This window comes from Parafrankia discariae (assembly GCF_000373365.1).
Lineage (GTDB): Bacteria > Actinomycetota > Actinomycetes > Frankiales > Frankiaceae > Parafrankia > Parafrankia discariae.
In genome coordinates, this window is record NZ_KB891234.1 from 1 (window position 1) to 42418 (window position 42418).

Below are 42418 nucleotides of genomic sequence, written 5' to 3' on the forward strand. Positions count from 1 at the left end.
GACGACTACCAGGTCCGCGACTGGCGGGCCTGGTACGCCCACATCACCCTGTCCATGCTCGCCTACGCCACCCTCGCCGCCGTCCGCGCCGAGCAGGTAAAAGGGGCAGCACCCACACCTGTCAGGACATGATCGGACTGACAGTACCGGAGATCCGCAGACTGATCGCCACCCTCCTCCACCGGCTCCACCCACCCGCCTTCGTCTGGGCCTGGTCGACCTGGCGCAGACGCCGTCAACACCAGGCCAGACGCTGCCACTACCGACGGCGAGGACACCCACAAGTGCCGTTGCAGTATTAGCTCACAGCCACGACGGACATGGCTGGCCGCCTGCCAGCGCCCTCCCCAGCTCCGCTACGCCATCGGCGTCCGGCGCTGACAGAGTCAGCGACCGGTGCAGTCGGGCCACCCGGCCCCGCACCGACTGAGTCGGCCACGCCGCATCCAACGCCAGGGTCTCCAGCCCGCCGGCCGCCGCCGCCCCCGGGTCCGACACGGCGAGGACCTGCGCACCGGCGAACGTGACCAGCGCCCGCGCCTGAAACTCCTCGGCGGGTAGCCCGGACAACGCCTCCGCGACCCGGGGCCGCACCTCGGCGGCACGGCCGATCTCCGCGTAGGTCAGCGACCCGTACACCAGCTCCTCACCCTCGTCCCACAGCCCGGCCCCTGGTGCCGGGGGCAGGCCGGCGGGTGCGCCTGCCATCAGCCGCAACACGTCCAACGCCTCGTCGTGGCGTCCGGCCGCGCCGAGCGCCACCGCCTGGTAGGCGGCGAGCCGGGGACGCACGTACGGATGGGCGCCGGGGATCGCCCGGCCTGCGATGTCCGCCGCCTCGTCGAACCGGCCGGCTTCCCGGGCCGCGCACGACCGGTTCCCCGCGATGCTCCCCGTCAGGATCGGGTCGTTCGCCTGGTCGGCGTACTGCGCGGCCAGCGCACCGAACGGCGCGAGCTCGGGACGGCCGATGTGCCCACCGATCCTCGACGCATAGTAGGCGTACGTGCCAGCGAGCCGGGTCACGGTCGTCCGGTCATCGAGCCGAAGCCGGCTGTCGAGCAGTGTGATCGCGGCCGACAGCCGGTCGAGAACGACCGGGAGCAGCTCGTCCAAAGGGGTGGACCAGTAGCGGACCGCGATCGCGGTCGCGTCACCTTCGAGCTGGGCGAGCTTCACGGGGCTGACCGCCGCGGACTCGGCGGCGAGTGCCGCGGACGCGCGGGCCGCGACGTCGAGCGCGGCGGCTATCGCCGGCGTGGTCACACCGAGCGTGCCGAGCCGGAGCAGATCACGACGGTCCGTCGGACTCACCTCCCTGTCCGGCAAGCCGGCTTTCATCGCAGCGACCTTGCTTCTCCAGCGTGTGAGTTCATCGCCGGTTCCGCAATACGCATCGAGCTTGCGGGCCGCGGTCTCCGACATCAGCCGAACACCGCTCTCCATGTTGATCAGTGCGGGGCGGTCGATGCCCGCCCCTTCAGCGAACCGGGTCTTCGGCATCGAGCCGCGTAACTCGGTGACTCGCCGTGCAAGCGCCGCCAGTTCCAGCTTCCACGGCTCCATGCCTGCCCCCTGCGGCCCGGGGTGTGTGTAGTCGCTACACCACACCTACACCACACCTACACACATCTTGTAACTGATCCCGTACCTAAACAGACTTCATGTGTGCCGGCAGAGTAGCCGGACTTTCACCCCCGGCGCAGGAGGAGGGACACACGATGGCTCCCGAACCCGAACGCGCCGGGGAGGGCCGCGATCCGACGCCCCCCAGGCCCGCCGACGGCACATCCGGGCCGGGCAGCGACGTCGACGCGGCCGGCCCCGGACGGCGGCGCCCGATCGCACCGCACGTCCGGGGCCGCACCCGAAGATCCGTCTTCGGGTGTCGTATCTGCCGCCGCCGGCAGTCCGGCGCCGGCGCCTAAGACCGGGGCCGCCAGGGGACGGGCGGCCCCACCAGTCCCCATCCCGACTGCGCCGGCTGGCCATCTGACGCGGTCGGGATGGGCCCAGCCGCCTGCTCCGGTGCCGATCAGATCCGCCGGGGCAGGCGGCGCCTTGCGGAGTCACCCGCGACAGGAGGAGCACGATCATGTCCACTGCGACCGTCGAGCCGACTACGTTCCTATGGTTGGAGATCACCGGGCGGTGCCAGCTCGAATGCACCCACTGCTACGCCGACTCGTCCCCCCTCGGGGACCACGGGACGATGAGCACCACCGATTGGCGCGCGGTGATCGACGCCGCCGCCGAACTCGAGGTGGGCATGGTCCAGCTCATCGGTGGTGAACCGACTCTCCACCCCGACCTACCCGACCTGGTCGACTACGCGCTGACGGCCGGCATCGACGTGGAGATCTACACGAACCTGCTCCACGTCACCGACGCGCTGTGGAAGGTATTCACCCGGCCGGGAGTCCGGCTGGCAACCAGCTACTACGCCGCCGACCCAGCCGGGCACGAGGCGGTCACCGGTCGGAAGGGCTCCCACGGCCGGACCCGCGCGAACATCGCCGAAGCGGTCCGCCGCTCGGTGCCGCTGCGGGTCGGGCTGATCGACACCGGTAACGGCGGGGACGTCGATGCCGCCCACGCCGACCTGCTCACCCTCGGCGTGTCCGACGAAGAGATCGGCATGGACCAGGCCCGCGGCTTCGGCCGCGCCGCCACCATCGACGTCGACCTGGGCGGCACCTGCGGGGACTGCGGGCACGGCACCGCCGCCATCGGCCCGGACGGCACCGTGACCCCGTGCGTGTTCACCCGGCATGCTGTCGCCGGGAACGTCCACTCGACCGCGCTCGGGGCGATCCTCGCGGGCGGGTCGTTCAGCGCGCAGGTGGAGCGCCTCGACCAGCTCCGCCGCACGACGACGGTGGCATGCAAGCCGAACCCGAAGTGCGCCCCGGCGTCGTCGTGCGCCCCGTCGTGCACCCCGTCGGACACGGGAAACAAGGGGTCGAACTGCAAGCCGAAGGGGAAGTGATCAGCGGATGAAGTGGTTGCCGGTCCAGGTCGATGACGCCTGGATGGAGACGGTCTGGCGCGACGGCGCGGCACGGCTCGACGTCGAGCCGCAGGCCACGCCGACGCCCAGCGCATCCGGGAACGTCATCGGCGGACCGGTGACCCACCGCGGGGAAACGGCGTGGCTGCGGGTCGCGCCGTTCATCGCGGATGCCATGGACCTGGAACCGTGGCGAGGCACGCGCGACGCTGCGGTGCTGACCGGCATCCGCAAGCCGGAGCTGCTCGACAGCACCGAGTGGACGACCGGCCCCGACCCGGTGCCGATCCCGGTCTGCGCCGAGCTGATGACCTACGCGTCCGACCCGGTCGCAACCCCCGGGGACCAGTACCTCGAGCGGCCGGTCGACCTGTCCCCGGGCTGGCTCGCTGGCCTGCGGACCTCGTTGGATGCGCTCGCCGGCCAGCCGACCACCCGGGAGATCTGGGGGAACCGGCCTGACCGGTACGCCAACCTGTTCCACGCCTTCGGCTGGTCGCTGCCCGCCGACGTCGTGCCGAGATGGGGGTCCACCGAGCATCTTGATCTGCACTGGGGCAACATCACCGTGCCGAACCTGATGATCCTGGACTGGGAGCACTGGGGGGTCAATGTGGCCGGGTACGGGGCGGCCCGGTTGTACTGCACCGCGCTCGCTGTCCCCACGGTGGCCGCGCAGATCTTCAGTCTGTTCGCGGATGTGCTGGACAGCCCGTCCGGCCGGTACGCGATCCTCGCGAACGCCGCCGGCATCCTCAGCGACTTCACCCACTACCGGGACGAGGCCGGGCTCTGCCCGGCCCTTCATCGGGTCGCCCGCACGCTGCTGGAGCCGAGGCCGGGAGGCTAGCGGGACTGGCGCGGGGTGTTCCACGGGGGATGATCGTTGACCGATTGGGCGTGTCGTAACCCCGTGTCAGAGGGACTGGGGTCGGGCGGTGACCACGCCGAGACAGGTCCGGTGCGGGTGCCGCTCGACGTAGGTGGCCGTCAAGCTCGTCTATACATCCGCCCTCCGTGTCACAACTCCAGGCGGTCGGGTGGGTACCGTGCGCACATGACTCGGATCTTCGGTGTGGACGCTGAGACAGACGGGCTCTACGGCAGGGTGTGGGCAGTCGGCGCCGTCGTGCTCGACCCCGACACCGGCGCGGTGCAGGCGAGATTCCGCGGGCAGATCAGTCCTGGGGAGGTCACGGACCCCTGGACCCGGGCGCACGTGGTGCCGGTGGTGGACCTGCCGGTGTACCCCTCGCGGGCGGTGCTCCTAGACGGCTTCTGGGGGTTCTGGGAGAAGCACCGGGACGGCGTCGAGTGTGTCGCTGACGTCGGTGCGCCGGTCGAGGCGGGTCTGTTCCGGGCCGCGGTCGAGCAGGACGCGGCGGGCCGGTGGAAGCGTGGACCGTACCCGCTGCACGAGCTTGCGTCGGCGTTGTGGATGGCCGGGTTCGATCCGGACGTGGACCGGCGGGAGTTCTGCGGCCGGCCGGATCTCACCGCGCATGACCCGGTGGATGATGCTCACGCAGCGGCGTTGTGCTGGGCCCGCCTCGCTGGGCTGCGAGTCGGTGCGACGGCCGGCTGAGTCGTCCCGGGACGGAAACGGCCCTGCACCCTGGGGGCAGGGCCGTTTCCGTGTTCCGCGCGGGCCGGAGCCAGTCAGCCGGGCTTCGGCCCGCCGGCCGCGTCCAGACCGACGATCGTGGCGAGGTCGGGGAGGGCGCTGTCCGGTACCTGCTCGGCGAGCCGGCCAGCAGCTGCCATGATCGTGTAGATGGTCTCCGGGTCCCAGCGGGCGGCGTGCTCGGCGGGAAGCGCCCGCAGGAACGCGCCAATAGGCTCATCATCCGCCGAGGGGTCCAGGCGGACCTGGAGATAGACCGTTGTCCTAACGGACCGCCACCTACCCAAGAGGGAGAGCGCGGCTACGGACGCGGCCTTGGCCCCGATGTCCTTCGCCGCGCGGCGGATCTGGTCGCGGAGCACGGCCGGCGGGGCGGTCGGGTTGCCGCTCACTGGTCGTTCCCGCTGCCGGCCACGAGGGCGTCAGCGACGGAGTGCAGGTGCTCGGCGAGCTGCTCCATGGTCATCCGGCAGGCGTGGAGCTGGACGCGGGCGATCCCGTCGTTGTCGACGAGGACCACCGCGGCGTTGTCTGCGAGCAGGTCGACGGGGACGGCTCCGTCTGGCATGCCGTGCGCGCGCCGGTCCGGGCGGCGGCGTGCGGTGCCGGCCGGGTGGGTCGGATGGGGCCGGGGCGCGGCGGTGACGTGGTCGATGGCGGAAGCCAGGGCCGTCTCGTACGCCGCTGACTGGCGGGCCTGTCCGGGCTGGTACTCCTCGCCGATGAGGCGACGCAGGTCGGCCGGGATGATCACCCAGTGCCGACCACACATGATCATCGTGCTTGGGATGCGGACTCCACACGGCGAGGCCGGGCAGGAGCGCAGGCCGTCAGGTGAGGTCATCGGGGGTTGCTCCTGGTCAGGACTCGGGCGACGAGAGCGACGCTCGCCGCGGGAAGGGTGGCGGCGGCGATGGCACCGACGATGGTGGCGCCGATGAGGAGGCCGACCGCACTGTCACGGACGATCATCAGGTGTCTCCCTGGGTGGGCCGGACCGAGTGAGGTGGAGCAGCGCGGATGCGGCGAGGGTCTGCCCTTCGCGGAGCGTCTCGGCGGCGATGACTCCGGCGAGGGCTTCGGCGGCGGCGGCGAGCCGGCGCCGGGTGGCATGATCGGATTCGACGAGTTCGGCGATGTGGCTGATTGCCCGGTCGGGTACCGGGGTGGGGCCGGTCCCGCCCGGCGTGGGCTGGGCGGGACCGGCGTTCGTGATGGTCATCAGACGGTGGCGGTTTCGGGGTCGGGGGTGGCCTGCGCTTCGGCGGCGAGCAGGTCGAGGATGTGCGCGCGTAGCGGGGTGAGGGGTGCGCCGGGTGGAAGCAGGTCTTCGGGCAGGCACTCGTCGAGCAGCCGGAACCGGAAGCTGCCGGCCTTGGTTGCGACGGCGCGGATCTGCTGGACACGGTCAGGGGCAGCGGCGGGGATCTTGTTCAGGTCCTGCACGGCCCGGCGGATCATGTTGATGATCTGTTCGGGGCTGTACTCGGTGGGGCCAGCCGGGTCGAGGCCGGGCCGGGTAGTCGGCAGGGCCTGCGGTGCGGTCGGGCCGGCGGGCCCGGCAGTGATCTGCGGCCGGCTGGTCGGCATACCCAGGGGAGCGCGGTCCCGGCCGGCGGCGAGTTCGGCCATAGTCCGGGTCTGCGCCAGGATCGCGCTCTCCGACTCCGGGACGATGAGACGCGGCACGACGAACGTGTGGCCCGGCTCTCCCGGGGCGCCGGGGGAAGTCCGCCAGTCCAGCACCAGCGTGGCCGCGATCAGCCGCGGCTGGCCGGCGAGCAGCTCGTCGAGGGTGCGGATCGTGCCGCCCTGCTCGACGGTGCCGTTGTAGCCGCCGCAGTCCACGCGCCACACCCCGACGCCGGGCAGGTCGACGAGGCGGACCCGGAGGCGGCTCACCGGCCGGCACGCGGCAGGCGGGTTCTGCCGGGACAGCGCGACCCTGGTCCGGTCATCCTCCGGGCATTCGCATCCGTCGCCGGTCTTCTGGTTGATCCCGCCTGGGCCGGTGCAGCGCCGCACGCACCGGCCTCCGGACCACAGTTCCATCCACTGATCCACCGCGTTGGAGGGGAGCAGGTGCACGGGGAGTTCTCGGGTGGTGGTGATGACCTCCCATTCGGGGGCTGGCTGCGGCCCGCGCCGCGGGCCGCCGTCGCCTCCGCGGGCGGGCTTCTGCCAGATCTGCGGGACGCCTCCCCACAGCGCGGCGGCAGCCTCGATCGCCTCCCGCGACGTGGACGTGAGGCGCCAGGTCTCCAGCTTGACGGGGCGGATACCTTCGCCGCCGCCGCGCTTCTGGTAGGTGGCGGAGGTGCCGGGGCGGATACGGCCGTCCTGGGCTCCGGCCTGCTGCGCCTGGCGGATGGACGCGACGAGGATCGGCATGTCAGGCCGCCTTTCTGCTGGTCGTGCCGGCGGGGGTGGTGTCCGGCCAGGCCCGGCCTTCGAGCGCGAGCAGGCCGCGGGCGAGCTCCAAGCGCTTCGCTCCGATGCCGGGCGTGCCCAGGTAGGCGGCCGGGCCGTACTGCTCCAGGTCGGCCAGGGTCAGCACCGGCTCCTGCTGGAGCGCGAGCGCGGCGGCGACCGCGGCGGGGATACCGGGCAGGCCAGTCAGGGACAGGCTGTCGCCGTCGGGCTGCACGCCGATGCCGGCGGCGGCCCGGTGGTGGGTGTGGGGGCCGTGGAACCATCCGACGGCGTGGCGCCAGGCGTGCCGCATCCCCTTGGTCAGCAGCACGGGGTGCAACTTCCAGCCAGCAGGGGTGACGTGGAGGACCGCGCCGCCGCCGGCCCGCGGCATCCGGACCAGGGGGCCGCCGGTCTTCGGGTCTAGGTGGGTGCACTCGGCGTAGCCCACCAGCTGGTGAGCGGCGTCGGGCCGCACCTCCTTGCCGGTCTTCAGATCGACGACGATCACGACGCCGGCAGGGATGACGCCGAGGAGCCGCGCGCCGCCGCCCTGCTCGCGGGGCAGGCGCTCGATCACCGGAAGCGGGAACGGCAGGATCAGCCCGAGGTCAGTGGTCCCGGAGTAGCGGAGCACCTCGTGGTGAACGGTGGCTTCCGCCCACACGATCTGGTCCGGGTCCGGGGCGCAGCGAGCGAGGAAGTCCAGCAGCACCGGAATGAACGGGGTGATGCGCCGCCAGGCGTCGTCGTCGAAGTTCCGCGGCTCACCCTTCAGGTGGGCTTCCAGCCAGGCGTGGACCTGCACGCCGGTTTCCGCGGCGTCATCGGCGATCCGGTCGCTCGTCTCGGCGGCGAGCGTGACCGCGACGTTGCGGCCTTCCACCGCAGCACGGGCCGGCACTGGGCCCGCTCGGTCGGTGAGCCCGGCCGCGGTACGGGCCCGCTCCTCGGCAAGGTCCGCGAGGATCGGGCCGTTGTCGAACGCGAACCCGGCGGCTTCCCGCGCCGCCCAGGGGCGAAGCTGCCACTTGACGAACGTGCGCCCGAGGATCGTTGTCACGGATGGCCACCGACGGTCGCTCTCCGGGTCGCGGCCGGGCGTCCACCACGGGTTGTCGTACCAGTGCTCATCGTCCTGGTCGGCCATCAGAACACCGGCCCCTCGTCAGGGACCGGAGCGTTCAGCGCGCCGAGCGCGACCGCGCGGACCTGGTCGGGGGACAGGCGGGTGTCGTGCGCGAGCCGGTACAACGCCTGCCGCATGCCCTGGGCTCGCGCATCCTCGTACGGGGTGAGGGCCGCCCGGTACACCGCGGCATACACGCTGTCCCGGACGTCGGCCGGGCTGTAGCGCCACAGGCCCTCGACGACCTCGCGCAGGTGCCGCAACTCACTGAGCAGCTCGGCAACGTACTCGGCGTGCTCGGCCTCACGGCAGTCACAGCCGGGCCGGTGTTCAGTGCACGCCCCCCACCGAGGGTCGCAGGTGTCGCGGGGCGGCCGGTATCCATCGTCGATACGGACCTGGCCGCCGCGGTAAAGGGTGGGCCGGAGCGCGATCTCGGTGCCCATCAGAACGGAGGCTCATCGGAGTAGGGCACCGGGACCGGGACCGGGGTCCGTGACGTCAGACCGGCCAGGGACAGCACCCGGTCGAAGACGTCCCGCACGTGACGGGCATCGGCCAGCGCCTCGTGCCGGTGGGCCGGGTCGCTGTGCACGCCGAGTCCCTCGGCGAGCGAGGTGGACGACCAGGGCAGGGTGAGCGCGCGCTCGTCGGCACCGGCGCCGTCCGGCCGCTCCCCGAACGCGGTCCCGAGGTAGAAGCCCCACGCGACGGCGCCGATGTCCACGGGCCGGTAATGGCAGATGAGGGCCTGGCCGTGATGGCGCAGCCACGGGCGTAGGTGGCCCGCGTCGAACGAGGCGTTGGAGCCGATGAGTACGGCGCCGTCTAGCGTGGGGGCCAGCCAGCGCGCGAACGCGAACGGGTCCGACCAGCGCCGCCACCCGTCGTCGCTCTCCCCGGCAAGGTCGTGCCAGCTGCCGTCGGCATCGGACAGCCCCGCCGTGCGCTCGTAGTAGCGGCCGATCCGCAAAGCCTGCGGGTCTGCCCGGTCCAGGTCCGGACGGACCATCACCTGCCACTCCTCGTCGGGCTTGCCCCGACGACGGACGATCAGCCCGAACTCCCATGACTCCCCACCCCGGGTGGGGTCGAGCGCGGTGGTCTCCAGATCCACGAACACGATCTTCTCGAAGGCCAGCGCGGCGGCCGGCATGGCGAGGGCGTTCATACCGGCACCCCGATGATGTCGTCGAGCGGGTCGCCGTCGTCGAGGAGACCCAGCGCGACCACCAGGGCGAGCGGCCCACCATCAACGGCTCCGGCGAGCAGACCCGTGGGGCTGAGCGGCGCGTAGGGCCGGCGGGTCCGGCAGGCCGGGCAGTGCGGGTGCTGCGCGTCGGGGGCGCCGAGGATGACGGTGTCTCCGGGGATCTGGATGTTGTGGCCGCAGATGAGCGGCAGCCGGTAGAGCCGACCTGCCCTGCGCGGTGTCGTACTGTTAGTCACTGCTGCTCCACTGGGGTAGTCGCCGGGCCCCGCTCCACGCCCCCCGCTTTGCCGCGCCTGGGGTGGGAGTGGGGCCCCGGTCATGTCTGGGGCTGGTCCGCGCCGTGTCTGGTGATCGCGGTGATGGGTACGCCGAGGGCTTCGGCGATTCGTTCGACCCGCTCTCTCCGGGTGCTGCGGACGGCGCCTATGCGTAGTTGATGTATGAGTGCGTGGCTGGTGTCGAACGTGGGGCGCACCTCGGCGGCGAGGCCGCGTTCGGTCCAGCCGACCTTGGTCATCGCGCTGTCCAGCCCTTCACTGTCGATTGGCAGGTGGTTAGCCCGGATTCGCATCAGTGGTTTCACCTCCCCTCAGGTTGGTTGCACCGTGTTACATCGTGATGTTGTTTCGCTACGCAACACTACGCAGCTCGCTACGCAGAGGCAAGGAGGCGCGACACGACGCGCCCACGGGGAACACAACTCGCACCAGTCGAGAGGGTGCGTAGCGTCCCCGTACGCGCCCATCCGTCCTGGCACGATGGGCAGGTGACCTCCCTATCCCCGGACCCCGGCGAGCCCGAGGCGGCCACCGCTCAGACCGCCGACTCAGCCACGCCCCTCCAGCGGCTCATCCGCGACGCGCCGTGGAACCCTTCCGAGATCGCCCGCCGGTCAGCCTCGGCCGACGGCACGGGCGCGCTCGACCGGACGACGGTGTGGAGGATGCAAGAAAAGCCAATCCAGCGGTTTCCAACCTCGGCGACGATCGCCGCACTGGCCCGCGGTCTAGGCATCCATCCGGCCAGGGTGGATGAAGCGGCGAAGGCGTCCGTGCAGCCTGCCGGCCGGCGGGCTGCCGATCCGGAGACCGAGAGCGCGGAGGCAGCACTGGCCGCGCGGGCCCAGGTAGTCGCGGACCGCCTCGTGAGGATGCCCGAGCCGGGCCGCAGCCGACTACTTTGGGTGATGGAGATGGCCGTGCTGGGTAGCGTCCAGATGACGAGCGAGCAGCCCTCCTCCGATACAGACAGTGACGACGACGCCCGCGAACCGGAAATGACAGAAACTACCGTCACGAAGGCAACAGGAATGTACAATCACGCCCGTGGGCTACCCAGCGGCGAGAAAAAGCGGCTGGGTGAAGCTCTCGCTAGGACTCTGACTGGTAGCCCATCACCGCTTGAAATTCCTCAAGAGTCTGACGGGTAGCCCGATGCGCAGCAACGGCGTCGGAGCGGGCTTTTTCGCTAGCACTACCGTCCTTCATGACTGCGGCATACCCGCGTAGACGCTGAACCGTTTCGGCCATCTCATCGAACCCGGGGAGTATCTCGTCGTCTTCGGCGTCGACGAACTCCTCCCAGGCCCTCCGCTCAGCCGCCTCGCGGCACCGGTCAGACGATTCACCAATATCCCCCACGCGCGCTTCGCCCCCTACGGCTTGGCCGTTGACGACCCCGGCGCTGCCGCCGCGCGCCGACGCGCGGCCACCGAGGCCGCGGAGGCGCGCAAAGCCTGCGCTCTGATCGCCGCGTCCACGGCCCGGTTCACGTCGGAATCGGTGAGAGTCTCCCCGCGCCGCTCGGCGGCGGCCAGGACGGCCTCTCGGGCCCGCCGGCGTTTCCCCTCGTTCATCGCACGCGCGTTCGCGGACGTCCCGCCGCCATGGGCGGCTCGCGCGTATCCCCCGATACGTGCTGCTGTCTGCCTCGGGCTGGCTGTCATGCGGAAATGATGCGTCGACATGCAACATCATGTCGCGTAGGCGCGCGCTGACGGCGGACCGGAGGCTGGATTCCTCAGCCTTCCCCCCGATGTGCATGGGGCAAGTCCAGCACAGCCGACCCGCGTGGGTCGTGCATCTACAGGGCTGTGTTGGCTACGTGTCGTGACGGGGCACGTGAATCCTGTTCGTCACGGACTGTGCATCCCACAGTGTGCTCGTACCACTGTGGGCTAATAGCGGTCGTCCGTGGCCACGCGCTTGGCGTACGTCAGCGCCCGGTCAGCGGCGGTCGCCTTGGCGTAGTGACGGACCATCGCCGTGGAGTCCCATCCCATGATTTCCATCAGGTCGCCCTCGTTGCCGCCTTCGCGTAGATGCCGGTCTGCATACAGGTGGCGGAACAGGTGCCAGTGCAGGTCTTGCGTGATCCCGGCTTGGCGAGCGCGCAGTTGGAGTACCCCGCGCATCGCGCCGTACCCCAAGCCCTGAGTCCCCCGGGAGGAAAGCCACAGGGCGGGGATGCGGGCTGAGCGATGCCGGGCGCGCTCCCGGAGGTACCGGTCGAGCGCGTCGGCGGTCTTGTTCCCGAAGGTTACAGTTCGCGCCTTGTTGCCCTTGCCGAGGACCGTGATCCTGTCTCGCGTCATGTCGAGGTCGTCGAGGGTGAGGCCGACGATCTCTGCCCGCCGGGCGCCGGTCGAGAGGAAGGTCCGGATGATCGCGTAGTCGCGGCGGTCTCGGAACGTCTTGCCTGTGCGGCAGGTGTTGAGCAGGGCGACCACGGTCTCCTGATCAATTACGGGTCGCGGCTTTGCCTGCGCCCGGATAGGTTCAATCTTTGCCATTGGCGATACGTCTATATCTTCACGATCAACAAGAAACTTGAAGAACGCTCGCATAATGAGACGACGGTTCTCGATCGTGACCGCTGCCAGCGTCCCCGAACTGCTCGCCAGTAGATCCTCGATGCCATCACGGACCAGTCGGGTGTCCCCCGGCCCTGACGGCCTCTCTCCTTCGGGCAGCGACACGAGGTGGTCGACCATCCGCCCCAACGCGATCCCGTAGAGGCGGATGGTCGAGGGCGCGAGTCCTTTGATCTTCGCGTTGCGCCAGTAGCTGCGCAGATAGGACTCCCATTCGGCGCGGCAGGCGGCGGCTGACAGATCGACCGGGGCAGGTGGCATGACCCAGGAGGGTAGACGATCGCGCCTGAAAATATCCGTACGTACAAACGCCTAGCGCGTAGCGTGTCTCCCTAACGGATCTTAATATCCCTTGTCTTGCAAGGGATTTCCTCTAAGGGCCATGCCCCTAATGATGTTCGTGTAGTTCGCCTACACCGACATCCGGCAGGCCCCGTGGTACGTGGTCGACGCGGACGACAAGCGCAGCGCCCGGCTGAACCTGATCAGCCATCTGCTGTCGATGGTGCCCTACGAGGCCCTCCCCTACCCCGCCGTCGACCTGCCGCCGCGCCAGGACCGGGCCTACAAGCGCCCGCCGATCGACAGCCAGACCTGGATCCCCCGCCGCTACGCCGTCGAGTGACCGCCCAGCCGGGCGGGGGCGAGCAGCAGCTCCGTCAGCAGGTCACGCAGAACCTCGTGACCGTCCAGGCTGAGGACCGACTCCGGGTGGAACTGGAGCCCGGCGAACGTCGGCCCGCGCAGCGCGTGCACCGCCGCGTCCCGGCCGCCGGTGTGGTCGTGGCCGCCGGTGTGGTCGTGGCCGCCGATGTGGTCGCGGGCGAGCCGCACCACACCATGGGAGGTGAGGAGCTCGTCCTGGTCGAACTCCGCGGTGAACGTGCTGTAGAAGCCGACCCGGCGCCGGTGGCCGAACAGGTCGATGTCGCGAGCCAGCCCCTGGTAGGTGGCCTCCCGGCGACGCAGGCGCAGCCCGAGCAGGCCGGCGAGGAGCTGATGGCCGAGGCAGACGGCGAGCATCGGCCGCCGCCGGGCCAGCAGGTCGGCCACGACACCACGCATCGCTGCCATCCGGGGGTCGTCACGCGTCGTCGGATCTCCCGGGCCGGGGCCGGGCACCACCAGGTCGAACCCGGTGGTGTCCCCGGCCGAGTGCCACGGCCGCACGGTGACCGTCAGGCCGAGAGCGCGCAGCTGGTGGGCGAGCATCCCGGTGAAGGTGTCCTCGCCGTCGACGACGAGCGCCGACCGACCGGCCAGCCCGGGAACCGTGTCCGGCGTCGCGGTGCGCTCCGACATCCAGAACCGGGCCAGGCCGCGGTTGCGCCCGGCGAGTGCGGCGGCGATCTCCGGGTCGGCTCCCAGCGGAGCGGTCGCGCCGGCGCCTGTGCCGGCGGTCGCGGCCGGCTCCGGGGCGGTCACGGACGGGCGCAGGCCCAGCGCGGCGAGCAGCCCGGCGGCCTTCGTATGTGTCTCCGCCGTCTCCCCGTCCGGGGTGGAATGGCGGACGAGGGTCGCGCCGACCGGCACGCGCAGCTCGCCGCCGGGTGAGATCTCCGCCGTCCGGATCAGGATCGGCGCGTCGAGGGTCTGCCCGCCCGCCTCGTCCCGGCCGAACAGGGCGAGTACGCCGCCGTAGTAGCGCCGGCCACGACCCTCGTGCCGGGCGATCACCCGGAAGGCGTTCTCCAGCGGGCTGCCGGTGACGGTCGGGGCGAACATCGTCTCGCGCAGCACCTCCCGGACGTCGAGGCGTCCCCGCCCGGCCAGCAGATACTCGGTGTGGACGAGATGCGACATCTCCTTGAGGTACGGCCCGAGCACCTGCCCGCCCCGCTCGGCGACCCGGGCCATCATCTTCAGCTCCTCGTCGAGCACCATGAACAGCTCGTCGATCTCCTTGTGGTCAGCCAGGAACCGCAGCAGCGCGCCGCGGTCGGGTCCGGAGGCCGGCAGCCGGTGGGTGCCGGAGATCGGGTTCATCCGCACCAGGCCCTCGTCGACGCTGACGTGCCGCTCCGGGGTCGCCCCGACCAGGACGCGGGTCCCGGTGTGGACGAGGAACGTCCAGTAGGCGCCGCGTTCGCCGATGAGCAGACGGCGCAGCGCGGCGAGGGCGGCGGCCAGCGGCGGGCCCGCGATCGTGGCGGTGTAGGTGCGGTGGATGACGAAGTTCGCGCCCTCCCCACGGCCGATCTCGGCGCGGAGCACCTCGCCGACGATCTCGGCGTACCGCTCGTCACCGATGTCGAACCGCCCGCCGGTGGCGGTCACGGCACCAGCCGGCAGCGCCGCGAGGGCGGCCGGCAGCGGCACCCGTTCGTGTCCGCCGACCCGCAGGCACTCCAGCGCGGCACCGTCGTCGACGCAGGCGAAGCCCCGCTCGACGATCTGCCGGAACGGCACGAGCGCCAGCGTGCGCGGCCCGGCCGGCCCCGGTGGCAGCGGGATGTCGGCCAGCTGGGAGACCACTTCGACGTCGCCGGTGAGGACGTCGAGGTGATCGGCGCCGTCGCGGCGCAGCAGCGCGAACGGGCCGGGGTCCGCGCCCGCGGCGAGCGCGGCGAGCAGGTGGCGGAGCAGTTCCATGGTCGTTTCCTCGGTGGCCGGGCGGCCGCCTGGACTCGGCGGTCAGCCCTGCCCCGGAAGGGGAAACGACGGCGGCCGCCGGACAGGGCGGCCGCGGGAGAGATCTACGCGCGGTGGGAGTGGGCCGCCACTGTGGCGGGCCACCAGGAGTTCATCCGCGCGAGCATGGCGTCACCCTAGCCGATCCGTCAGGACCGGGCGCGCGTGCCCGCTCCGCCGTCCGGCCCAGGCGGGCTCACCGGGATTCGAGCGGCTCCGCCGGCGGAGTCAGCCGAGGCGTTGGCCGTACACGTGCTCGACGGTCATCACCATGAGCACTCTGCGGTCGGACACCATGACCGAGCGGTACTCAGGCCAGTCCGGATGCTCCCCGGCGGCCACCCGGTAGTAGTTCACCAGCGCCTCGACCTCGGGGCCGTGCGGGTCCGCCCCCGGCCCGGTGAGGGTCACCGGGCCCTCCGCGGTCGCCCAGGACCGGCCGTCGGGGCTCGTGACCTCCAGCGCGGCCCAGGGGTTCCGGCGCAGGTTCGCCGTCTTGGCCCGTCCCTCGGTCATGGACACGTGGAGGGCTCCGGACTGCCGCTCGTAGAACGGCAGTACCGGCGACAGCTGCGGACGGCCGTCCGATCTGATCGTGGCCAGGACACCGAGCCGGCTCTGCGCGAGCAGGGCGTGCGGATCGAACGGTGAGTCGGTCATGTACTGGCGAAACCGCGACCGGAGGCCCTCTGTTCCAGGCGGGTCGGGCGCTGGGCGGGGTCATCGTCCCGTGCGCTGTGGCGTCCGGCTCCTTGACGACCCCGACGCCGACGCCGATCCCGACCCCGATTACGACCTGTGGGCCCTCGCCGGTCCGGGTCATTCTCCGCGCCGAAGGCGAGCCTTTCCCCGAGCAATTAAAAGCCCGCGACCACCGGCGACGGAGCGGAAAGAACGCCGCCGGGAAATGGCACTTCGGTGCCAGCCACCGGATGAGCCCGGGACCTCGGATCAGATTGACGCAAGAATTGCCGCCTCCCATCTCAGGACGGAAAACAGGTGGAGGTTTAACATGCCCTTTCCGCGATTACTGAGCAGGCGCGTCACCGCGCTGCTCGCCACGGCGGTCTGCACGTCCGCGGTGCTCGCGATCTGCGGCCCGGCCGCGACCGCGGCGCCGGGAGCAGGGGCGGGGGCGGGCACCGGAGCGGGCACCGTCGCGTCCCCGGCGATCACCCTGCCGGCGGCCGGCAGCCACGGTTTCCCCTTCCAGGCGGAGGATCCGGCCCTTCTCGCGGCCAGGGGCTACGTGGAGCGGGAGTTCCTGTTCGGTGGCACAGCCACCGCTTACACCAGGAACGGCACGTTCGGCTCGGATGGCAGATGGCAGGTGACACCGGGCACGCAGGCCCCGTACCAGAGCCGGATGCTGGTCCGTTACCCGGCGGACCCGGCGAAGTTCAACGGGACCGTCCTGGTCGAGTGGTTCAACGTCAGCGGTGGCATTGACGCGCAGGTGGACTGGACGACCATGCGCGAGGAGATCCTGCGTTCCGGCTACGCCTATGTCGGCGTCTCCGCCCAGCAGCTCGGCGTCAACGCGACGGGGGACTACCCCGGCCTCAAAGCCTGGGACCAGGCCCGGTACGGAACTCTCGACCACCCCGGCGACCAGTACTCGTACGACATCTTCTCGCAGGCGGCGCAGGCGCTGCGCACCCCGAACGGACCGAACCCGCTCGGGAGACTCAGGTTCACGAAGCTGCTCGGTGTGGGTGAGTCGCAGTCCGCGATGCGTCTGACGACCTACGTCAACGCGGTGGCTCCGGTGGCCCGGGTGTACGACGGCTATCTCATCCACAGCAACATGGCGGCACCGCCCCCGCTGAACGCCGACCCGGCGGAGACGATGCCCAATCCGACTCTCATCCGCACCGATCTGAGGGTGCCGACCTTCGTCGTGCTGACCGAGACCGACATGACGTTCCATGTGACCGCCCGGCAGCCGGACTCGGCGACCGTGCACACCTGGGAGCTCGCCGGCACCTCCCATGCCGACCAGTGGCTTCTCACCACCGGGCAGCCCGTGTACGAGCGCATGTTCGGCAAGCCCGTTCCGCCTCGCGACTGCGGGGCCGGCACACCGCCCATCAACGACGGCCCGGCGCACTACTCCCTGAACGCCGCCCTGGCGGCCGTGAACCGGTGGATACGGGGCGGGCCCGCGCCGGCCACCGGCACGATCCTCAGCATGCAGGGCAATGCGCCGGTCCGTGACCCGGCCACCGGGCTGGCCCGCGGTGGCATCCGGCTTCCGGACGTCGCGGTGCCCACCAGGACCCTGACGGGACAGCGCTTCGCCGAGGGTGCCGCGGCCCTGTTCTGCGGCCTGTTCGGCGCGACCGACCCGTGGAACGGCGACGCCGATCCCTGGGACACGCACAGCGCGGGCGACCCGTCGAACCCGACCGCGCCGCAGACCGCGGAGCCCGTGCTTCGCCAGCTCTACCCGACCCACACCGACTACGTGAACAAGGTACGGGCAGCGGCCTGGACGTCGGTGTTCCACGGGTTCCTGACCCCCGCTGACGCCAGGACCATCGTCACCGCGGCGCAGAACTCCACTGTGGGGGGCTGACCGAGCCGGCGACAGCCGGAGCCCGGCCCGCGGGCCGCCCACAGGCCGCCTCCGGCGCCGTCGACTCCCGGCCGAACCCGGGCCCGGCGGCGCCGGAGGCGCCCGTGGTCACCGGGCGGCAGTGGTCACCGGGCGGCAGTGGCCACCGGGCGGCAGTGGTCACCGGGCGACCGTGTCGCTCACGCTGGAGCGCTCCATCATGCCGTTCGCGGTCTCGCCGTCCCAGGTGTAGCGGGAGATGGCCTGTTGCAGGTTCAGGCGCTGGGAGCCGATGTCCGCGCCCATCACCGCGAAGGTCGACAGGAGCGACTCGCCGTGGATCGTCGCCGTCCGGCCGTCCTCGGTCTCGAGGGTGACGGAGACGTCCTCGCCGGCGGGCCGCAGCTCGCGCAGCCAGGGCGCGTCGACGACCCGGGCCGGGACGAGCGCGCCGTCGCCCTCGAAGAGGAAGCCCTCGTTGAAGGTCGGCCTGCCGTCGGCCCGCGGCGGGTACAGGCAGAGGCCAAACGCGCGCCCGCTCGGGAACAGCGCCGACTGCCAGACGTGCCCGCGGAAGGTGGCCAGCCGGCGGATGCCGGCGCGCCGGATCCGCAGGCCGCCGCCGTTGAGCTCGCGCACCTCGCCGTCGACCCGCAGGTGGCCGGTGACCCGGGCGAGCTGCTCGAAGCGGGGGCCGCCCATCAGGTCGCCCTCCTCCTGGGTGGCGAGGACCCGACCGGCCTCCTCGAGGAGCGAGCCGTTCTCCCACGGCGGTACCGCGGGCCTGATGTCGAGTTCGAGGGACACCTCGGCCGTCGGACCGCCGGTGACGCCGCGCTGCCAGCCGCCGATCTGCCTTTCGGCGGAGGTGACCACGGCGGGGCCCTCCAGCCGCATCCTCCAGTGCCGGTAGGGCTCGACGAGCTCGAAGGACAGCGGCCCGGCGCCCAGGACGCGGGCCCTGCCGTCCGCGCCCAGCGGGTCGTGCGCCTTCCTGGGCCCGTACATGTTGAGCACCCGGCCGTCGGCGAACGCGATGTTCACCTGGATGTCGTGGGTGTCCCACTGGTCCGCGGTGGCCTCGATGCCGGTCCGGGGTAACCCGAACTCGACGCCGTCGTCCCAGATCCACGCGTTGACCGACTCGCGCATGTCCGGGTTGTCGGGCTGGGCGGGGAACACGTACTCCCGGTCGTCGCCGAGACCGCCGGTCAGGTCGATCGCCATGCTGCCTCCTCCACGTCCCGCTCGGCCGGGCACCCACGCGCCCGCGCCGCGGAACAGCTCTTCAGGTGTTCAGCTCTTCAGGTGTTCGGCTCCGGGCCCTCCGCCTGCCGTGCCTCGTGGACCCCAGCTCCCCGAGCAGCAGGCGGCGGGCCTCGACGAAGCCGGCGTGGATGTCGAGATCCACGCTGTCGAGCACCGGGCGTTCGAAATTTCCCCCCTCTTCGGTCGGGAATCTTTGATGGCAGCATAGTGTCACGAATATGGGTGGGCCCGCAATGGCCGAAGGCCTGACCGGACGGCCCCGGAAACACGAAGAGGCCTGTGGCCGACGACGATGTCGTCGGCCACAGGCCTCTCGGGACAGCCAGGTCAGGTCGAGACGGACTCCTTCGCCACCGGCTCCGCGGCCGACGACTCCGCGGCCGACGACTCCGGCTCGGCAGCCACTGCCTCGACAGCCGCCGCCTCGGCGGCGGGCTGCGCCGCGGCGACCGGGGCGACCGGGCTGGTGACGGCCTCGACGCCGGCCAGCCGGTCGCCGAGCAGGGCCAGGTCATAGGACTGGCGGGCCATCCAGAACCGCAGGAAGCCGGTCAGGGAGTAGCGCAGGAACAGCGCCGCCCCCACCACGCTCGCCACCACACCACCCAGGCCGAGCGCGAGGGCGTCGCGCTGGACGAGCGGGTCCCGGGTGCCGTGCGACATCGCGTACGCCGTCACGCCGAGCACGGCGCCGACCACCATCAACGCCACGCCGAGCCGAACCCAGAGGCGGGGCCGGCCGGCCGCCGGGTCGGGGATCTTCAACTCCCCGAGCTCGCGGACGAAGCGGTCCGCCCGCGCGTCAGTGGACGTCATGTGGAACTCCCCAGATAGAGGGCGGATAGTTCGGCGCGCAACTCGCTGTCGGGGGCGCCCTGGCGTTCGACCCGTCCACGCACCAGCACCGCCGCGTGGTCGGCGATACCGAGAACCGCGGCGGCGAACTGCTCCACCACCAGGACGGCGACGCCCTGCTGGGCGATCTCGGCCACCTGCTCGTAGAGCCGGGCGACCACCAGCGGGGCGAGTCCCATGGACAGCTCGTCGAGGAGCAGGACGGCGGGGTCGGTGGCCAGCCCGCGGGCGAGGGCGAGCATCTGCTGCTCCCCGCCCGACATGCTGCCCGCCGCCTGGTTGGCGCGCTTCGCGAGGATGGGGAACCGCGCGAACGCGATCTCCTCGATCTGCTCCCGGGAACGACCGGTGAAGGTCATCATCAGGAGGTTGTCCCGGACGGACAGGTTGGGGAAGACCCCGCGTCCCTCCGGGATGAGGCAGACCCCCGCGCGCGCCAGATCGCGGGGGTTCGCTCCGGTCATGTCCCGCCCGCCGAACAGCAGCCGACCGGACTGCGCCGGATGCGTGCCGGCGGCGACCTTCAGCGTGGTCGTCTTGCCCGCGCCGTTCGGCCCGAGCAACGCGACCACCTGACCCGCCGCGACGCTCAGGCTCACACCGTGCAGCACGGTGATCTTCCCGTAGGCGGCGCGGACGTCCCGCAGTTCCAGCAGGGGTGTCACGCCGCGTCTCCCAGGTAGGCGGCCAGGACGAGCTCGTCGCGGCGGATCTCCTCCGGGGAGCCGGCGGCGATGACCTTTCCGAGGTCGAGCACGTACAGGTCGTCGCACACGCCCATGACCAGATCCATGTCGTGTTCGACGATGACCACGGTCGTCCCGTCGGCGGCAAGCGAACGCAGCAGGTCGGCGAACCGCTCGGTCTCCTCGGCGTCCTGCCCGGCGGCGGGCTCGTCGAGCAGGAGGAGCTTCGGCCGGACGGTCAGCGCCCGGGCGACCTCCACCAGCCGGGCGACGCCCGTCGGCAGCGTGTCCGAGGAGGTGTCCGCGATGTCGGTCAGGCCGAGCCTGGCCAGCACCTCGGTCACCACGGCCGCCGCGTTGCGGCGCTGCGGGCCGAGCTCCGCCGCGACGAGGAGGTTGTCGCGCACGCTGAGGCGGCCGAACAGCTCCAGCCGCTGGAACGTGCGGGCCAGCCCGTGCTTGCTGCGCCGCGACGGGCCCAGCCGGGTCACGTCGCTGCCGTCGATGAACACCTGCCCGGACGACGGCCGACGCAGCCCGGAGATCACGTCGAACAGGGTGCTCTTGCCGGCCCCGTTCGGCCCGATCAGCCCGGTGACCCGCCCGCTCTCGGCCGCGATGGCGACGCCGTCGAGGGCGCGCACGCCCCCGAAGGCGACCGTCACGTTCTTAACCTCCAGCAATGCCACGGGCCAGCACCTCCTCGTCCTCCCGGCGCCAGGCCCGGCGCACGCCCCACCATTCGACGGGGACGTCCGCCTCCTCGGTGGGCTTCGCCTCCAGGACCTGCGCGTAGGTCTGCGCCGCGACGATCAGGACCAGCGCCAGGGTGAAGGTCACCCAGCCGTCGAGCACGTCCCCGAGCTGGAGAACCCAGAGCACCACGAGGGCGGCGATGAGCCCGCCCAGCAGGGGCTTGTTCCGCCCGAGCGGCTCGGCGCCGGCGCGCATCTCGGGAACGGCGCCGTCCGGGTTGCGGGCGAGGCCGAGACCGGCCAGACCGGGCAGCACCGAGGTGATGTTCTGCGCGAACGTCCCCGCCGCGGAGATCACGGGGAACGACCCGCCCAGCGCGACACCCGAGAACAGGCCGTTGCCCACCGCGGTGAGGCCGCCGACCACGGCGATCAGGAACAGCGGCAGGCCGGCGACGAGGCCGAACTGCTCCGCGGTGACCGACCGCTGCTGCATGCCGTAGAGCGCCCCACCGAGACCGGCGATGCCGGCGGACAGGGCGAAGACCGCCACCTTGGACCGCAGCAGGTTGCCGCCGAGGGTGGCGTAGGCCGCCTCACTGTCGCGCAGCGCGATGAGCTGACGGCCGAACCTGCCCCGGCGCAGCCACGCCACCGCCAGGGTGGTGATCGCGAGCCAGACCGCGGAGAACACCATCAGCTCGGAGCCGTCGTCCAGCCGCCAGCCGAACAGCGACGGCCCGGAGACGTCGACGGTGCCCCCGTCGTACAGCGAGATCTTCGCCCCGAACAGGTCGAACGCGGGCAGGGTGAAGATCCACCGGTCGAGGATGACCGCGAAGGCCGCCGTGCCCAGCGCCAGGTACACGCCGGACAGCCGCAGCGCCGGCAGCGCGACCAGCGCGCCGGCCGCCCCCGAGATCACCACGGTGGCCGCGAGCGCCCAGATCCCGCCGCCGGAGCCCATGTGGGCCCAGACGGCGGCGCCGATACCGGCCATGCTGAGCTGGCACAGCGAGATCTGCCCGGCGTAACCCGCGAGCGGGACGTAGGACAGCGCGATCACGCCGAACGAGAAGATCTGCCCGTAGGTGATCAGATCGCCCTCACCCAGCACCGAGGCCAGCACGACCCCGAACACCACGATCGCCCCGGCGAACACCAGGGTCCCCCGCACCGACGGGACGGCGACCGGGCGGGCCTTCGTGTCCCGGCCGCGCAGCCGCCGGTGCGGGAACACCAGCAGGGCCAGGAACAGCAGCAGCGCGGGCGCCGCGAGCCGCAGTCCCGGCAGGTAGTCGTTGCTCGGCAGGTACCCGGTCAGGTAGCTCTCCAGGCAGCCGACGACGACCGCGCCGAGGAAGGTCAGCGGCAGGCTGCGCAGCCGTCCGAAGATGGCCGCCGTGTAGGCGCTGACGATCAGCAGCGAGAGCTGGCTGGCGTCCAGCGAGACCGACGGCGCGATGAGGATGCCGCCGATCGCCGCCAGCTGGGTGCCGAGGATCCAGGCGACCTGGTTCGAACGGACCGGGTTGGCGCCGGTGAGGCCCACCAGCGCTCGGTCGTCGACACTCGCCCGCATCTCGGCGCCGATGCGCGTCCCGTAGAGCAGGACGCGCAGGCCGATCGCGACCGCCACCGCGACGATCATCGTCAGGGCCTGGTGCCAGGTGATCGTGGCGGGCCCGATGTCGATCGCGGCGCGGTCGGCGAAGAAGGTCGGCAGCGACCTCGCCTCGTTCGGGTCCCAGATCCACCGGGCGATCGCGATGAGGCCGCTGAGCAGCGCCACCGTCATCACCAGGCGTTCGGCCTCGCCCAGGCCCTGGACCGGTCGGAGCACCACCCGTTCGACCAGCAGGCCGAATCCGGGCGCGAGCACGACCAGTACCAGGACCAGCGCGATTGGTACCGGCAGCCCCCAGCCCTCGGTGAGCTGCCAGTACACGAACGCGGCCATCATGCCCGCGGCACCGTGCGCGAAGTTGAACACGCCGGTGGTGGTGTAGGTGAGCACCAGACCGCTGCCGATGATGGCGTAGATCGCGGCGGTGCTCAGCCCCACTAGCCCGAAGGTGAACAGCTGTTCCATTTACTTGAGGTCGCTCAGGCTCTTGCCGACGCTGGCCAGGGTCAGCGGTGTGCCGTACGAGCCCGTGTACTTGACGGAGGGGGCGTCGCAGCGGAACACACCGGTGTCAGCGCCGAAGTCCGCGGGCTTCCAGCCGTCCGCGCCGGCCTGCACGACGTTGAAGCACTTCAGCGGAGCGTCGGCCTTGGTGATGTCGACGGAGGCCTGCAGGCCACCGGCGGTCCAGGCGGTCTGCTCCCGCGCCGTGTCGTAGAGGCACTTGCGGGTGAGGTCGTCGCCGCACTCCTTGGCCGACTGGGCGAACAGCAGCCAGGACGAGAAGGCACGCAGCGCCGGGAAGGTGACCTCCGCTTTGGGTGCGTACTGCCTGTAGAGGTCCAGGACCTTCTGGATGGCGGGGACCTCGTCGGCCACCTCGAGCGGCGCGACACCGCTGAGGTCGGCCAGGTTGTTCTGGTCGCTGATGGAGGCACCCGCGAGCTCGACGAACGCCGATCCGTAGGCGTTGCTGTTGGCGTCGATCCAGTCGAGCTTGTAGTCGATCGACGAGAGCACCTGCTCGAGCTTCGCCAGGCTGCGGAAGTCGCCCTGGAAGACCAGGCCCTTCACGTTCTTGCTCTTGAGTGCCTGGGCGTAGGGCGTCCAGTCCGAGACGCCGGCCGCCGGGTAGAGGTCGTTGTAGGTGACCGTCCCGCCGGCCTTCTGCACGGCCTCCACCGTCTGGTCCCCGATGACCTTGGTGACCGGGGAGTCACCGGCGATGATGCCGACCGAGCTGGCCGAGGCCGGGTAGGCCTCCTTCAGCAGCCAGTTGAAGTAACCGGCGTAGCGGATGTAGGAGTGCCCGGCGCCGATCGCGTCGATCTGCAGGTCCGAGCCGATGTTCTCCGGCTGGCTGGTCTGCGCGGGGATGTCGGGCAGCAGGCACTTGAGCCGCTCCTCGACACCGCCGGCGTCGAGCGCGGAACCGCCACCGACGATCGCGAAGTCGTCGCGGCAGGACTCGATCATCCGCTGGCGGACCTCGAAGATCTTCGAGTCCCGCAGGTTGTAGGCGATCTTGCGACCGTTGATGCCGCCGGCCGCGTTGCACCACGAGGTGAACACCTTGGCGGCGTCGTCGAACTCGGAGTTCTTGGTGAAGCCGACGTCGCTGAAGACACCGACGCTGATCTCGCTCGCGGTCACGCCCTGGGCGGGCGCGCCCGTCGGGCTGCCGGAGCCGCAGACGTCCTTCAGGTCACCGAAGTCACCCGCGGCGACCGTGGACCCCTGGGTGGCGGGAGTGTCCTCACTCCCTAATTCGCCGCCCGAGTCGCGGCCACATCCGGCGACGAACACGGTCACCGCTGCGAGGGCAGCGACGACCGCGACTGTTCTACGGGGTCTCACGGATCTCCTCCTCTTGCTATCCCGACCGGCCGCGTCACCAGGGCTACCTGGTCATCCGGGTGCTACCGGGTGGCTGTACAACGCGGATCAACCGAGTCCGGTCGGGCTGGGCACGCTGGAGCAACCGAGCGGCCACCGGGAACCGGGGAGTGCGGCGATCAGATCGCGGGTGACATTCACGTTTCATGATGAAGTAAGTGTCACTACCAGTTTCCGGAAGGCTCCTTCTCGGTGCGAGGAAACTATCGGCTCCGACCGCGAGAATCAAACCCGTCCGGCCGGGTCCCGGCCGGCGGCACGGGCCGCTCGCGGGCCCATCTCACCGGGCGGCCAACGCACGGGCATCCCACCCCGCGCCGGCAACCGGGCGCCGCCCTGGGCGATGCCGGGGATGCCGTTGTCACGCTAGCCGACCGGCTAGACGCCGCAGTCGTCCCATGGGGTCGGTCGCCGGCCGGCGACCCGGGATCGGAACAGTGGCCGGACCGGCACGGATCTTGACTCCCAGTCAGCGGGAACTCCACTTCCGCACCAGACCGGGCAGGCCCACCCTGACCTGGGAACACCCGTCCGCGAGACAGCGACGGAGCGTCGCGGGCGGGCGAGCGGCGGCCCGGGGCGGCAGACCACTCGGGACACGACGGCGAAGGTCGCCGAACGGTGTCAGGCGCCGCCCGCCGGCCGGCGCGCGACCGGCGCGACCCCCGCCAGGTGGCGAACTTCACAAATCACTCGAAGCATGTCGATCTCACCAGGCGCCGGGCGCGCGACCTCGTCCCCGACGGGTGGCCACCGCGGCGGCCCGGGTCAGCCGGCGGCCGAGATCCAGGATCTCGTCGACGGGTACCGGCCGGTCCGGCCCGGGAACCGGTCGACATGCTGTACCCGGCGCCTTTCGGCCGGCCGAAAACAGCGCTGACCGTGGCCGACGTCGAAGCCGCCCACGAGGCGGGGACGGCGGCTGGTCCCCCGCCGGTACCGCGCCGAAAGCCCTCCGGTCGCCCCGGACGGTGCGGCGGGCCACCCGAAGGCGTCGGTGCGCTAGCGCACCGACGAACCGGCCGTCCCCAGACGGCGGTGGGTGAGCACCGGGAACTCCGCGCGCACGGCGGACAGCCTGGCCCGGTCCAGCACCGCCCGCAGCATCTGCGGGCCGGTGCCGGCGCGGGCCAGCACGGTGCCCCACGGGTCGACGACGAGGCTGGTGCCGGCCAGCTCCACTCCCCCGTGCCGGCCGGCGGCGTTGCAGGCGACGACGAAGACCTGGTTCTCGACCGCCCTGGCCCGCACCAGCAGCTCCCAGTGCTCCAGGCGGGCCAGCGGCCAGGCCGACACCACCACGACCACCTCGGCGCCGCGGTCGACCAGCAGCCGGAACAGCTCGGGGAACCGCAGGTCGTAGCAGGTGGCCAGGCCCACGGCGCCGAGCGGCGTGGATGCGACGAGCACGTCGTCTCCGGCGGTCAGCAGGGTCGCCTCGGCCGACTCGTGGCCGAACAGGTGGATCTTGCGGTAGTGGCCCAGCAGGGCGCCGTCCGGGCCGGCGAGGACGGTGGTGTTGTGCAGCGCCCCGCCGGGAGCGCGCTCGACGATGCTGCCGGTGACCAGGTGCAGACCACGCTCGGCCGCCACGGCCCGCAGCGCGCCGACCGTGGGGCCGGCCAGCTCCTCGGCGTCGGCGCGGTAGCGGTCGAAGTGGAAGTAGCCGGTGCGCCACAGCTCGGGCAGGACGACCAGGTCGGCCCCGCCGGTGCCGAGCCCGCCCGCGCCGGCCCCGCCGGTGCCGAGCCCGCGCAGCTCGGTCAGGACGCGCGCGCCGCGGTCGGCCGCCGGCTCGTCGTCCGGGCAGGCGAGCTGGAACAGCACCACCCGCACGGAAGCACCGGTCACGCCCCCATGCTGGACCAGCCGTACCGGCCTGTCGACGGCCGTCCGCCGCCGGGGATCAACCCGCGCAAATGTTGACTGCGCCATACAATCAGATGATTCTGTGAGGGGCATCACCCGACGCACGACAGGCCCGGGCCGGGCGGGCGTCGGGGTGCGTACCAGGCAGAACGGCGACCAGGGAGCATCGATCGTGGCGGACGTACCCCACAACACAGCGGCACCGACGGCACTGACGGGGGCGCGGCGATGACGACGGTGACGACGGACACCAGCGACGCCACCGGCGACGTCTACTACGACCCGTACGACTTCGAGATCGACGCCGACCCGTACCCGGTGTGGCGGCGGATGCGGGACTCCGTGCCGCTGTACTACAACGCCAAATACGACTTCTACGCCCTCAGCCGGTTCGACGACGTCGAGAAGGCCATGGGCGAGCCGGACATCTTCCTCTCGGGCCGCGGCACGCTCATCGAGCTGATCAGGTCGGACATCCGCTTCCCACCGGGCAACATCCTCTTCGAGGACCCGCCCCTGCACGACCTGCACCGCGGCATCCTCGGCCGGGTCTTCACCCCGCGCAGGATGCTCGCGATCGAGCCGGAGGTGCGCGCGTTCTGCGCCCGCTCGCTGGACCCGCTGGTGGCCGCCGGCGACTTCGACTTCATCGCCGACCTCGGCGCCCAGATGCCCATGCGCACGATCGGCATGCTGCTCGGCATCCCCGAGCAGGACCAGGAGGCGATCCGCGACGCCATCGACGAGGGCCTCACCCTCACCGAGGGCGCGCCGAAGCCGCTGCCCGATGATCCCCTCGCCCGCTCCGAGGGCATGTTCGCCGACTACCTCGACTGGCGGGCGCGCAACCCCTCGGACGATCTCATGACCGACCTGATCACCGCCGAGTTCGAGGACGAGACGGGCACGACCCGCCGGCTGACCCGCGCCGAGGTCCTGACCTACGTGAACATGCTGGCGAGCGCCGGCAACGAGACGACCGCCCGGCTGATCGGCTGGACCGGGAAGATCCTCGCCGAGCACCCGGACCAGTTGCGGCAGGTCGCGCAGGACCGCTCGCTGGTCAACCAGGTGATCGAGGAGGTGCTCCGTTTCGAGGCGCCCTCCCCGATCCAGGCCCGCTACGTCGCCCGGGACGTCGAGGTGCACGGCCAGACGGTGCCGGAGGGCAGCGTCATGGTGCTGCTCAACGGCTCGGCCAACCGTGACGACCGCCAGTTCGTCGACGGCGACAGCTTCGACATCCACCGGTCGATCAGCCGGCACGTCAGCTTCGGCCGCGGGCTGCACTTCTGCCTGGGCGCCGCGCTGGCCCGCCTCGAGGGACGGGTCGCGCTGGACGAGGTGCTCAAGCGCTGGGACCACTGGGAGGTCGACTACGACCGCGCCGTGCAGGCCCGCACCTCCACCGTCCGCGGTTGGGCGAAGCTCCCGGTCACGGCGACGCCGCGGTGAGCCACGCCCGCGCGGCGGGCACCGAGGTACGACCAGGGCCGGCGGACCGGAAGCCGGCGAAACCTACTGAGGGAGCGCCTTGACGCTGCAGCGGATCGAGGTCGGGCTGGTCAGCATCGACGAGTCCCTGGCGGAGTTCTACGCCGTCACGTTCGGGATGGAGCGGCTGCCCGCCATCGAGGCCGGTCCCGGAGTCGTGCACCGGCTCCGGGCGTCGGGCATCGTGATCAAGGTGATGGTGCCCAAGCGGGCGCCGGCCACCACCGAGCCGGCCACGCGCTTCTTCGCCGCGACCGGCCTGCGGTACATCACCCTCTACTCCGACGATCTCGACGGCATCGTCGAGCGGGCCACGGCCCACGGCGGCAAGGTGACACACGGCCCCTCGGCCATCGGGCCCGGTGTGCGCATCGCCGTCCTGCAGGACCCGGACGGCAACGCGGTGGAGGTGGTCGAGGGCGCCTCCTGAGGAGCCCTCACTCCTGCCCGGGCGGCTCGACGAGCTGGGCTCGCAGCCGCGCGGGCAGGTCGGGGGCGATCCCGGCGACCTCCTCGAGGTAGCCCGGCACCGACCCGTGACGTTCGGTGAGGGTCGCGAGCAGCGTGCTCAGGGCCTGCCGGGGCGCGCCGAACACGACCCGGTAGTGCTCGACGTCCACGTCGGTGCCCGCGAGCCGGCGCCGCAGCCGCGCCATCTTGGGGTCGGTGTAGTGGACGGTGCTGAGCTCGAAGTCGTCGAGGATCAGCGACTCGTCGACGCCGAGCAGCGACAGCAGCAGCGCGGCGGCGACCCCGGTCCGGTCCTTGCCGGCCGTGCAGTGGAACAGCGCCGGCGTCGCGTCCGGCTCGGCGAGCCCGGTGAGGAGACGGCCGAACGCCGCCGCGCCCGTCTCGGCCATCGCGTCGTAGACGCGGGTGAGGAAGTCCGGTGGCACCTCGGCCAGCCGGCCGGCGACGACGAGGTCGGTGAGGTCCTTGTTCCGCGCCGCGCTGCCGCCGATGGCGAGCCGTTCGCGCCGGACACCGCCGGGCAGCAGCGACGGCGCCAGCTCGATCTCGGCGTCGGTCCGCAGGTCGTATACGACCCGCAGGCCGAGCCGCTCGACGGCGGTCAGGTCGGCGGCGGTGAGGCGGTGCAGGGCCGCGGACCGGTAGACCCGGCCCCAGCGCACCCGGCCTCCGTCCGCGGTCGGGTATCCGCCGAGGTCACGGACGTTGACGGCGCCCTCGAGGCGCACCAGCCGCGATCCGCCCCCGCCCGGCCCGGGCTCGGTCGTCACCGTCGCCCGCTGGGCGTGGCGACGCCCCACAACAGCCGCAGAACTTCACTCTTCATGTTGAGAACTCTATTCTGCCGTCGCGACCGCGGCCGGGCGGCGGCCCCGCGGAGCCGTTCCGGGCGACCCGGCCGGGCCCGCGGAGACCACCACATCGTCCTCACACGGGGGTGGTCCTACTCTGCGGGGCACATGACCGCGCGCGGCCGGCGCCGCGCCCGAAGCAGCCAGGGGATCCAATCCGGTGAGTGCGATCAGCGTCGGCCAGGCCGTCCTCCTCGGGGTCGTCGAGGGGGTGACGGAGTTCCTCCCCGTCTCCTCCACCGGCCATCTCAAGATCACGGAAGGGCTGCTGGACATTCCCGTCGACGACAAGTCGGTCGTCGCGTTCACCGCCGTCATCCAGGTCGGCGCGATCGCCGCGGTGCTGCTGTACTTCTTCGGCGACATCCGACGCTTCGTCGGCGCCTTCGCGAACGGGCTCACCGACCGGGAGGCCCGGCAGCGCCACGACTTCAAGTTCGCCTGCTGGGTCTTCTACGCGACGCTGCCCGTGGTCGCCGTCGGGCTGGCGGCCAAGTCCCTGATCGACGGGCCGCTGGCCTCGCTGTGGGTCGTCGCCGGCTCGCTGCTGGCCGGCAGCGCCGTGATGTGGTTCGCCGACCGGTTCGGCCGCCGCAAGCGCGGCGAGGACGACATCGACCTCACCGACGCCATGGCGGTGGGCTCCTCGCAGATCCTGGCGCTGCTGTTCCCCGGCTTCTCCCGCTCCGGCGCGACGATGTCCACGGCGCTGGTGCGCGACCTGGACCGGGTGGCGGCGACCCGGCTGTCGTTCTTCCTGTCGATCCCGGCGCTCACCGGAGCCGGGCTCTACGAGCTGAAGGACGCGGTGGGCGGGGGCGTCTCGGTACTTCCGCTGGCCGTCGGGACGCTGGTGTCGTTCGTCGTCGCCTACGCCTCGATCGCCTGGCTGCTGCGGTATGTCGCCCGGCACTCGTTCGACCTCTTCGTCGGCTACCGGGTCGCCGTCGCGGCGGTCCTGATCGGGCTGCTGGCCACCGGCACGCTCAGCACCTGACGGCCCTCTACGATCGGGCGGTGCGGGTACTGGTCGTGGAGGACGAGGAGCGCACCGCGGATCTGCTCCGCCGGGGCCTGACCGAGGCGGGCTACGCCGTCGACCTGGTGCACGACGGCACGGACGCCGTCTGGCAGGCCGGTGAGATCTCCTACGACGCCATCGTGCTCGACCTGATGCTGCCCGGCATCGACGGCTTCGAGGTCTGCCGCCGGCTGCGGGCGGCCCGGCGGTGGTCCCCGATCCTGATGCTCACCGCCCGCGGTGACGTCGACGACCGCATCCACGGCCTCGACGCCGGGGCCGACGACTACCTGGCCAAACCGTTCAGCTTCGGTGAGCTGACGGCCCGGCTGCGCGCGCTGATCCGCCGCGGCGCCGTCGAGCGGCCGGCCACGCTGCGGGTCGGCGACCTGCACCTCGACCCCGCCGCGCGCAGCGTGCGGCGCGCGGGCGAGCCGGTCGACCTGTCCGCCAAGGAGTTCTCGTTGTTGGAACTGCTGATGCGCCGCCCCGGCGAGGTCCTCTCCCGGAGCTACATCCTGGATCACATGTGGGACCTCGGCTACGACGGCACGTCCAACGTGGTCGACCAGTACGTGCGGTACCTGCGCCGCAAGATCGACGCGGTGGACGGCCCGTCGCGGATCGAGACGGTCCGCGGCGCCGGCTACCGCCTGCGCGCCGAGCCCACCGGCGCCACCGGCGCCACCCGGACCGGGACGTAGCGCCCGTGCCGCTGCGGGTGCGACTGACGCTGCTGTTCGTCCTGGGCACCGCCCTCGTGCTCGCCGCGGCCGGTGTCCTGTTCTACGCGCTGCTGCGCACCAACCTGCGGGACTCCGTGGACGCGAACCTGAGCACCCGGATGGCCGTGCTCGTCGCGCAGGTCCCCGCCGCGGCGGACCCGGCCGGGCAGCTGCGGGCCTACGGCGCCGGGCCCGCCCAGCTGCTGCGGCCCGACGGCTCCGTCGCCGCCTCGAACGACAGCGCGGGTCCCGGCCCGCTGCTCGGGCCCGGGCAGGTGGCCACCGCGCTCGCCCGCCCGGAGTGGTTCACCTCCGGGCGGCTGCCGGAGCCCGGCGACGACGACGACACGGAGGAGGCCCGCGTGCTGGCCGTCCCGGTACGGACCGGGGCGCGGGAGGAGGTCCTGCTCGTCGCGACCAGCACCGACCTGACCGACTCGGCCGAGGACCGCATCCGCAACATCATGGTCGGCGCGACGGCGCCAATGGTCGCGCTCGCCGGGCTCGCGGCCTGGCTGCTCTCGGGCGCGGCCCTGCGCCCGGTCGACCGGATGCGCCGCCAGACCGCCGCCATCAGCGAGTCGGACAGCTCCGCCGAGCTGGACGTGCCCGCGACCCGCGACGAGATCGCCGCGCTGGCCGCCACGATGAACAACCTGCTGCGCCGGCTGCACGCCGCCCGCGCCCGCGACCGGGCGTTCGTCGCCGACGCCGGGCACGAGCTGCGGACCCCGCTCACCAACCTCAAAGCCGAGCTCGAGCTCGCCGGGCGCCCGGCGCGCACCCGCGACGAGCTGGTCGACGCGGTCGCGGGCGCGGCGGAGGAGACCGAGCGGCTGATCCGGCTCGCCGAGTCGCTGCTCGCGCTCGCCCGGATGGACAGCGGCATCACCGCCCCGCGACGGCTCGACGTCGCGGACCTGCTCGAGCGGGCCACCCGCGCCGCGACCGGCCATGCCGGGACCAGGCATGTCCACCTGCGCCTGGACGCCGCCCCGGGCCTCACCGTGGACGCGGACCCCGACATGCTCCGCCAGGCGGTCGACAACCTGGTGGCCAACGCGATCCGCCACGCGCCGCCCGGCAGCACCGTCGACGTGCGGGCCGGGCCGGGCGCGGCCGGGCCCGGCGCGGCCGGGAGGACCGTCGTCGTGCGGGTACGTGACCGCGGCCCGGGATTCCCCACGGACTTCCTGCCACGCGCCTTCGAGCGGTTCAGCCGCGCCGACGCCGCGCGCACCCGCGACCACGACGCCACCGGTACGGGGCTCGGGCTCGCCATCGCCGCCGCGGTGGCCCAGGCCCACCAGGGGACCACGGCCGCCGCCAACAACCCTGACGGTGGCGCCGTCGTCACCCTCACCCTGCCCGCCGCGGGCGGCCCTGACCAGGCGGCCCCGGGCGGACGGCAAAATCATGGGATGCCCGCCCTCGACCCCGGAGCCGACCCGAGGGACAGACCGTGACCCGCGCGCCTCAAGCGCTCTCATCAGCGTCACACGATCCAGCGGCGCAGCTCCCCTTCGTGAGAGGTTGTCCACTGCCATCACCAGCCCGCCCCAGCAGCCCGTCCGTCACCGCGCCCCGCGCCCCGGTGATCGCCCGGCAGCGGGAGCCGCTGCCCACCGTCCACGACCTGCCGCGCGTGCTGGTGGTGGCGGACAAGTTCCCCCCGACGATCGGTGGGATCCAGACGTTCGCCTGCCGGCTCACCGCCGGTCTGCCCCCGGACCGGGCCGTCGTCCTCGCCCCGGCCCAGCCCGGTGACGCCGAGTTCGACGGCACCCTCGGCTTTCCCGTGATCCGCACCGAACACGGCATGATCACCTCACCGCGGGGCCGGCGGGCACTGCGGGCCGCCGTGCGGGAGCACGGATGCGAGGTGGCGTGGTTCCCGACCGCGGCCCCGCTCGGCGTGCTCGCGCCCGCGCTGCGGGAGGCCGGGGTCGAACGGGTGGTGGCCTCCAGCCACGGGCACGAGGTCGCCTGGTCCCGGCTGCCGCTCGGGCGGCAGCTCGTCAGCACCGTCGGCGCCCGGGTCGACGTGCTCACCTACCTCACCGAGTTCACCCGCCGCCGGCTCGCGGCGATCACCCCGTCGGGGACCCGGCTGGCCCGGCTCACCGGCGGCGTCGACACCGAACGGTTCCAGCCGGGCGCCGGCGGGGACGAGATCCGCCGCGGGCTGGGCTGGTCGGACGAGCCGGTCGTGATCTGCGTGGCCCGCCTGGTCACCCGCAAGGGCCAGGACACGCTCATCCGGGGCTGGCACGACGTCCGGCGCCGGCACCCGCACGCGCGGCTGCTGCTGGTCGGCGGCGGGCCCGCCGAGGACCGCCTGCGCCGCCTCGCCGCGCGGTCCGGGGTGGCCGACGGCGTGCACTTCGCCGGTCCCGTGCCCGACGAGATCCTCCCCGCCTACCTGGACGCGGCGGACGTCTTCGCGATGCCGTCACGCACCCGGCTGTTCGGGCTCGACCTGGAGGGCCTCGGGCTCTCCGCGCTCGAGGGGGCGGCCAGCGGCCTGCCGGTCATCACCGGTGCCCAGGGCGGGGCACCGGACGTCGTCATCCCCGGCCGGACCGGCGTGGCCGTCGACGGGCACGACCGCACGGCGGTGGCCGCCGCGGTCGTCGACCTGCTCGACGACCCGCAACGGCGAGCGCGGATGGGTGCGGCCGGCCGTGCCTGGATGCGGGCGGCGTGGGGCTGGGACACGCTCAGCGGGCGCCTCGCCGACATCCTCGGCGGGCAGACCATCGACGGGCCCGCCACCGACAGGCCGGGTACCGACGCGCCGGGCGCCGTGGCCTGGGCCGGGGCGCCCGCCGCGGTGGGCGACGACCGGGTCGGCGTGACGGTGCCGGAGCGCGGCGATGGTCGTTGAGGCGCCGGCCGAGGCCGTCGGGCCGGAGCCCGCGAGCGGCCGGCGGCCGGCCGCGGGGACGGCGAGCCACCGCTGGCGGACGGCCCTGGCCTGCGTCGTCCCGCTGCTCGCGGTGCTCTGGCTGCTGCACGGCTGGTCGACGGTCACGGCGAGCGTCGACCACCTGGCGAACGCGCGCCCGGGCTGGCTCGCCGTCGCGGTGCTCGCCGCCCTGCCGACCTGGATCGCGGGAGCCGCCAGCCTGCAGGGGGCCGTGGCCCGGCGGTTGCCCGTCGGGCCGATGCTGGCCGTGCAGGTGGCGGGAAGCGTCGCCAACCATGTGCTGCCCGCCGGTTTCGGGGTCGGGGCCGTGAAGCTCCGTTTCCTCAACCGGCACGGTGTCCCGCTGCGCGAGGCGGTGGCCGCGGTCGGACTCGACGCCACCGCCGGGGTGATCACGCATGTGGCGGTCCTCGTCGTGCTGCTCTCGGGCGGGTTCGCGCACCTGGGCGGGCCACCGGGCGGACTGCTCGCCACGGTGGCCGCGGCGCTGGTCGGGCTGCTCGCGGTCGGCTGGGCGCTGCCACCGGTCCGACGGGCGGCCCGGCGCGGCCGGGCGCACGTGACGGCCCAGGCCCGGATGCTGGCGGAGATCCTGCGGGAGCCGAGCCGGGCGATGCTGCTGTGGGGCGGCTCCGCCGCGATCCCGCTGCTGCACGCGGCGACCCTGCTGTTCGTGGTGCGGGCGCTGCACCTCCCACTGGGTGCCGGCGCGGTGTTCGCCATCTACTACCTGGCCAGCAGCGCGTCCGCGCTCATCCCGTCACCGGGTGGCTTCGGCTCGCTGGACGCCGCGCTGACCGCGGCGATCGTCGCGGCGGGGCAGTCCCCCACCTCGGCCCTCGCCGCCGTCCTCGGGTACCGCCTGATCACGGTGTGGATCCCGCTCGCGCCCTCGGCCTGCGTCATGGCGGCGCTGGTCCGCCGCGGCCACCTCTGATCCGACCGCCGCGGGCGACGGCCCTGTCGGCGGTCCGCGCCCGCCGGCACCGGCGAACACATGTGCCCGGCCCGCGGGAAATTACGTCGGTCGACGTGACCGGTGGAGGCGACGACCGGCGGCACCGACGGAGCCCCGCTAGAGGCGGGTGGCGACCTGGATCAGCCCGGCGAGGGCCCGGGAGCGGCTGTGCGGCGGCCAGGCGATCACCGTCGTCACCAGGGGCGCGTCCGGCACCGCGACGGTGGCGAGGTCGCGGCGCAGGTGGACGCGGCACGACTCCGGCAGGACCGCCGAGGCGCGGCCGAGCGCGATCAGCTGGAACAGCTGCGCGGAGTCCCGGGCCTGCGGGCCGGGACCGTCCGGGTAGGTGCCGTCGGGTCGGGGCCAGCGTGGCAGTGGCAGGCCGGGCAGCGCGGTGACGTCGGCCATCCGCAGCTGGGCCCGGCCGACGAGGGGATGGCCTGCCGGCAGCACCACGACCTGCCCCTCGGTACTCAGCTCCTCGGTGTCGAACCCGGTCGTGGCGTCGAAGGGCCGGTGCAGCAGCGCGACGTCGGCCCGACCGTCGCGCAGCAGCCGGCCCTGCTCTGCGACCCCGCACAGGACGACGTCGACCGGGACCGCGCCGGGTTCGGCCGCGTAGGCGTCGAGCAGTTTGGAAAGCAGTTCGCTGGACGCTCCGGCCTTCGTGACGAGGACCAGGCCGGGCTGGCCGGTCACGCCGAGGGCGGCGCGCTGGCTGCGGCGGGCCGCGGCGTCGACCGCGTCGAGGGCCGCCCGACCCTCGACCAGCAGCACCGCTCCGGCTTCGGTCAGCGTGACCGTGCGGCTGGTGCGGTCCAGCAGGACCACCCCGAGCCGCCGTTCGAGCTGCCGGATGGCTCTCGACAGCGGCGGCTGCGAGATCCCGAGGCGCTGGGCGGCCCGCCCGAAGTGCAGCTCCTCGGCGACGGCGACGAAGTACCGCAGCTCGCGCGTCTCCATGGCCTCAAGATACGGCCGGACGATCTGGCGCGCCGTGGCCGGGAGCGGGCGGACGCCCTCGGATCGATACCCGGGGGGTATCGCCGCCCACCCAGACGGTGTTGGTGAACCGTTGGGACCGCGGACAGGATCGGCTGTATGAGCGAACGGACGATCGCGCTGGTCACAGGCGCGAACAAGGGAATCGGGTACGAGATCGCGGCCGGCCTCGGCGCCCTCGGCTGGAGTGTCGGTGTGGGAGCCCGGGACGCGGGACGCCGGGAGGCGGCGGTGGAGAAGCTGCGCGCGGCGGGCGTCGACGCGTTCGATGTGCCGCTGGATGTGACCGACGACGCGAGCGTGGCCGCCGCGGCCGAGCTGATGACGGAGCGGGCCGGCCATCTCGATGTGCTGGTCAACAACGCCGGGGTGACCGGCGGCATGCCACAGACGCCCACCACGGTCGATCCCGCGACCGTGCGCAGGGTCGTCGAGACCAACGTGCTCGGGGTCATCCGTGTCACCAACGCGATGCTGCCACTGCTGCGTCGCTCGGCGGCGCCGCGGATCGTGAACATGTCCAGCAGTGTCGGCTCCCTCACCCGGCAGTCCGGCTCCGGCGGCGAGCACACGACAGGTCCGGTCTCCGGCGCGTACGCGCCGTCGAAGACCTTCCTCAACGCCATCACCGTCCAGTACGCCAGGGAGCTGCGGGACAGCAACATTCTGATCAACGCGGGCTGTCCCGGCTTCTGCGCGACCGACCTCAACAACTTCCGCGGAGTCCGCACCCCGGAGCAGGGCGCGGCGATCGCGATCCGGCTCGCGGCCCTGCCCGACGACGGGCCGACCGGCGAGTTCTTCGAGGACGCCGGGGTGGTTCCCTGGTGATGACACGCCGACACCCCGAGACGCCCTCCGGCCGGACCGCCGCGGGCCCGCGGCGGCACCGAACCGGGGGGCTCACCGGGCGGCGGGGTGCGGGAGGGGGCCTTCCACCCGGTCCCGGCCGGCGCGCTTGGCCCGGTAGAGCTCGACGTCGGCGCGTTCGACGAACGCCGCCACGCCGTCGCCGGGAACAGGAGTGGTCGCCGCGACCCCGATGCTCACCGTGACGATCCGGTGGATCACCAGCGGATGCGGCTCGGCCAGCCCGGCGACCGCGCGGCGCAGCTGCCGGGCCAGCTCGACGGCGGTCCGCGCGCCGGTGTCGGGCATCACGACGGCGAACTCCTCCCCCCCGAACCGCGCCGCCGTGTCGGTGGGCCGCAGGTTCGCGGCCAGGCCGGCGGCGACCCGCTGCAGGCACCGGTCACCGGCGGAGTGCCCGAAGTGGTCGTTGTAGAGCTTGAAGTGGTCGATGTCGATCATCGCCAGCGCGATCGGCGTCGAGTGCAGCCAGGCGCGGTGCCACTCGGCGTCGAGGACCTCCTCGAGGCGCCGCCGGTTCGCCAGGCCGGTGAGCGAGTCGGTACGGGAGAGCTGCTCCAGCCGCCGGTTGGCGGCGGCGAGCTGCTTCGTCCGCTCGGCGACCTTGCGCTCCAGCGAGGTGTACACCAGGGCGTTGTCGAGCGAGACGGCCAGCTGACCGGCGATGAGCATGATCCCTTCGAGGCGCTCGGTGGCGAACGCGCCGCGGATCATCCGGTTCTCCAGCAGCAGCATCGCCCGCAGCCCACCGCGGATCATGATGGGCACGGCCAGCAGCGAGCAGCGGTCGATGTCGGTGAAGTACGGGTCGCGGCAGAACCGGTCGTCGCGGACGGAGTCGGCGACGACGACGGGCTCCCGGGTGCGTTCGGCGTAGCGGACGACCGAGGCCGGCAGCAGACGCCGCCGGGCGGCCTCGGGCAGCGGCACGGAGCCGCCGTCCCCGACCGGTACCAGCCAACCCTGATCCTGCTGGTCACGGAGCAGCAGGTGGACGCCGGTCGCGCCGGCCATCTCCGACAGGATGCCCGCGACCCTGGCCCGCAGCCCGCCGACGTTGGTCTCGGAGCTGAGCGTGCGTGACGCCGCGACGATGCCGAGCAGATCGATGGTCCCGGTCGTCAGGACGGCGCGCCGCCCTGCCGGTGAGTCCGCGGCCGACGCGTCCGCCGGCACCGGCACCGGCGCCGGGCGGGCCACGCCGGCGGCCGGACCCGCCGCGTCGGGCCCGGTGAGTCCGCCGGGCCCGGCGGGCAGCGCCGGATGGGCCCAGTCGAGCTGGGCGACCTTCGCCGTCGCGCCCCAGGCGAGGTAGTGGCGGCGGGCGGCGGCGAGCAGCGCGTGGCCGGCCTCCTCCATCCCGTGCGCCAGGTAGAACCGCGCCGCGCGCTCCAGGATCAGCGCCCGGTGCCACGGCCGGGCCCGGGTGGCGGCCTCCCGCTGCGCCACGTCGTACGCGTACGCCGCCTCGCGGAACTCCCCGGCCGCCCAGGCCCGCTCCGCCTCCACCAGGCGCAGCAGGTGCAGGTAGTTGGACGGCGCGTCGGCCGCGCGCGCCGCCAGCCAGTCGATCGACTCGTCCAGCTCGGCCAGCACGGCGGCGCGCCGGGACGGCACCGCGCCCCGGGCCTGGCTGGCCAGCGCCAGCGAACGCAGCAGCCGCGCCAGCACCGTCGAGTAGTGCGCCTGGACGGCCGGCAGCACCGCCGTCGCCCCCATGGTGTGCCGGGACAGCTCCACCGGGTGGTCGAGGATGGCCGCGGCGACCGCCCGGGTGATGTGCAGTTGGGCGGCGGCCAGCGGGTTGGCGGCCAGCAGCTCCGCGCCCAGCCGGCCCAGGTCGGACGTCCCGTCGGCCGCCGGGGGACCGGCCGTGCCGCGGAGCACGTCCGTCAGGTGGCGGTACATGCGGAACGTCTCCTCGGCGTGGCCGTTGCCGGTGCACGCGGCGAACGCCAGCGCCTCGTCGACCTCGGCGGCGGCGACGTCGAGGGACGGCGCGCAGTCGAACAGGCTGTACACCAGCACGTAGTGGGTCCAGCACGCGTTCTGCAGGTCGCCGCCGAGGATCAGGCCCTCCAGGGCACGGCGCGCCGCCTCCACGTTCTCCTCGAGCGGGTCGAACCAGTGGCCGGTGCCGAGCACATACAGGAAACGCACCTGCCACAGGGCGGGTTCGTAGCCGCGGGCCCGGCAGACCTCGATGATCCGCCGCAGCACCCGCCACCCGGTGCGATAGTCGTCGCGCCAGACGACGGCGACGAACCCGGCGTGGCCGGCAGGGCCGGCCAGGGCCGGGCCGGGACCGTCCCGGATCCACATCCGCAGTGTCTGCACGGTCAGCCAGGCCAGCATCTGCTGGTCCTCGAAGAACGCGGCGGGCATGAGCCGGTTGATGAGCTCGACGGCGCCGGACCCCGCCAGGTCGGCGCCGGACCCCGCCCGGTCCGCGCCGCGGGCGCGCCGCAGGTCGTCGGCCGTCGTGGTCCGCTCGAGCCACTGATTGAGCGTGTCCAGGCCGCGGTCGATCTCCCCGTCGAGGTCGTCCCGCTCCGGAATGGCGAGGCCGAGCCGCCGCAGCTGCTGGTAGCCCAGGCTCAGCGCCGCGCCGGCCCGGCCCCGGTTGGTGAGGCTGCTGACCTGGACCAGGGTCGCGGCCGTGCGCCGCGCCGGGTCGGCGCACAGCCGGCCGAGGGTCTCGTACTCCTCGTCGGCGTCCTCCAGCCGGCCGAGCATGTACAGGGCGGCGTGCCGGCCGGTGTGCACCTCGATCAGCTGATCGGTGTCCGCTGGGTCGGTGAACGCCACCGCGGCGGCCAGCAGCCGCTCCACCAGCGGGTAGTTGCTCAGCAGCGTGGCCTCGTCGGCGGCACGCCGCAGCAGGTCGGCGGTCAGCCGCCGCTCCGCGGGCAGGCGCACCTCGTCGAGCACCAGCAGGTACTGCGCGGCCGCGACGGCGAGATACTCGGGCCGGCCGGCGAGCCGCCGGGCCAGGGCCAGCCGCAGAGCCCGCTCCGCCGGCCCGGTGAGGCCGGCCAGGACGGCCTCCTGCGCCCGGTCGTGGCGGAAGCGCACGCCGCGTCGCCCGTCGGTCTCCAGCACCAGCAGCCCGCGCGCGAACGCCGGGGCGAGCCGCCGCTCAAGCTCCCACGCCGCCTGCCCGGTCGCGGCCGCCAGAAGCTCGAAGCCCACCTGGCCGGCCAGGCACGCGGCCACCGCCAGTGCCTCCCGGGCGGGCGGGGCCAGCGCCGCCACCCGGGCGCGCAGCAGCTCGATCACGTCCGCCCGGGCGAACCGGGCGCGCAGCGTCTCCGGCGCCCACCGCCAGCGGCCGGCCACCCGGGTCAGCAGGCCGTCGTGGCGCAGCAAGTTGACCAGCTCGACCGTGTCGTACGGATTGCCCCCGGTGGTCGGCGCGATCAGCCGCGCGAGCTGCCGGCCGCGCTCCGGAGGCAGCCGCAGCAGGTCGGTCACCATGGCGGCCTGGTCGGGCGGGGGCAGGTTCCGCAGCCGCAGGTGGCGCGGCCCGGCCGGCTGGCGCCGCCAGCGCGCGAGCATCGGCGCCAGCGGGTGCGTGGCGTCGACCTCGTCGTCCCGGTAGGCGCCGACGACCAGCAGCCCCTCGTGGTCCTTCTCGCCGCCGAGGATCAGGTCGAGCACGCCGAGCGGGGTCCGACCGGCCCACTGCAGGTCGTCGATGAAGATCACCAGCGGACGTTCCCGGGACGCGACGGCGCGCAGCGTCTCGGCGGCGCCGCGCTGCGCACGCACCTGCGCGGTCATCGGGTCGCCCGCCTTCGGCGGGATCCGCAGCAGCGCGGCCAGCTCGGGCACCACAGCGGCGGCCATGCCGGCTCCGGGGCCCAGCCCGCCCAGGAGCCGCTCCCGGACCTCGTCCAGGGAGCCCTCCGGCTCGGCCAGCAGCAGCCGGCCCAGCGCCCGCAGCGCCTGGCGGACCCCGTCGTACTCCTGGTCCCGCCGGTACTGGTCGAACTTGCCCGTCACGAACCAGCCGCCGGCACCGGCCACAATCGACCGCAGCTCGTTCACCAGGGACGTCTTCCCCACCCCGGGCGCCCCGGCGACGAGAATCCCGCGGCAGCGGCCCGCCACCGCGTCGGTGAACGCCGCGCGGAGCTCGCCGGTCTCCCGTTCCCGGCCGGCCAGCCGGGACGGCGTCAGCGGCCGCGCCGGAAGATCGTGCTCGCCGGGCCGCACGCACGCGCCGCGGCGCACCAGGACGAGGTCGAGGGCCAGGCCCTCGGCACTCTGGTAGCGGTCGTCCGGCTCCTTCTCCAGCAGGTGCATGACGACGTCCGACAGCCCGGCCGGCAGTGCCGGGTTCATCACCGACGGCGCCACGGGCACCCGGGTGAGATGGTCGTGGATGATCCGCAGCGGGTCACCCGAGCCGAACGGCGGCGCGCCGGTCGCCAGCTCGTACAGGGTGGCGCCGACGGCGTACAGGTCGGCCCGCTGGTCGACGGGGCTCCCCGTCCAGCCGGTCTGCTCCGGCGCGAGGTAGGGCACCGTCCCGACGATCTCGTTGTGATGGGCGAACCCGGGCTGGATCTCGGTGGCGGTCGTCGCGAGCGCGAAGTCGATCAGGTACGGCCGGTTCCCGGCCCGGTTCACCACGATGTTCGCTGGGCTGATGTCCCGGTGCAGCACACCGCGCCTGTGCATCCCCGCCACCGCCCGGGCGAGCGCCCCGGCCAGGTCGACCAGCTCGACCGGGTCCATGGGCGTGGCCCGCCGGGACAGGTCCGCGCCGCCGACGTCGGCAAGCAGGAGGCCGCCGATGCCGGCCAGCGGGACGCCGCCCCTGTCCGCCAGCAGGGGGGCGGAGCCCGCGCCGTCGAGCTCGGCGGCCCGCAGGGCGGGGCCCGGGCCGTCGGGCCCGGCGGTCGCCAGGTGTGCGACCCCCTCGACCCCGGCCAGCCGCTCGAGGATGTCGACCTCGTGGCGCAGCCGCCACCAGGCGCCCGGACCCAGCGGCTCCTTGCGGATCACGCTCCCGGCCGGGAGCAGCAGCCTCGTCACCCTGGTCCGGGCCGTCTCGTGCAACAGCTCCGTTCGCACCACCGCCGGCGGATCCCGGCTCGGCGGCGTCCGCTGGGATCCCATCCGCAAACCCCCACACCGAGCAGCGTGCTGCCCACCCGTCCAGTCTGCCCCGGATCACGGGCTCACCAACGGGACGGCCGCGGGCGGCCCGCGACAGCTCGCGATGGCTCACAGCGGCTCGTGACGGCTCTCGACGCGGCCGGCGCGGGCCCGGGCGCGGTTGCTTTCGGGGCCCGCGAAGGCTATAAGTGGGTTAGCACTCGACAGGGTTGAGTGCCAACCTCTGGCGCGACGGGTGCCCGGGCCGACGGCCCGATCATCAGGTTCTTTTAGGCCCCGCCGGCGGCAGGCACTCCTCCGCATGGCCCAAGCCCAGGAGGAAAGACTCCAATATGCCGAAGATCATTGCCTTCGACGAAGAGGCACGGCGCGGCCTGGAGCGCGGCATGAACCAGCTCGCCGACGCGGTCAAGGTCACGCTCGGCCCCAAGGGCCGCAACGTCGTGCTGGAGAAGAAGTGGGGCGTCCCCACGATCACCAACGACGGTGTCTCCATCGCCAAGGAGATCGAGCTCGAGGACCCGTACGAGAAGATCGGCGCGGAGCTCGTCAAGGAAGTCGCGAAGAAGACCAACGACGTCGCGGGTGACGGCACCACCACCGCCACGATCCTCGCCCAGGC

At 72.7% G+C, this 42418-nt stretch carries 40 protein-coding genes and 2 pseudogenes; 16 read left to right on the plus strand and 26 right to left on the minus strand.

What is annotated here, in order from left to right; genetic code table 11:
• Nucleotides 1–132, plus strand: a pseudogene (locus tag B056_RS43685) (IS701 family transposase); the annotation flags it as partial.
• A gap of 171 nt (nucleotides 133–303) precedes the next feature.
• Here the strand turns inward: B056_RS43685 and B056_RS39655 are convergent.
• Nucleotides 304–1314 (minus strand): hypothetical protein, encoded by a 1011-nt coding sequence (locus tag B056_RS39655; RefSeq protein WP_154677199.1) that lies wholly within the window; start codon nucleotides 1312–1314, stop codon nucleotides 304–306.
• A 781-nt stretch (nucleotides 1315–2095) separates the two neighbouring features.
• Here B056_RS39655 and B056_RS37700 point away from each other — a divergent pair.
• The 3 genes from B056_RS37700 (at nucleotide 2096) to B056_RS0123295 (ending at nucleotide 4595) form a co-directional block, all read left to right on the plus strand.
• Nucleotides 2096–2989, plus strand: coding sequence for a radical SAM/SPASM domain-containing protein (locus tag B056_RS37700; protein WP_195905944.1), 894 nt, complete (start codon nucleotides 2096–2098; stop codon nucleotides 2987–2989).
• Between the two features lie 7 nt (nucleotides 2990–2996).
• Nucleotides 2997–3860, plus strand: coding sequence for a hypothetical protein (locus tag B056_RS0123290; RefSeq protein ID WP_018504265.1), 864 nt, complete (start codon nucleotides 2997–2999; stop codon nucleotides 3858–3860).
• Nucleotides 3861–4085: 225 nt separating this feature from the next.
• Nucleotides 4086–4595, plus strand: a complete 510-nt coding sequence (locus B056_RS0123295) for a hypothetical protein (RefSeq protein ID WP_020572656.1) — start codon at nucleotides 4086–4088, stop codon at nucleotides 4593–4595.
• Nucleotides 4596–4669: 74 nt separating this feature from the next.
• On the opposite strand, the gene B056_RS0123300 is transcribed toward B056_RS0123295, so the two are convergent.
• The 10 genes from B056_RS0123300 to B056_RS37705 form a co-directional block, all read right to left on the minus strand.
• Nucleotides 4670–5026, minus strand: coding sequence for a hypothetical protein (locus tag B056_RS0123300; RefSeq protein ID WP_026240050.1), 357 nt, complete (start codon nucleotides 5024–5026; stop codon nucleotides 4670–4672).
• Nucleotides 5023–5478 (minus strand): hypothetical protein, encoded by a 456-nt coding sequence (locus B056_RS0123305; protein WP_154677200.1) that lies wholly within the window; start codon nucleotides 5476–5478, stop codon nucleotides 5023–5025. The genes B056_RS0123300 and B056_RS0123305 overlap by 4 nt, the downstream gene beginning before the upstream one ends.
• Nucleotides 5475–5606, minus strand: a complete 132-nt coding sequence (locus B056_RS45470; RefSeq protein WP_018504269.1) for a hypothetical protein — start codon at nucleotides 5604–5606, stop codon at nucleotides 5475–5477. Before B056_RS45470 ends, B056_RS0123305 begins: the two co-directional genes overlap by 4 nt.
• Nucleotides 5593–5856, minus strand: a complete 264-nt coding sequence (locus B056_RS0123315; protein ID WP_018504270.1) for a hypothetical protein — start codon at nucleotides 5854–5856, stop codon at nucleotides 5593–5595. The genes B056_RS45470 and B056_RS0123315 overlap by 14 nt, the downstream gene beginning before the upstream one ends.
• Nucleotides 5856–7025 carry a recombination directionality factor gene (locus tag B056_RS0123320; protein ID WP_018504271.1) on the minus strand — a complete coding sequence of 390 codons (1170 nt, stop codon included), beginning with the start codon at nucleotides 7023–7025 and terminating at the stop codon, nucleotides 5856–5858. Before B056_RS0123320 ends, B056_RS0123315 begins: the two co-directional genes overlap by 1 nt.
• Nucleotide 7026: 1 nt before the next feature.
• Nucleotides 7027–8196 carry a hypothetical protein gene (locus tag B056_RS0123325; protein WP_018504272.1) on the minus strand — a complete coding sequence of 390 codons (1170 nt, stop codon included), beginning with the start codon at nucleotides 8194–8196 and terminating at the stop codon, nucleotides 7027–7029.
• Nucleotides 8196–8621: a hypothetical protein gene (locus B056_RS0123330; protein WP_018504273.1), complete on the minus strand. Its 426-nt coding sequence runs from the start codon at nucleotides 8619–8621 to the stop codon at nucleotides 8196–8198. The genes B056_RS0123325 and B056_RS0123330 overlap by 1 nt, the downstream gene beginning before the upstream one ends.
• On the minus strand, nucleotides 8621–9346 hold the full coding sequence (locus B056_RS0123335; RefSeq protein WP_018504274.1) for a 3'-5' exonuclease: 726 nt from the start codon (nucleotides 9344–9346) through the stop codon (nucleotides 8621–8623). Before B056_RS0123335 ends, B056_RS0123330 begins: the two co-directional genes overlap by 1 nt.
• A complete protein-coding gene (locus B056_RS0123340) occupies nucleotides 9343–9624 on the minus strand; it encodes a hypothetical protein (RefSeq protein ID WP_018504275.1) in 282 nt (93 codons plus the stop codon). Before B056_RS0123340 ends, B056_RS0123335 begins: the two co-directional genes overlap by 4 nt.
• An 80-nt stretch (nucleotides 9625–9704) precedes the next feature.
• Nucleotides 9705–9971 carry a hypothetical protein gene (locus B056_RS37705; RefSeq protein WP_018504276.1) on the minus strand — a complete coding sequence of 89 codons (267 nt, stop codon included), beginning with the start codon at nucleotides 9969–9971 and terminating at the stop codon, nucleotides 9705–9707.
• 183 nt (nucleotides 9972–10154) lie between these two features.
• Between B056_RS37705 and B056_RS0123350 the strand changes: the two genes are divergently transcribed.
• Entirely contained in the window at nucleotides 10155–10817 is a 663-nt protein-coding gene (locus tag B056_RS0123350) for a hypothetical protein (protein ID WP_018504277.1), read from the plus strand.
• Between the two features lie 225 nt (nucleotides 10818–11042).
• On the opposite strand, the gene B056_RS0123355 is transcribed toward B056_RS0123350, so the two are convergent.
• The gene (locus tag B056_RS0123355; protein ID WP_018504278.1) at nucleotides 11043–11243 is read right to left on the minus strand and encodes a hypothetical protein; all 201 of its coding nucleotides are present in this window, start codon (nucleotides 11241–11243) and stop codon (nucleotides 11043–11045) included.
• Nucleotides 11244–11564: 321 nt separating this feature from the next.
• Complete coding sequence (locus tag B056_RS0123360) at nucleotides 11565–12521, minus strand: tyrosine-type recombinase/integrase (RefSeq protein WP_018504279.1); 957 nt, start codon at nucleotides 12519–12521, stop codon at nucleotides 11565–11567.
• A gap of 145 nt (nucleotides 12522–12666) precedes the next feature.
• Here B056_RS0123360 and B056_RS0123365 point away from each other — a divergent pair.
• Nucleotides 12667–12885 (plus strand): annotated as a pseudogene (locus B056_RS0123365) (polyphosphate kinase 2); the annotation flags it as partial.
• Here the strand turns inward: B056_RS0123365 and B056_RS0123370 are convergent.
• Nucleotides 12870–14852, minus strand: a complete 1983-nt coding sequence (locus B056_RS0123370; protein WP_018504281.1) for a chorismate-binding protein — start codon at nucleotides 14850–14852, stop codon at nucleotides 12870–12872. The pseudogene B056_RS0123365 and the gene B056_RS0123370 overlap by 16 nt on opposite strands.
• 267 nt (nucleotides 14853–15119) lie before the next feature.
• A complete protein-coding gene (locus B056_RS0123380) occupies nucleotides 15120–15551 on the minus strand; it encodes a PPOX class F420-dependent oxidoreductase (protein WP_018504283.1) in 432 nt (143 codons plus the stop codon).
• Between the two features lie 352 nt (nucleotides 15552–15903).
• Between B056_RS0123380 and B056_RS0123385 the strand changes: the two genes are divergently transcribed.
• A complete protein-coding gene (locus B056_RS0123385) occupies nucleotides 15904–17469 on the plus strand; it encodes an alpha/beta hydrolase domain-containing protein (RefSeq protein ID WP_020572658.1) in 1566 nt (521 codons plus the stop codon).
• Nucleotides 17470–17628: 159 nt separating this feature from the next.
• Here B056_RS0123385 and B056_RS0123390 read toward each other — a convergent pair whose 3' ends face one another.
• The 8 genes from B056_RS0123390 to B056_RS0123425 form a co-directional block, all read right to left on the minus strand.
• Nucleotides 17629–18675: a hypothetical protein gene (locus tag B056_RS0123390; protein WP_018504286.1), complete on the minus strand. Its 1047-nt coding sequence runs from the start codon at nucleotides 18673–18675 to the stop codon at nucleotides 17629–17631.
• A gap of 61 nt (nucleotides 18676–18736) precedes the next feature.
• On the minus strand, nucleotides 18737–18871 hold the full coding sequence (locus tag B056_RS45475; protein ID WP_018504287.1) for a hypothetical protein: 135 nt from the start codon (nucleotides 18869–18871) through the stop codon (nucleotides 18737–18739).
• A gap of 173 nt (nucleotides 18872–19044) precedes the next feature.
• Nucleotides 19045–19533, minus strand: coding sequence for a hypothetical protein (locus tag B056_RS0123400; protein ID WP_018504288.1), 489 nt, complete (start codon nucleotides 19531–19533; stop codon nucleotides 19045–19047).
• Nucleotides 19530–20237, minus strand: a complete 708-nt coding sequence (locus tag B056_RS0123405; RefSeq protein ID WP_018504289.1) for an ABC transporter ATP-binding protein — start codon at nucleotides 20235–20237, stop codon at nucleotides 19530–19532. Before B056_RS0123405 ends, B056_RS0123400 begins: the two co-directional genes overlap by 4 nt.
• Complete coding sequence (locus tag B056_RS0123410) at nucleotides 20234–20947, minus strand: ABC transporter ATP-binding protein (RefSeq protein ID WP_026240052.1); 714 nt, start codon at nucleotides 20945–20947, stop codon at nucleotides 20234–20236. The genes B056_RS0123405 and B056_RS0123410 overlap by 4 nt, the downstream gene beginning before the upstream one ends.
• Entirely contained in the window at nucleotides 20928–23045 is a 2118-nt protein-coding gene (locus B056_RS0123415) for a branched-chain amino acid ABC transporter permease (RefSeq protein ID WP_018504291.1), read from the minus strand. The genes B056_RS0123410 and B056_RS0123415 overlap by 20 nt, the downstream gene beginning before the upstream one ends.
• The gene (locus B056_RS0123420) at nucleotides 23046–24437 is read right to left on the minus strand and encodes an ABC transporter substrate-binding protein (protein ID WP_026240053.1); all 1392 of its coding nucleotides are present in this window, start codon (nucleotides 24435–24437) and stop codon (nucleotides 23046–23048) included. It lies immediately after the preceding gene.
• 1041 nt (nucleotides 24438–25478) lie between these two features.
• The gene (locus B056_RS0123425) at nucleotides 25479–26312 is read right to left on the minus strand and encodes a carbon-nitrogen family hydrolase (RefSeq protein WP_018504294.1); all 834 of its coding nucleotides are present in this window, start codon (nucleotides 26310–26312) and stop codon (nucleotides 25479–25481) included.
• Nucleotides 26313–26573: 261 nt separating this feature from the next.
• On the opposite strand from B056_RS0123425, the gene B056_RS0123430 reads away from it, so the two are divergent.
• Both B056_RS0123430 and B056_RS0123435 read left to right on the plus strand, forming a co-directional pair.
• Nucleotides 26574–27800, plus strand: coding sequence for a cytochrome P450 (locus tag B056_RS0123430; protein WP_018504295.1), 1227 nt, complete (start codon nucleotides 26574–26576; stop codon nucleotides 27798–27800).
• Nucleotides 27801–27879: 79 nt separating this feature from the next.
• On the plus strand, nucleotides 27880–28269 hold the full coding sequence (locus B056_RS0123435) for a VOC family protein (protein ID WP_018504296.1): 390 nt from the start codon (nucleotides 27880–27882) through the stop codon (nucleotides 28267–28269).
• Between the two features lie 7 nt (nucleotides 28270–28276).
• On the opposite strand, the gene B056_RS0123440 is transcribed toward B056_RS0123435, so the two are convergent.
• On the minus strand, nucleotides 28277–29080 hold the full coding sequence (locus B056_RS0123440; RefSeq protein WP_018504297.1) for a tyrosine-protein phosphatase: 804 nt from the start codon (nucleotides 29078–29080) through the stop codon (nucleotides 28277–28279).
• A gap of 241 nt (nucleotides 29081–29321) precedes the next feature.
• On the opposite strand from B056_RS0123440, the gene B056_RS0123445 reads away from it, so the two are divergent.
• From B056_RS0123445 to B056_RS0123465, 5 genes are all read left to right on the plus strand, one after another.
• Nucleotides 29322–30158, plus strand: coding sequence for an undecaprenyl-diphosphate phosphatase (locus B056_RS0123445; RefSeq protein WP_018504298.1), 837 nt, complete (start codon nucleotides 29322–29324; stop codon nucleotides 30156–30158).
• 20 nt (nucleotides 30159–30178) lie between these two features.
• Nucleotides 30179–30886 (plus strand): response regulator transcription factor, encoded by a 708-nt coding sequence (locus B056_RS0123450; RefSeq protein WP_018504299.1) that lies wholly within the window; start codon nucleotides 30179–30181, stop codon nucleotides 30884–30886.
• Between the two features lie 5 nt (nucleotides 30887–30891).
• The gene (locus B056_RS0123455; protein WP_018504300.1) at nucleotides 30892–32373 is read left to right on the plus strand and encodes a sensor histidine kinase; all 1482 of its coding nucleotides are present in this window, start codon (nucleotides 30892–30894) and stop codon (nucleotides 32371–32373) included.
• Between the two features lie 128 nt (nucleotides 32374–32501).
• Nucleotides 32502–33794, plus strand: coding sequence for a glycosyltransferase family 4 protein (locus B056_RS37710; RefSeq protein WP_018504301.1), 1293 nt, complete (start codon nucleotides 32502–32504; stop codon nucleotides 33792–33794).
• Nucleotides 33784–34773 (plus strand): lysylphosphatidylglycerol synthase transmembrane domain-containing protein, encoded by a 990-nt coding sequence (locus B056_RS0123465; protein ID WP_018504302.1) that lies wholly within the window; start codon nucleotides 33784–33786, stop codon nucleotides 34771–34773. The genes B056_RS37710 and B056_RS0123465 overlap by 11 nt, the downstream gene beginning before the upstream one ends.
• 138 nt (nucleotides 34774–34911) lie before the next feature.
• Here B056_RS0123465 and B056_RS0123470 read toward each other — a convergent pair whose 3' ends face one another.
• Entirely contained in the window at nucleotides 34912–35760 is an 849-nt protein-coding gene (locus B056_RS0123470; protein ID WP_018504303.1) for a LysR family transcriptional regulator, read from the minus strand.
• Nucleotides 35761–35898: 138 nt separating this feature from the next.
• Between B056_RS0123470 and B056_RS0123475 the strand changes: the two genes are divergently transcribed.
• Nucleotides 35899–36630 carry an SDR family NAD(P)-dependent oxidoreductase gene (locus tag B056_RS0123475; protein ID WP_018504304.1) on the plus strand — a complete coding sequence of 244 codons (732 nt, stop codon included), beginning with the start codon at nucleotides 35899–35901 and terminating at the stop codon, nucleotides 36628–36630.
• Nucleotides 36631–36702: 72 nt separating this feature from the next.
• On the opposite strand, the gene B056_RS0123480 is transcribed toward B056_RS0123475, so the two are convergent.
• Nucleotides 36703–41796, minus strand: coding sequence for a diguanylate cyclase (locus B056_RS0123480; protein ID WP_018504305.1), 5094 nt, complete (start codon nucleotides 41794–41796; stop codon nucleotides 36703–36705).
• Nucleotides 41797–42128: 332 nt separating this feature from the next.
• Here B056_RS0123480 and B056_RS0123485 point away from each other — a divergent pair.
• The coding region (locus B056_RS0123485) for a TCP-1/cpn60 chaperonin family protein (protein WP_026240054.1) at nucleotides 42129–42418 on the plus strand (290 nt) is incomplete at its 3' end.

Bases quoted from the DNA above. Each gene is read 5' to 3' on its own strand.
- B056_RS0123380 (WP_018504283.1), bottom strand. From the start codon at position 15,551: ATGACCGACTCACCGTTCGATCCGCACGCCCTGCTCGCGCAGAGCCGG.
- B056_RS0123305 (WP_154677200.1), bottom strand. From the start codon at position 5,478: ATGACCTCACCTGACGGCCTGCGCTCCTGCCCGGCCTCGCCGTGTGGA.
- B056_RS0123390 (WP_018504286.1), bottom strand. From the start codon at position 18,675: ATGGCGATCGACCTGACCGGCGGTCTCGGCGACGACCGGGAGTACGTG.
- B056_RS0123430 (WP_018504295.1), top strand. From the start codon at position 26,574: ATGACGACGGTGACGACGGACACCAGCGACGCCACCGGCGACGTCTAC.
- B056_RS0123330 (WP_018504273.1), bottom strand. From the start codon at position 8,621: ATGGGCACCGAGATCGCGCTCCGGCCCACCCTTTACCGCGGCGGCCAG.
- B056_RS0123315 (WP_018504270.1), bottom strand. From the start codon at position 5,856: ATGACCATCACGAACGCCGGTCCCGCCCAGCCCACGCCGGGCGGGACC.
- B056_RS0123480 (WP_018504305.1), bottom strand. From the start codon at position 41,796: ATGGGATCCCAGCGGACGCCGCCGAGCCGGGATCCGCCGGCGGTGGTG.
- B056_RS0123320 (WP_018504271.1), bottom strand. From the start codon at position 7,025: ATGCCGATCCTCGTCGCGTCCATCCGCCAGGCGCAGCAGGCCGGAGCC.
- B056_RS0123400 (WP_018504288.1), bottom strand. From the start codon at position 19,533: ATGACGTCCACTGACGCGCGGGCGGACCGCTTCGTCCGCGAGCTCGGG.
- B056_RS0123325 (WP_018504272.1), bottom strand. From the start codon at position 8,196: ATGGCCGACCAGGACGATGAGCACTGGTACGACAACCCGTGGTGGACG.
- B056_RS0123415 (WP_018504291.1), bottom strand. From the start codon at position 23,045: ATGGAACAGCTGTTCACCTTCGGGCTAGTGGGGCTGAGCACCGCCGCG.
- B056_RS37700 (WP_195905944.1), top strand. From the start codon at position 2,096: ATGTCCACTGCGACCGTCGAGCCGACTACGTTCCTATGGTTGGAGATC.
- B056_RS0123335 (WP_018504274.1), bottom strand. From the start codon at position 9,346: ATGAACGCCCTCGCCATGCCGGCCGCCGCGCTGGCCTTCGAGAAGATC.
- B056_RS0123465 (WP_018504302.1), top strand. From the start codon at position 33,784: ATGGTCGTTGAGGCGCCGGCCGAGGCCGTCGGGCCGGAGCCCGCGAGC.
- B056_RS45470 (WP_018504269.1), bottom strand. From the start codon at position 5,606: ATGATCGTCCGTGACAGTGCGGTCGGCCTCCTCATCGGCGCCACCATC.
- B056_RS0123475 (WP_018504304.1), top strand. From the start codon at position 35,899: ATGAGCGAACGGACGATCGCGCTGGTCACAGGCGCGAACAAGGGAATC.
- B056_RS0123360 (WP_018504279.1), bottom strand. From the start codon at position 12,521: ATGCCACCTGCCCCGGTCGATCTGTCAGCCGCCGCCTGCCGCGCCGAA.
- B056_RS0123385 (WP_020572658.1), top strand. From the start codon at position 15,904: ATGCCCTTTCCGCGATTACTGAGCAGGCGCGTCACCGCGCTGCTCGCC.
- B056_RS0123355 (WP_018504278.1), bottom strand. From the start codon at position 11,243: ATGAACGAGGGGAAACGCCGGCGGGCCCGAGAGGCCGTCCTGGCCGCC.
- B056_RS0123290 (WP_018504265.1), top strand. From the start codon at position 2,997: ATGAAGTGGTTGCCGGTCCAGGTCGATGACGCCTGGATGGAGACGGTC.
- B056_RS0123470 (WP_018504303.1), bottom strand. From the start codon at position 35,760: ATGGAGACGCGCGAGCTGCGGTACTTCGTCGCCGTCGCCGAGGAGCTG.
- B056_RS0123370 (WP_018504281.1), bottom strand. From the start codon at position 14,852: ATGGAACTGCTCCGCCACCTGCTCGCCGCGCTCGCCGCGGGCGCGGAC.